Below are 57,671 nucleotides of genomic sequence, written 5' to 3'. Positions count from 1 at the left end.
GGGGTTGAAACTTTTTGAAAAAGAGGAAAATGATGCTACTTTTAATTGGAATTTTACTCATAGTAGGTGTTATATATTTCGGGAGAATTCATTTTAAAATGACCCAGTATGCCGATACAGAGCCACCCCAACATGCTGACTATTTAATTATTCTTGGGGCAAAGGTGAACAGTGAAACCCCATCCCTCGCGTTGCAATACCGTATCGATGCAGCTGCAGTCTATGCGAAGGAGAATGAGAATACGATTTTGATTGCTTCAGGTGGCCAAGGTCCAGGGGAAGATATTACAGAAGCTGAGTCAATGAGGCGTAAGCTAGTAGACAAAGGGATTTCTGAATCAAGAATCTTCCTGGAGGATCGCTCAACAAGTACATATGAAAACATCAAGTTCTCGAAACGATTTATCCCTGAGGAAGCTAAGCTTGGGATTATTGTGACGAATGATTACCACCTTTATCGTTCCGTTCAAATTGCAAGAGACGCCGGTTTAACAGTGGAGGGTTTACCAGCAAAAACACCGCAAATTACATTGCTAAAAGCCTACATTCGCGAGTATCTGTCAGTCACGAAATATTATCTGGAAAAATATATTCTCAAATAAGAAAACAACGCCCAATCGAGCGTTGTTTTCATTTTTATTCCCCAACTGCTTCAAGCAATAAGTCAACTAGATGAACGGCACGCATTTTATCGGATAATCCTTCACGTTCAATACCAAGTTTCATTTGCAAGAGACAGCCGGGATTGGCTGTGACAATGGTTTTTGCCTGTGTTTCTTTTACGTTTTTCATTTTTGAATCTAATATTTTCATCGACATTTCAGACTCGACGATGTTATAGATTCCTGCTGACCCACAGCAGCTATCCGCATTTTTCATTTCCATATAAGTTGCACCATTAATGGCTTGAAGTAATTTTCTTGGCTCCGAAGCGGTTTTCATCACATTTCGTAAATGGCAGGAATCCTGATAGGTAATGACCTGAGAAGGCAGGGAAAGCTCTTGTTTATGAAACTCTACTTCTACTAAAACAGAGGAGATATCCTTAAGTTTTTTTGAAAAAGTTTTTGCCCGTTCTGCCCAATTAGGCTCATCTTTTAGAAGATGGCCATAATCATTTAAAAAGGCTCCACAACCACCGGCATTTGTAATAATATAATCTGCTTCAATTTCTTCGAACGCACTTATATTTTGTTTTGCTAGTTCTTTCGCTTTGTTTTTTTCTCCACTATGTCCATGTAACGCCCCACAGCATGCCTGAGATTTTGGAATGACAATCTCACAGCCAGCCAATTGAAGCAATTTCAGTGTGGCATCATTCGTTTTCATGAACATCGTATCCATCAAGCAACCTGTGAAAAAGGAAACCTTTTTCTTTTGAACACCAATCGGCTCAAGGTGGTATGGTCGGTTCTTGAGTTCTTTTAAAGTAGGCACCTCTGGTAGAACTCGTTCCATCGTCGCTAAGCTATCAGGTAAAAACTTCAATAGCCCACTTTTTTGAACGACTTTTTGCATCCCAGAACGCTGGTAAACCCCAAGTAATCCAGTTAAGGTTCGCATGCGATTTTGATGAGGAAAGAGACCTTTAAAGACTGTTTTTCTTACAGCCTTAACCGGTAATGAGTGCTTTTTGTTTTGATGAACGATATCTCTTGCTTCCTCTAAAAGATGTCCGTAATTGACACCAGATGGACAAACCGGTTCACATGCGCGGCAGCCTAAGCACATATTTAACGACTTTTCGAAGTCTTCATCGGGCTCAATGAGACCATCGACAACCGCCTTCATTAATGCGATCCTACCGCGAGGGGAGTGAGATTCCTGATAGCCCGATTCGATATAGGTTGGACAGGTTGGAAGGCAGAACCCGCAGCGCATGCAATTCAATAATTCATTCTGATCCATCCGAGATTGGAATTCTCCCTTGATTTTTTGTTGTTCGTTCATTGTTGTCATTTTGAAACCACCACACGTTTTCTAGAATCCTTTGCAAACATTTTACCGGGATTCATTATGTTATTGGGATCTAGTCCAGTTTTAATGGCTTGCATTGCAGCGATTCCTGCAGCACCTAATTTCATCTCCAGATATGGAGCTTTCATCACGCCAACCCCATGTTCCCCTGTGATGGTTCCACCGAGTTCAATTGCTGTCTCAAAGATTTCTTCAAATGCTTTTTCGACTCGTTCTATTTCTTCACGATCCCTGACATCCGTTAAGCATGTGGGATGGAGGTTTCCATCTCCAGCATGACCAAAGGTACATATTCGGAGTTGATATTTTTTTGCAATTTCTTCAATCGCTTTTACCATCTTGGCAATTTCCGAACGCGGAACAGTTGCATCTTCTAGAATAGTAGTTGGTTTTAACCGTGCGAGCGCAGATAGGGCCGCACGTCTTGCTGTCCTTAATGCATCAGCTTCTTCTTCAGATTGTGCTGATTTCACGGAAACGGCGTTTTCATCCTTGCAAATCTCTATGATTCTCTCAATATCCTGTTTTACAATTTCTGCTGGACCATCCTGCTCAATCAAGAGAATGGCTTTTGCATCAGTTGGTAGCCCGATTTGCGAGAATGCCTCGACTGCTTCAAGTGTAGGCTGGTCTAGGAACTCAAGTGTAATCGGGATGATTTTACTGGCGATAATCTTTGAAACCGTTTTGGCAGCGGCCTCTAAATCATGATAAAGAGCAAGAATCGTTTCCTTTGTTTCAGGCATAGGTATCAGCTTTAGTGTGGCTTCAGTAATAATACCAAGTGTACCCTCTGAACCGACAAAAAGGCGTGTTAAGTCATATCCAGCTACATCCTTCGCAAGCTTTCCACCGGTTTTGATGATTTCACCATTTGCTAGAACGACCTCAAGACCCATCACATAATCACGTGTAACTCCATATTTAAGTCCACGTAATCCTCCTGAATTTTCGTTGATGTTGCCACCGATTGTGGATATTTTCATCGAACCAGGGTCAGGTGGATAAAATAAACCCTTTGCCTCTACAGCATTTGTTACCTCTTGCGTGATCACGCCAGGCTGGACCGTAATTGTTAAATTTTCTTCATCGATTTCTAAAATCTTGTTAAAATGTTTAAAAAGGAGGACTACTCCTCCCTCGGTTGGACAAGTGCCTGCACAAAGGTTTGTCCCGGAGCCACGGGGAACAATTGGAATTTTAAATTCATTGCAAACTTTGACGATGCTCGCTATTTCCTCTTTATTTCGAGGAGAAATCACAGCATCAGGCATTGACTGGAATTGTGGAGTTGCATCATAGGAGTAAACGAGTCGCCCTGTACTGGAATCATCATAATTTTCCGTACCGACAATTTTTAAAAATTGTTGTTTTGCTTGTGCATCAATCATGGTATCGCCTCCAAAATTTCTACTTATAATAAGCATAAAAAAAAGCGGAAGAATCCGCTATGTAGAAACCTACAAATAGTAGAGAGATTATTCGACTATTTTTATGGATCTATCCAATAATAAAAGCCCGAGATAAAGTGTTGTTAAATCCACAAAATTTCTTGGGTGCAAACCGGTTTTCTCTTCGATTTTTGTAAAACGGTATGAAAGAGTATTCACATGAATATGAAGAGCCTCCGCGGTATCTTTCATGGACTGGTTCTGTTTCGTATATTCAAGAAGGGTGAGGAGCAAATCATAATCGCCCAGAAGTTTAGCGATTGTCCGCTTAACATATTCCACCTGGACATGACCACTCGTTTCATGTATGAGCATCTCCAATTTTAAATCATCGTCGAACTGGATTGAATTCGTCTGTTTTGCGACCTGAAGCGCTCGGTCAGCTTCATCAAAAGATTGTCTTAGCAGGTAATGCTCACTACCAATCCCAAACGAAACCTTAACAGAAAAAGAGGCTTCTATTTCCTTTTTTAGTTTTTGAAGAGCTTTTTGGATTTGTTCTTTTGACCGGTCCGTTAACAGGAGGAGAAACTGTTCATTTCCCCATCTGACAAAAATCTCATTTTCATTTAAAAAGGTGCTTTGCTGAAGTCTTTTTGATATATTTTGAATTGGAAATTCTGTGTTACTTTTAATAGATGCAAAAACAACCTGACGTTTCCGTTCGATATCAATATGTAGATGCTCCGCACGTTTAATAAATTCTCCTGATTCTTCTTTACCTTGAACCCAATCAAAGACAAAGGTTTCAAGTGCACGGGATTCCATTTCGATTTGCTCCGCATAATAGCTCTCTTGGATTAGCAACTCGGTCATTTTTTTCAAAAGCTCCCCATACGCAGAAACTTGATCAGGATTTCCGGTAATACCAATTACGCCCACAACCTTTTGTTTAAACAAAATGGGTAAATTGATACCTGCTTTTACACCTTCTAAGTGACTTTCCATGTCTTTTGTAATGATCATTTTCTTTTGGTCCCGACTAGCGAGGAGCGCACCTTCATGGAAACGGCCAATTCGGCTCGTGTCCGTACTTGCGATAATGGTCCCTGAAATATCTACAATAATAATATCCTCATTAATTAGTCTGCGTACTTCGTTAATAATTTTTTTTGCAAGTGATGGTATAAGCATGAAAAGTCCTCCGATCCAACGTATTATATCAATTCTATCATTTCAAAAAATTATTGTAATTGCATTTTTTAAGCCAATGATGTTTTTCTGTTTTATAATAGAGAGTGTAAAATGTGGACATAGTGTAGATAGATATGTTTGAAGGGAAGAAAAAAAATGTTTCAAGATATATCAGTTGATGAATTAAGGGAGTTGCAGAAGAAAAAGCCACTTGCAATTGTTGATGTGCGCTCACCTTCTGAATTCGCCGAATCCAATATACCTGGCAGTGTTAATATCCCGATATTTACTGATGAAGAGCGGGCTGAAATAGGGACAGTTTATAAGCAAATCAATCCAGATGCTGCGATGGAAAAAGGACTTGAAATTGTATCTGCCAAGCTTCCGAACTTTATCAAGGAGTTTGCAAATCTTCCTGAGGAGGAGAAGGTCGTTTATTGCTGGCGTGGTGGAATGCGCAGTAAGACATCTGCAACACTCATTGATTTAATGGGAATCAATGCAAAACGCCTGATCGGAGGAATTCGCGGGTTTCGGACTTGGGTCGTTGAAAACTTAGAAGAGCTTGAGAACAATTTTAAGCCAAAGGCTTTAGTGATAAATGGATATACAGGTTCGGGAAAAACAAAAATTTTAAATGATCTTCAAGAAAAGGGCTATCCGGTCATGGATTTAGAAGGCATGGCCAACCACCGTGGATCAGTGTTCGGGATGATTGGGAAAAATCCACATAATCAAAAGGTGTTTGATCTGATGTTTGTGGAGCGTGCACTTGAACTGAAAGATTCTCCATATGTCTTATTGGAGGCTGAAAGCAAGCGAGTTGGAAGAGCAACATTACCCGATTTTTTACTAAACATTAAAGAACAAGGGTATCATATTTTTGTTGACCTACCAATGGAGGAGCGGGTTTTAAACATTTTAGAAGATTATCGGCCTTGGGAATTTCCGAAAGAGTGCATGTCGGCATTCCAACGAATTAAAAGAAGAATTCACACTCCAATTGCAGCGCAGATTGAAAAAGATCTTGAAACCGGAGATTACAATTCAGCTGTAAAATTACTATTGGAATATTATTATGACCCGAGATACCATTATACGGCGGAACAAATAGCTGAAGACAGAAGTACTGTCTTACATGTGAAAAACGTGGAAGAAGCTACAAGAATGATCGAAGAATTTATCGCTGAAAAAATTACAAAAGCTCCTACGAATTAACGTTAAGACGACTACAACCTAGTGCCCTTAGCACTAGGTTTTTTGGTAATTATTTAGCATTTCATTAGACTAATGAATCATATATTATTTTTCTAGGAAAAGACGGACATATACTTGTCAGCTTTCGTCGAATGTTTTTTATCGTAATTCAAAATTAGGGGGAACTAATAGATGACAAAGCACAAATTCAAGAAGTCTATCATTAGCGGTACAGTAGCATCAGCACTTATTCTTTCATTGGCAACACCTGCTGCATTTGCTAACGAAGACGGAACACAAGAAACAGGTGTTGAAGAAATTCCGGTTAATTACGGTACGGCTGAAGATGTCGTAGCTGAGGAAGAAGTAATCGAAGATAACTTAAGTGAAGAAGCAACTGAGGAAGTAACTGAAGGTGAAGAAGTAAGTGAGGAAGACGCTACTGAAGAAGTGGCAACAGAAGATGGAGAAGTTGCAGAAGAAGAGGAAACTGAAGAGGAAGTTCAAGCTGAAGAAGCACCTTCTTTAGTACCTGGCGATTTCTTTTATTTTGTAAAAATTATGATTGAAAAAGTACGTCTTGCAGTCACTGTTGATGATTATAAGGAAGCAAAACTATTAGCTGATTTTGCGGCTGAGCGTATTGCTGAAGCAAATGCTCTATTTGCTGAGGGTAAAACAGAAGAAGCTGAAGAACTTCTTCAAAAAGCAATCGAAACTCAGGAATCTGCAACAGAAAATTTAACAGAGTCAGAAGAGCCTGCAACTGAAGAAACAGAGGTTACAGAAGAAGAGGCAGTTGAAGATGAAACAGCTGATACTGAAGAAGTTGTGGCAGAAGATGATGTAAAAGAAACTGTAGTTGAGGATTCTGAGAAAACAGAAGTAGAAGTAAAGCTTGCAAATAACATTGATGCATTATCTGCTGCTTTAGCAAAGGTTAAAAATCCAACTGCTCAACAAGCATTAATGAAAAATATTCAAAAATCATTTGCTAAATTAGATAAAAAACTTGCGAAACTAGAGAAAAAAGCAAAAAGATTTGCTGCTAAACACAAAGAAGAAAAAGCGGTTGAAGAACCAACTGAAGAACCGGTCGTAGAGCAAGAAGTCGTAGTTGAAGAAGTTGCGACAGAACCAGTAGTAGAAGAAACGGAAACAACTGAAACAGAGGTTCAACCTGTAGTAGCTGCTCCTGTTCCTGTAGTAGAAAAGAAACAAGAAAAAGTAAATGAAAAGCGTGAACAGGCTCAGCAAAAAGCGCAAGAAAAGCAACAACAAGCACAAGAGAAAAAAGCTGAGAAACAACAAAAGGCTAAAGAACACAAGCAAAATCACCAAAATCACAATGCAGGTAAGAACAAGGCTAATAGTCAAGGAAACAATGGAAACAATAACGGCCAAGGAAACAATGGCAACGGTAATGGAAAAAACTAAAATCTAAGTAACGGACTATCTTTTAGAAGGATGAAATCAAATCGATTTCATCCTTTTTTCCTTTTTGGCGAGATCGACTTTTTTACATAAATTAGCTAAAAATTTTTAATGTGTTATGATTAGAGGAGTACCTACCTGAGGAGGACGGATAAAATGATTAACATTAAAAGTAAGGGTTCTAACAAATTTGCGTTTGAGAATGAGCGAGCTCTTTGTTTGACACAGGTTATCGATAGGCAGGAAAACAATGTCACCAAGAAGATGGTTGTACGTGATAAAAAAATGGGTTTTGATTTTTCCGTGATTATACCTTTAAAACTGAAAAAAAATGGAGATGTTCACCACTATCCATCAAAGGACTTTACGGTTAGAGGCAAAAAGGTTGGGAAGAAAAATACGATGGCTAAATATTATGAATCCCTAGGTGAGTGGGAATCTTTTAAGAGTGAATTTTTTGATAAGTATAGTTTGACAGTAAATGAATGGATCTATAGGGAAGCAAATGCAAAATAGTTCCACGAAATGAGTGGAAAACGGAAATGTTAAAAAGAGCGTAGGTTTGAAAGTCACTTAGTTGTGATTCAAATCTATTGCTCTTTTTTACATTATGAGTGGAAAACAGCTTATATCTTTTAACATTCTGTATAATGCATTCATACCTGGAAGAAAGTAAAATAGACACAAAGTTCATTTTTTTAGGACAATAGTTTATATTTCTGAAGTAAATAGTGGTATGTTTTGAAAACGCTTTCTATTTAAAGGGTTTATAAAATTGCAAATAAGTGCCTCTGTCATTTGCAATTTTTACTATAAGAAGGAGGTAAATCTATGAGCCATTCAAACGGAAGAATTTCGTATCAGGATTTAAAATTGAATTTCAATGAAGTGACCCCTGGCCTAACGAACCGTGAAGCTATTGAAGAATCCAATCGCTGCCTTTATTGCTATGATGCCCCCTGTATAACAGCTTGCCCTACTGGAATTGACATTCCTACTTTTATTAAAAAAATCGCTTCTGGAAACCTAAAAGGATCAGCAAAAACAATTATGACATCTAACCCTATAGGAGCAAGTTGTGCCCGTGTTTGCCCTACGGAGGAGCTTTGTGAGGGGGCTTGCGTCTTAAACCACTCCACCAAACCAATCATGATTGGTGATTTACAAAGATATGCAACGGATTGGGCTATCCGAAATGAACAGGTACTATTTGAACCGGGTAAGAAAAATGGGAAATCAGTTGCCATTGTCGGAGGTGGTCCTGCAGGGCTTTCAGCTGCTAGAGAACTTGGATTACTAGGCTATGATGTTACCATTTTCGAAGCAGAAGAGAAGGCTGGCGGTTTGAACACCTATGGCATCGTTTCTTTTAGACTACCACAGGAAATTTCATACTGGGAAGTTAAGCAAGTTGAAAGCTTAGATGTGAAAATACGCACAAATACGAGAGTTGGTGAGGATATTTCTGTAGAGGAAATCCTTGAAAACTTCGATGCTGTCATTCTAGCAATTGGAATGTCAAAGGTCCCTTCCCTCGGCATCGATGGTGAAGAATTAGAAGGGGTCTATGATGCGATTGAGTTTGTAAAAGAAACAAAAACAAAGCCAATTACAGATCGATTTCTAGGTAGCAGGGTTGTCGTAGTCGGTGCTGGGAATACAGCAATAGATGGTGCGACATGCTCAGTCAGGTTAGGGGCAGAAAACGTAAAAATCCTCTATCGAAGAACGATTGAAGAAATGACTGCCTATGATTTTGAATATGAATTTGCCAAACAAGATGGTGTTGAATTTAGATGGTTAACAGCACCTAAGAAAATCATTGGGGATGAACAAGGACGCGTTAAAGCAATTGAATGCATCAAAATGGAGCTAGGTGCGCCTGGAGAAGATGGCAGAAGACGTCCTATACCAGTTGAGGGGTCTGAGTTCATTTTAGAGGTAGATGTGGTGATTAAGGCAATTGGGCAAACAAGATATACAGAACTAATCGAACAATTTGGACTTGAGCATGATGGGGGAGTTGTGAAAGTCAATCAAGAAACTCTTCAAACATCTAATAAAAAAGTATTTGCATGTGGGGATGTGATTTTTGGAAAAGGCCAAGGAGAAGCAATGGTTGTTTCTGCTGCACAACAAGGCAAGGATGCAGCATATGCCATTCATAAGGCAATGGTTGGTGCAGTATCAGAAATCGCGTAATAAATATAGGCAAAAGGAGGTTTATCGATGGCAGATTTACGAATTAATCTAGCAGGGATCGAATCCCCCAATCCGTTTTGGTTAGCATCTGCACCTCCAACAAATTCCGGTTATCAAGTCCAACGTGCATTTGATGCTGGATGGGGCGGAGCAGTGTGGAAGACATTAGGTGACCCGATTTTAAATGTTACGTCACGATTTGGAGCAGTAAGCTTTAATGGACAGCGAGTAGCGGGCTTTAACAATATTGAACTGATCTCGGATCGTCCACTAGAAGTGAACTTAAAAGAAATCAAAGAAACAAAGAAGCTCTTTCCGAATCATACGATCATAGCTTCATTAATGGTTGAACCGAAACAAGAAAAATGGCATGAAATCGTAAAAAGAGTCGAAGAAGTGGGCGTAGATGGATTAGAGCTCAACTTTGGCTGTCCACATGGCATGGCTGAAAGAGGAATGGGCTCAGCATCTGGGCAGGTGCCTTCACTTGTAGAACAACAAACCTATTGGGTTAAAGAAGTAGCACAGACACCGGTCATTGTTAAGCTAACGCCAAATATTACGGATATCACGGCTACTGCAGAGGCTGCTACTCGAGGTGGCGCAGATGCGATTAGCATGATCAACACGATTAATAGTCTAGCAGGCGTTGATTTGGATACGTGGAACACGATTCCACATGTTGGAGGAAAAGGAGCCCATGGCGGGTATTGTGGGCCTGCTGTAAAGCCAATTGCGCTTAATATGGTCGCTGAATGTGCTAGAAGTCCACATATCAACATCCCGATTTCCGGTATTGGTGGAATTTCAACCTGGCAGGATGCGGTTGAATATATGCTCATGGGTGCCTCAGGAGTTCAGGTGTGTACGGCTGCTATGCATCATGGTTTTAGAATTGTGGAAGACATGATTGAAGGGTTGGATAACTATCTCGAACAAAAAGGGATTGTTTCTGTCATGGATATCGTTGGGAAAACAGTTCCAAAGTATTCAGACTGGGGTGACCTTGATCTCAACTATAAAATAGTTGCCCGTATCAATAACGATATATGTATAAATTGTAATAAGTGTCATATTGCATGTGAAGACACTTCGCATCAATGTATCGATATGCTTAAGGATGGAAATGGATACAACATCCTTAAAGTAAGAGAAGAGGACTGTGTTGGTTGTAACCTATGTTCAATCGTATGCCCGGTGGATGGTGCGATTGAAATGGTTGAAGTCCCAAGTGGCTTACCTCCAATGACATGGAATGAGCGCCAGGCAGCTCTTGGTGCGGTTAGTTGTAAAGTAGACTCAGTTAAGTAATTTCTAGGGGAGGGTTATGATGAAGAAGGTTATTAAAAATGGAACCATCGTAACAGCAACAGATACGTATCAGGCAGAAATACTAGTGGAAAATGGTGTGATCAGCCAAATCGGGATGAATCTTTCGACAGAAGGTGCGGAAGTAATTGATGCTAATGGATGCTATGTATTTCCAGGTGGAATCGATCCTCATACCCATCTAGAAATGCCTTTCGGAGGGACAGTTACAAAGGATGATTTTGAAACGGGAACAATTGCCGCTGCTTTTGGCGGAACTACGACAGTTATTGATTTTTGCTTATCCAATAAAGGTGAGCCGTTAAAAGACGCGATTGATACATGGCACGGGAAGTCAAAGGACAAAGCAGTGATTGACTATGGCTTTCATCTGTCAATTGGAGAAGTAAATGATGCGGTATTAAATGAACTTCCATCCGTGATTGAAAATGAAGGGATCACGTCCTTCAAAGTATTTATGGCCTATAAAAATGTCCTTCAGGCAGATGATGAAACCTTATTTAAAACACTACTTGCGGCTAAAGAATTAGGTGCACTTGTCATGGTTCACGCTGAAAATGGTGATGTCATCGACTACCTTGTAAAAAAGGCTCTCAGTGAAGGAAAGACAGAACCAATCTATCATGCTTTAACAAGACCACAAGAAATTGAAGGAGAGGCTACTGAGAGAGCAGCAACCTTCGCAGGACTAGCGAATTCTCAGCTTTACGTCGTTCATGTTACATGTGCAGACGCTGTAAAAGCTATTACTGAAGCGAGAGAGAAAGGCTTTGATGTATGGGGGGAAACATGTCCACAATATTTAGTTCTCGATCAATCGTACCTAGAAAAGCCAAACTTCGAAGGAGCGAAATACGTCTGGTCCCCACCATTACGTGAAAAATGGAATCAAGATGTATTATGGAATGCACTTCGAACAGGTCAGCTTCAGACATTTGGTTCTGATCAATGTTCGTTTGATTTTAAAGGCCAAAAGGAACTAGGGGTAGGCGACTTTTCGAAAATTCCTAATGGGGGACCTATGATTGAAGAACGCTTAACGGTTCTTTTCTCAGAAGGCGTCAAAAAAGGAAGAATTACATTAAATCAGTTTGTAGATTTAATATCTACTAGAGTTGCGAAATTATTTGGACTGTATCCAAAGAAGGGGACAATTGCCGTTGGAGCAGACGCGGATATTGTGATTTTTGATCCTACAATTGAGCGAACCATTTCAGCTGAAACCCACCACATGGCAGTTGATTACAGTGCCTTTGAAGGCATGAAGTTTACCGGCGAACCTGTGTCTGTTCTATCTAGAGGGGAATTTGTTGTCCGTGATAAACAATTTGTTGGAAAACTTGGTGCAGGTCAATTCATTAAACGTGCAAAATACGGTGAAAATTATGAAATAACAAAGGATCAAACAGCTACAGTGTAATGTAAGTGAAAGGAGGGAGTGGATGCTCCTTCCTTCGTTTAGGAAAAAGAGAAGAGGGGAGTGTTTGTAATTATAATTCAGAATATTTAAATAATAAACAGAAAGGGTGTTGTAATGAAAAAAAGCAGTAGTTATCTGAAGTCTCCAGATTTGTTTCCAATCGGACATGGGGCTAGGAGAATAAGTGCATTCGGTTTCTCTGTGATTTGGGTAGGCATGGCTATTTTACTAGCTGCTTTTGCAATCGGAGGAGACGGGATTAAGCATCTACCTCTTGGTTGGGTGATTGTTGCAACGATTATAGGATCTGTGTTAATAGGTATTTTCATGACGTTTATCGGTGATATCGGAGTAGAGCATGGACTTTCTTTCCCCGTTTATATGAGAGCTCCATTCGGTACAATCGGTACTCATATTCCCTCGATCGTACGGGGAGTAACTGCTTCTTGTTGGTTTGGAATTAATACCTATTTTGGTGCAACCGCCATGAATGCTATTTTAAAAACTCTCGTTGGATTTGATAACTGGTTTATTTGCTTTTTATTGTTTGCCACCTTTCAGTTAGTAAACACAGCCCTTGGAATTAAGGCAATTGAGAGATTTGCAGATTTAGCTGCTCCAATCATTATCCTTATCTCGATTTGGATGTTTATTTCTCTTTCTGGGAAGGCGGCTGATCAAGGCAGAGACATTTGGACGTGGGTGGAAAGTCCAGTTACCGGAGGTGCAGCTATCACTGCATTTATGATTGTGGTTATGGCAAACATGGGCTTTTGGGCAACACTTGCTGCAGATATGCCATCGTTATCCAGATTTTTTAAAGCTCCAAGGTATGAGAGAAATTGGTTTAGACGAAACAAGGCTCAAATTGCGGGCAATGTAATTGTTATGCCACTTGTTAACTTATTTATGATTATCATTGGTGCAGTTGCATATGTGGCTGTTTTAAATTATGACCCTGTTGTTGCATTACAGGAAGCAGCAGGAGGATTCGTACTCGTTATCCTTTTATTAATGATTGTACTCGCACAATGGTCAACCAACACATCTGCCAACGTCATACCTGCAGCAACGATCTTTTCCAATGTAGGAGGACCCAAATTCCCGTTTTGGGCAGGGGTTATCACCGCAGGTATTGTAGGAATCATCGTCCAGCCTTGGAATTTATTTGGAGTCATCATTCCAGCTCTTCTTATAATTGGAGGAATTCTATCAGCTATTGTAGGAATTTTATTTACCGACTATTACGTTCTTAGAAAGAGAAGAGTTAATGTTCCGGAGCTTTATGAGAGTGAGGGACAGTACAGATATTCAAATGGAGTCAATTGGGCAGGTATGATGGCTTGGATTATTGGAGGGACTGCAGCTTATTTCTTCTCCGCATATTCGTTCTTTGTCGGATTTGGTGTGGGAGCAGTTATTTATTATGTACTAGCAAAATATTGGTATTTCAAAAAGTTTACCCAGGCAGAAATAGTTGATCCAAATGATGAAAAATATTTAGGCATTACTGTTGGACGTGACTGGGAAATCTCAGATAATGAAGAAGTTGTGATTGTATCGGAAACGACAGTAGATTCAAAGATTTAGTTTTTCTTGAAAGGGACGTATACACAGGATCTGGTTAAGTCCCTATAGACAAAACAATAGTAAAGGGGGAATCGGAATGAGCAGTGCAGATTCAAAAAAGGTTGTTTTAGGGATAAATGAAACACCACCTCCAGGGAAATTTTTAGTATTAAGCATTCAGCATTTGTTTGCCATGTTCGGAGCAACAATCTTAGTTCCGTATCTTGTTGGGTTATCCCCAGGTGTAGCCCTTATTTCAAGTGGAATCGGTACATTGACTTTTCTTGTTATCACAAAGGGGCAAGTGCCTGCCTATGTTGGGTCGTCATTTGCATTTATCGCGCCAATCATAGCTGCAACGGCAGCAGATGGTCCAGGTGCCGCAATGATTGGAAGTTTTTTAGCAGGTCTCGTATATGGGATTGTTGCTTTGGTTATTAAAGCAACTGGGCATAAATGGCTGGTTAAATTACTTCCTCCCGTTGTTGTTGGACCCGTTATCATAGTAATCGGCCTTAGCCTTGCACCAACTGCAGTAGGGATGGCAATGAATAACGCGAATGGTGAATATAGTCTTCTTCACTTTTCCGTTGCATTGGTGACCTTGCTGATTGTCATTTTAAGTTCCATCTTCCTAAAAGGGTTTTTAAATTTAATTCCCGTTTTGATTGGGATTGTAGGTGGATATGTTTTTGCTGCGATTGTTGGATTGGTTGATCTATCCGGTGTAAAGTCAGCGAAAATTTTTGAAATGCCAGATTTCCTATTTCCATTTGTTCATTATTCCCCCACAGTGACATTAAGTATTATAGCGTTAATGGTACCCGTTTCGATCGTTACATTATCTGAACATATTGGCCATCAAATGGTATTAAGTAAGGTTGTAAGTAAGGATTTGATCCAGAGACCTGGTTTACATCGCTCGATTATGGGCGATGGTCTTGCTACGATGCTTGCTGCTTTAATGGGTGGTCCACCGAATACGACGTACGGCGAAAATATTGGAGTATTAGCCATCACAAGAGTTTTTAGCGTTTTTGTTATCGGCGGGGCTGCTGTGTTTGCCATTCTGTTTGGGTTTATCGGAAAAATCACAGCACTCATTAGTTCGATACCAACAGCCGTAATGGGTGGAATTTCGCTTTTATTATTCGGAATTATCGCTGCTTCGGGATTAAGGATGCTCGTTGATAGTAAAGTAGATTTAGACGATAAGCGAAACCTGATTATTTCATCTGTTATTTTAGTGGTTGGGATTGGTGGAGCGATCATGAAGTTTACAGCAAACTTTGAAATTCATGGGATGGCTCTGTCAGCTATTTTAGGGGTTCTGTTAAATTGGGCCTTACCTGGAGGCGCAGCCGAGGAAGAAGTCAATATGTATGAGGTTGAGTTAGACCAGAAAACAACTGCACTATAAAAAAATAAGTGTGATACAAAGGAGTGACCATACATGTCAGAATACCAAATCTTTTTACAAGAAAGAGACAAAATCGATTTTTTACTTCAAAAAGGCTATAAAATGACGAGTGTAATCGAAAACCTTAGTGGAGCATTCGTAGATTTTGAGAATAATGGGCAAAAAGAAACTCTACACATTATTACACCAGAAGGGCGAAAGTATTTTGCGGTAATGCTAATTAAGCAACAACAGGAAGGTGCTTAAGAGTCTGTATCGAGACCAACGTGTCAAGGCTGGTATCTTTAACTTAAAAGATACTGGCTTTTTTATATTTATTTTCGGAGGTGAAAAAATTGGAAAACCCCCCATTTCTCTCACAATATCGTATATAATATAGGTAGTCTGAAAATTCAGTATAGGGGAGCTGTAGATTGAAATCATCTATTACCGTTGAAGATATTTTAAGTCGAAGGCATTTTGAAAACAGTAAAGTGATTGCTGGAAAAGAAGGGCTCGGACGACAAGTAAAATGGGTCCACGTTGTTGAAGTAACCAATATTAGGAATCTTTTAAATGGAAATGAATTAATTCTTTCAACTGGAGTTGCTTGGAGAGATCAAAAGGAAAAATTCATCTCAGTCATTGAGCAATTAATTGATTTACAGGCAGCAGGAATCTGTATAGAAATAGGGACATATACCTCATCGATCCCGCAAGAAATTATTGACATTGCAAATAAGTCCCATTTTCCAATTATCGTTTTTTTACAAGAAGTACAATTTGTTGAAATTACCCAAGACATCCATGGACTCCTTATTAACCGCCAATACCAAATGATTTCCAATCTAGAAAGTTATTCACAAGCATTAAATAAGAGTTTATTAACAATCGATCATTATGTTGACATCCTAAAATTTATTAGAAGCTACCTCCATGTTCAAGTAATCATCCTCTTTAATAACAATGAATCTCTCTTTATTCCAGAAGCTGCCGAACAAAAACAAATGAAACTAGTAGAATGTATGAATTCTTCGTCTGACGATTCTACCTATGTGGCGAAAAGCACCATCTATTTATTGGGAGAACGCTATGCGGAATTAGCAATCATCACGGAGGAACGAGAATTAACCGAATTTGACCACCTGATTCTAGATCGGACAGCAACAGCCCTTGCTCAGCTTTTTCTTCGCAACCTCTATGTCGAGGAAAAGCAAAAGGTGGAGGCAACTGAATGGATCAGTGATTGGTTAGAAGGTGAACAAAGCCAAGAGTCCATCAATGAATATTTAGCATTGAATTCAACAAGTAAGCCAAAGGGAGCCGTTGTTTGTATTTGTAAAATGGGTGCAATTGGCGAGTATTCAACAAGTGATTTAACCTATTTTAAAATGTTTACTAGGGCCATTTTTGAACAGCGTGGCTTTACCCTTTTTGTCACTGAAAAAAGAAACACGATTGTTTTTATTATGCTTAACGAGCGAACTACTGCGACATGGAAAGCTAGAGTTCAGGAGGGGATTCAGAGGCTATTAAACTCAGACATACAACGTGTTAAAACGAAGGTCCAACCGGTATTTGGGATTGGAAAATTTGTAGAAGAGTTAACAGATGTGCATAAAAGTTATCAAACGGCTTTTGAAACAATTCGAATTCAAAATCGGATGTCTACTCCAGCACAGAGTTATTTTTATGATGATTTACATATTTTTCGTCTAATTTCATTGCTTCATAGACATATTGATTTACAGGAAGTCGTCCTGGAATATTTAGAACCAGTCATCGCCTATGATAAAAAATATAATGGAAAGCTAATGGAAACACTCAAAACCTACTTATCATGTAACGGCTCTAAACAAGAAACTGCAAAGCGCTTATTTATTGTGAGGCAAACGCTATATCACCGGATTCAAAAACTTGAAAAACTACTAGGATCAGATTTTATGAATCACGAAAAACGACTTGCGATTGAGTTTATGATTTTATCATACGAATTTTTAGTATCATCCAAGCAATTAAAAGAGAAAAAGGAAATTTTATAACCCACTTGTGGGTTTTTTAGTGCAAAGGTATCATTCATAATGTGGAAAAATTCCAAGCAGTTATTTTACAGAATGTCTAATGAAAGCACTTTCATTTTAAAGGATAATGAGCTTATAAGGTAAGGATTTGGAATCGTACAATTACGAAAAGGAGGATATGCAAAATATGACCTTAGTTAAACGTGAAACAGATGTATTAAAAAACTATATAAATGGGGAATGGGTGGATGCGCTTGGAACAGAAACACTTGAGGTGCCGAATCCTGCAACAAAAGAAACATTAGTACGTGTGCCGCTTTCTTCGAAGGATGACGTAGATCTCGCTGTCAAAGCTGCTAGAGAAGCATTCAAAACGTGGAAAAATACCCCGGTTCCAAAACGGGCAAGGATTTTATACAAATATCATTATTTACTTACAGAGAATCATGAAAGGTTAGCAAGACTGGTTGTCCAAGAAAATGGCAAAGCCTATAAGGAAGCACATGGTGAAGTGTTACGCGGAATTGAATGTGTGGAATTTGCGGCAGGTGCGCCTACGTTAATGATGGGTGAGACATTATCCAATATTGCCGAGGATATAGACTCTGAAATGTTCCGCTACCCATTAGGAGTAGTAGGCGGAATTACCCCATTTAATTTCCCGATGATGGTTCCAATGTGGATGTTCCCTTTAGCCATTGCGTGTGGAAATACGTTTGTATTAAAGCCTTCTGAACGGACACCTATGCTTGCGAATGAGCTTGCCCGCTTATTTACGGAAGCGGGGGCACCAAATGGAGTGTTGAACGTTGTTCACGGGGCACATGATGTTGTAAATGGTTTGTTAGATCATCCAAATGTAAGTGCCATATCATTTGTAGGCTCACAGCCTGTTGCCAAATATGTATATGAGCGTGCTGCTGCGCAAGGCAAACGGGTTCAAGCCTTATCAGGTGCGAAAAACCACCATATAGTTATGCCGGACGCAGACATGCAAAAAGCGGTAGCCAATATTATCAGCTCTACATTTGGAAGTGCAGGACAACGTTGCATGGCTTGCAGTGCCGTTGTAGTTGTTGGGGACGGTGAGAAATTTGTTTCAGCGTTAAAAGACGCTGCAGATCAGCTGACGATTGGGAATGGAATGGATGATGAGGTGCTACTAACACCTGTTATTCGCGAGTCACACTTGAATAAAGTTCTGGGCTACGTGGAAAAAGGACTTGAGGAGGGTGCCGAACTCATAAGGGATGGAAGAAAAGAAATGGATGAGATGCCAGAAGGGAACTTTTTGGGACCTACTATTTTTGACCATGTAACACCAGACATGACGATTGCCAAAGAGGAAATCTTTGCACCTGTTCTAAGTCTGTTACGTGCTAAGGATTTAGATGAAGGTCTTGACTATATTCGAAAGTCACGTTTTGGAAATGGCGCCACCATTTATACAAAGGATGCGAGGGCTGTCAGACAGTTTAGAGAAGAAGCAGAAGCAGGCATGCTTGGTATCAATGTTGGAGTACCAGCAACAATGGCATTTTTCCCATTCTCGGGTTGGAAGGACTCCTTCTACGGTGACCTTCATGTAAATGGTAAGGATGGAGTGAATTTCTATACACGTAAAAAAATGATTACATCCCGTTTTGACTATTAAAGGAGGGAAGGCGGTATGACAAAGGTTTCACACGGGGAAGATCTGTTAACAAAGGATAAGGATTATGTCTGGCATTCAATGAAGCCATATAATCCGAATTCAACACTTGTGATTCAGAAAGCAGAAGGATCATGGTTAACAGATCATAATGGGAAGCGGTATCTCGATGGAATGTCAGGGCTGTGGTGTGTAAATGTGGGGTATGGCAGAACGGAACTTGCTGATGCTGCCCATGAACAGCTTAAAGAAATGCCTTATTATCCTTTAACACATAGCCATGAACCTGCGATAAAACTAGCTGAAAAGCTCAATGAAATGCTTGGAGACGAGTATGTCATTTTCTTCTCAAATAGTGGTTCGGAAGCGAATGAAACAGCTTTTAAACTAGCAAGGCAATACCATCAACAAAAAGGGGAGCACTCCCGTTACAAATTTATTTCACGCTATCGTGCCTACCATGGAAATTCAATGGGATCGCTTGCCGCAACTGGTCAAGCGCAGCGAAAGTATAAATATGAACCACTCGCGCCTGGCTTTCTCCATGTTGCACCACCTGATTTATATCGTTCGGATGAAAAAGTAGATGCAAAAGCATCGGAATTACAATCAGTAAAAGATATTGACCGTGTGATGACGTGGGAACTTAGTGAAACGATAGCAGGAGTGATTATGGAACCAATCATTACTGGTGGGGGTGTCATTGTTCCACCTGACCAGTACATGGCAGGGGTAAAGGAAGTATGTGAAAAACACGGTGCGCTTTTAATAGTGGATGAGGTCATATGTGGGTTCGGTCGTACCGGAAAAGCATTTGGATTTATGAACTATGGGGTGAAACCAGATATTATTACTATGGCGAAGGGCATTACAAGTGCGTATCTCCCATTATCGGCGACGGCCGTCAAAAAGGAAATGTATGAAGCATTCAAAGGGTCAGAGGAATATGATTATTTCCGTCATGTGAATACATTCGGAGGAAACCCAGCAGCTTGTGCCTTAGCCCTTAAAAATCTAGAAATTATGGAAAATGAAAAACTCTTTGAGCGATCACAAGATCTTGGCATTCGATTAAAAGACGGTCTAACAGCCGCTTTAGCGGACCATCCATATGTAGGAGACGTAAGAGGGAAAGGGTTATTGATTGGCATTGAACTTGTCAAGGATAAACAAACGAAAGAACCTCTTGAGGCTGATCAAGTCAATAAAGTTATTGCGGGCTGCCTAAGAAAGGGTCTTATTATCGGAAAAAATGGAGCAACAGTGGCAGGGTATAATAATGTGCTAACCCTCTCTCCTCCACTTACGATTTCAGAGGAAGACTTAGAATTTGTCCAAAGAACTGTAGTTGAAGAAATTTTAGACTTATAAAAATGAATGATCTGACACTCGTAATCTTATTTTTGGGAAAGGGATTACGGGTGTTTTTCCTACGAAAATGGAAAGGTGGATGGGGATGAGAATTGGAGTACCTAAGGAAATTAAGAATAATGAAAATCGTGTAGCCCTAACTCCTGCTGGTGTCTCACAACTGGTTCAGCATAATCACGCGGTTTTTATTGAAACAGGTGCGGGCAATAACTCAGGATTCTTTGATGAACTCTACATGGAAGCCGGAGCAATTATTGTTCAATCAGCTGCTGACGCATGGGCTTGCGATATGGTGATAAAGGTAAAAGAACCGATTCAGGAAGAATATCAATACTTTTATGACGGACTTATCCTATTTACGTATTTGCATCTCGCTGCTGATCGTGAGCTAACGCAAGCCTTAATGCAAAAGAATGTTGTGGCTATTGCCTATGAAACGGTCCAATTAGAGGATCGAAGTCTTCCTTTACTTACCCCAATGAGTGAGGTAGCTGGTCGAATGGCTACACAAATTGGCGCAACATTTCTTGAAAAAACAAAAGGAGGCAAAGGAGTCCTGCTTGGTGGGGTTCCTGGAGTAAGTCGAGGGAAAGTGACAATCATTGGTGGCGGTGTCGTTGGAATGAACGCTGCGAAAATAGCAGTAGGACTTGGTGCACAAGTTTCAATTTTGGATGTCAGTTCAACGAGATTGCGAGAGTTAGATGATATTTTTGGAAATTCCATCTCAACTCTCATGTCTAATCCTTATACGATTGGCCAAGCGGTTGCTGAATCAGACCTTGTGATTGGCGCTGTATTGATTCCAGGAGCTAAAGCACCAAAGCTAGTGACTGCAGAAATGGTTCGTTTAATGGAGGAAGGCTCAGTTATTGTGGATGTGGCCATTGATCAGGGCGGAATATTCGAAACAGCGACACATGTGACAACACATGCAAATCCTACATATACGAAACATGGAGTCGTTCATTATGCAGTCGGAAATATGCCTGGTGCTGTCCCAAGAACGTCCACAATGGCGCTCACGAATGTAACGGTTCCTTATATTCTCCAGATTGCGAATAAAGGCTATGAGCGTGCGTTTGCAGAAAATAAAGCCTTACAAAAGGGTCTAAATGTGATTGGTGGAAAAATTGTTTATGAAGGAGTTGCCAAAGCACATAATCTACCGTATGTAACTATTTAAAATAGGAGGCTGATGCTATGAATGTCCAAACACTAACCATTAATAAGGAACGGCTTGAAGAAAGAATAACAGCGTTATCGAAAATAGGGAAAATCGGTGAAACAGGTGTGTGCCGCCTCACTCTATCTAAGGAGGACCGTCAAGCCGTCGAAACGGTGAAAGGTTGGATGGAGGAAGCGGGGTTAACCGCAAGAATCGATCATTTTGGAAACTTAATAGGTAGATGGGAAGGGAATAATCCAGACGAACCCATTTTAATGTTAGGGTCACATATTGATTCTCAGCCGTATGGTGGACGATTTGACGGAGCGATTGGGGTATTAGGTGCCATTGAGGTTATTCAAACGATGAAAGAGAATCAGATTGTTCCAAACCAACCCATTGAGGTCATTGCCTTTTCTGATGAGGAAGGATGTCGTTTTAATAAAGGGTTATTTGGGGTCAGGGGAATCCTAGGGAAGCTTGAAGAAGGGGAATTAGAACGGAAGGATAAAGATGGCGTGACAAGAAGGGAGGCTCTAATTGAGTTTGGATGTGATCCATCAAAGTTTAAAGAATCAGAATATCCAAAAGGAAGCATTGGGTCATTCCTTGAGATGCATATTGAGCAAGGCCCCGTTTTAGAAAGTATGGATAAACCTATTGGAATTGTATCTGGAATTTCAGGTCCACTGTGGTTAACCGTTGAATTAGAGGGATTTGCAGGGCATGCTGGATCTGTTCCAATGCCAATGAGAAAGGATGCACTCGTCGGTGCAGCTAAAATCATCGTTGCTCTAAATGAAATCGCTAGTCAAGAACCTGGTGCTCCAACTGCTGGTACTGTTGGAAGCTTACGAGTTTTCCCAGATTCACGAAACATCATTCCGGAAAAAGTAAGCTTTACGGTGGATTTAAGGGATATTGACATAAATAGACGTCATCGGCTTGAAGCGCAATTACGCGACAAGATTAAAGAAATTACAGAGGAACATCAGCTACTTTGCAAAATTACCGAGGACACGAATAGCGAACCTCGCTATTGCGCAGAGTGGATTAAAGAGATTATGCGTAATGAGATGAAACAGATCGGATTGGAGCCAATGGAGCTTATGAGCGGTCCATTTCACGATTCACTCGCGATGTCTTATGAATGTGATTACGGGATGATTTTTGTTCGTTGTAAAGATGGAATCAGCCATAATCCAAAGGAATACTCGACTTTTGAGGATATTTCACTTGGAACGGAACTTCTGTATCGCACTACCGTAAAAATGGCACAGGAATAACAATAAAAAACGAATGTAGAACATTAATCTACATTCGTTTTTCTTCATTATTTATTTGTAAAAAAGTCTTTAAATGCCTGAGTTATTTCAATTCCTTGGAAAATGAAGAGGCTTGTCACCGTTAACGAACATAATCCAATCATAATAAATCGAAACCACATATTTTTTCTCCTCCTTGATTTTTAAGTGTAAAAAATCAAAGAGCTTTCACCACATAATTCGACTGATAAAAAATGGGCGTCATCCATGTGGATTTTCGAATGCCTGGGTTCACATTAAGATTCACTACCATTCCTTGAAGGACGAGTAATATGGATGTGATTGAAAAAAGCACCCAAGAAATCTTTAGTTTACCATCATCATTAAAAGTAAGATTGTCATATGAAACTCCACTAATCGTTACCGTATTCTCTTGAATATCTGATGATTTAAACGCATGGGAGTGTGCAATTGTAGCTGAAAAAGACATAATTGCTACAAACATAATGATGGCAAAGATTACTTGTTTCCTCATTTTTACCATCTCCCCATTGTTAATGTTACTATCATACATCGGATGAAGTGAAAAATCTACAAAAACCTTTTTACAAAATCTGCGTAAAATTTTTCAAGGAAATTGAAAAATGTGGTAATTGTGTTACTCTAAAGAAGGGGTGTTGGAATGAGTAAAAGCAGGCGAAATCTCCTCATTGCCATTATCGGGAGTCTGCTAATTATAACTTTTGCGGTTGTGAGGATACTAGAAATCAGGGATAACCACAAACTTAACATGCAAATAGCAGAAAGTTGTATGGATAACGGTGGAACAGTCGTGTTTGAAACAAAACATATTTTGAGTCTAACCGATGTTAGTTGTGAGTAAATATAAGTATCCTTTTGAATAATTACGTATATTGGAGTTGTTTGATTATGGCAATCGAGAGAATGACTGAAGATCAATTTATGGATTCCGTTCGTTTATCAGAGTATGCCTTTCAGTATAAAGTGTCCGAAGAACAGCAAGAAGCTGTCTTTAAGAATCTTAAAAAACATCAAGTATATGGAATCTATGAAAATAGTATGTTAGCTGCAAAATTTCACCTCATTCCACTTGCAACAAATGTGGGTGAACAGTCTTTTAAAATGGGCGGAATAGCAGGTGTAGCGACATATCCGGAATATCGTAGAAGAGGCTATGTGAAGGAATTGCTTACATTTGGGCTTGAGACAATGAAGACCCAAGGGTTTACCGTGTCGATGCTGCATCCTTTTGACGTATCTTTTTATCGGAAATATGGGTGGGAGCTTTTAAGTAATCGCTTAAAAACGGTTTTTCAGCGTTCTGATTTGGTCATGCTTGAGCCTGTAGAGGGCTTCGTGAAGCGATATCTTTTTGAAAATGTTCATGTAGATGAACTAAAGACGATATATAGTCAATATGCCTCACAGTTTTCTGGAATGCTTGTACGTGAGGATCAATGGTGGAAAAGTGTGGTTGACGACTTACATATTGCGATTTACTATGATACGGCTAATCAGCCAATTGGGTATATCCTTTATGAATCCAAGGACAATAAGATGACTGTTGAGGAGTTTGTTGCCATCAATTTTGAAGCACGTCAAGGATTGTGGAATTTTATATGTCAACATGACTCCATGATTTCAGAACTCGAAATGATTACGTATGAGAAAGAACCATTGTTTTTTGCGTTAACGAAACAAAAGACAGTGAAACGAGAGATTTTTCCATATTTTATGGTTCGTATTGTCGATGTTGACTCATTTTTAAAAGAATATAAATTTACTGGAAACGAGACGTTGAGGCTTCAAATTTCAGACCCATTTGCCCCTTGGAATGAAAAAACATTCCTTGTTAAAGAGGGGGAGGTTCGTGTTACAAATGAAACAGAAAGGACACTAAAGTTGTCCATCAATGCATTATCAACGGCACTTTTTGGTCACAAGCGTCCAACTGAATTATTTGGAGCTGGAATGATTGAGGGAACGGATCAGGATATCGAAGCTTTTGAAAAAATGATTCCGAACCGCGATGCCTATATGTACGATTTCTTTTAAGGGGGAAATCCATGTTTTTAGAGCAAGCTAGGAAATTAGATAGGGAAGATCCGCTCGCAAGGTTTCAAGATGAATTTTACCTTCAACCAAATACGATTTATATGGATGGAAACTCGCTTGGCCTGTTATCGAAGCGGGCGGAACAATCATTGCTAGATTCATTGGAAGATTGGAAGGAAAATGGGATCGATGGTTGGACACAAGGGAGGCAGCCGTGGTTTTACATGTCAGAAATAGCAAGTGAATTACTGGCTCCTCTTGTTGGTGCATCTCCTGAGGAAGTAATTGTCACAGGCTCAACGACTGTAAACCTACATCAGTTAGTTGCGACTTTTTATCAGCCAAAAGGCAAACGTACCAAGATTGTAGCGGATGAATTGAATTTTCCATCAGATATTTATGCGCTTCAAAGCCAGCTTCGGATTCACGGGTTAAACCCAGAAGAACAATTAGTTCGAGTGAAAAGTCGTGATGGTCGTTATTTGGTCGAAGAGGATATCATTGATGCTATGACGGACGAAGTTGCCTTAGTGGTTTTACCATCGATCTTGTATCGCAGTGGTCAAATCTTAGATATGGAGCGCCTAACAGCTGAAGCCCATAGACGCGGAATTTTAATTGGGTTTGATGGTTGCCATTCAGTCGGTGCAATCCCTCATTCTTTTTCCAAATGGGATGTGGACTTTGCGTTTTGGTGCAATTACAAGCATCTTAACGGAGGACCTGGGGCGGTTGCTGGGTTGTATGTGAATCGAAAGCATTTTGGAGTGCTACCGGGCCTTGCAGGTTGGTTTGGGTCAAATAAAGAAAAGCAATTTGATATGGAGCATTCGTTTATCCCTGCGGATAGTGCAGGCGCGTTTCAAATCGGGACACCGCATGTGCTCAGTTTGGCTCCTCTCCTTGGTTCACTTGACATGTTTAGAGAGGCAGGGATTGAACAGATCCGAACGAAATCTCTTTTATTGACGAACTTTTTACTGGAGTTAATTGATGCAGAACTTGTAGGTATGGGATTTACGATTGGTTCACCGCGTGAGGAATACGTTAGGGGAGGACATGTTGGTCTAGAGCATAAAGAAGCAGCACGGATTTGCAAGGCGCTAAAAGAAAATGGGATTATTCCAGACTTTCGCGCTCCAAATATGATTAGACTTGCACCTGTTCCTCTTTATAATTCCTTTGAGGATGTTTGGAATGTCATTCAAATGTTAAAAACAATAATGGAAGAAAAGCAATATGAAAAATTTACAAATGAGCGGGACGTTGTAGCTTAAGGTATACCAATTTCGGTATACCTTTTACATCTTGAAGGAGGGAATTTATGTGGCAATTGCACCTTATTCGAAATTTGACACCTTTAAAAGTAAAATCTTGTCATTGCCAGTGGACTATACAGAAGAGGACCTAAAAATTGAGACGTTTTTATTGGAAAAGGACGAAAAGAAAAACCTAGAAATCTATTATGCTCCGTTTGAATACGTGAATGAAGCCGCAAAAGTTATGATTGTTGGAATCACGCCAGGCATGCATCAGATGAAACGTTCTTATTCAACGATTCTCGATCCGAGCAATAAGGGTCTGTCTGATGAACAGCTTCTTCATCAAGTCAAGAAAAACTCAAGCTTTGAAGGACCGATGAGGAAGAACTTAATTCAAATGTTGGACGAGCTTGGCTTGCACTCCTATTTAGAAATATCCTCTACAAGTGAGCTGTTTCGGGCGGCAAGTCATCTTGTTCAAACAAGTTCTGTAATTACATATCCTGTTTTTTATAAAGGGAAAAATTACAGTGGTTCGACCCCGAAAATGTTAAAAACAGATGTATTAAAGAAGTATGTGGTGGAATGTTTTGTAGAAGAAATAAAGAGTCTTCAAAATCCACTCATCATTCCTTTAGGGGTGAATGTGACCGCCGTGTTGGATTATCTTGTGGAAAGTGGCTATGTATCACCCGATTCCGTGTTATATGGTTTCCCACATACATCAGGTGGAAACGGGCACCGTCATCGCCAATTTGCCGAGAATAAAGAGCAAATGAAACAGAAACTCGCAACCTATTTTTCATGATAAAACTGCACCCTCCGAATGGGGTGCAGATTTCGTTTACTCTTCAATTTTTATGGCAATTTTTCCGAACTGTTCTGCCTCATCAATTCGCTTCAATGCGTTTGCCGTTTCTTCGAGAGGGAAAACTTGATCCAGGACTGGTTTTATTTTATGCTCATTCACAAATTGAAGCATTTCATGGAACTCTTCTGTACTCGCCATTGTGGAGCCAAGTAACGTATACTGGCCATAGAAAAATTCACGAAGATTGAAGTCCACCGTATCACCAGCAGAAGCCCCAAATGTGACCATTTTTCCACCCTTTCGGAGCTGTCCAAGGGATTTATGGAAAGTCGCTGCTCCGACTGTTTCAACTACAATATCCACTTTTTCACCATTGAGCGCTTCATTCCAGTCACTATTGCTGTCAATAGCAACATCCGCACCTAATTCGAGTGCACGCTTAAGCTTGGCTTCTGAGCGTGAGGTAACAATGACCCGAGCCCCAACTGCCTTTGCAAAAAGTAAGAGGAAAGTAACGGCCCCACTGCCGATTCCTGGTAAAAGCACGGTATCGGTAGCTTTCAGTTGTGCTCGAGAGAATAATGCACGATATGCAGTCATGGCCGCAAGCGACAATACGCCAGCTTCATCCCACGATAAATGTGCTGGCTTTGGTCCGACATTTTCCGCTGAAAGTGTGATTTTTTCGGCGAATGTTCCGTGGTCAGGTAAGCCAAGGATTTCATGACCTTCAGGAGGTGCATCACTTTTTTCTTTCCAGCCAAGTGAAGGGTTGATGATTACTTCATCTCCCACCTTAATACCATCCACACCTGGGCCTACTTCTTCAACAACCCCAGCTCCATCTGAACCAATCACTAGAGGTGGCTCTGTTTCTTTATGTCGATGTAAAACAAATAAATCACGGTGATTGAGGCCTGCACTTTTTAGTCTGACCTTCACTTCTCCTGCTTTTGGTTCTACTTCTTCGATCTCTGAATACGATGTTCCATCCATTCCGGGAACTTTATAATGCACAAACGCTTTCATATTTTAATTGCCCCTCCTCATTTGTAAGTATGATAGTTTTATTTTAATTGACCTATACAGAAAATTTCAACTTATTGGATTGTGGAGGGGGTGTTTGTTTGGAGGAGTTGGTGATCAGGAAAATTTTGCGATACCCCAAAACAAAAATCTCTTCTTCAAAATACAAATATTCTCCACCCTTATACTCAAGCCCACTTATCTAGCCTATACTTATAACAAACACCAAATCAGAAAGGGTTTTTCACACATGCAAAAGAGATTACAAGATTATGGGATTCAAATAGGTACTTTACCAACTGGACCATTTAATAAAATCACAGATGTAAAAGGTGTCAAAGTTGGGCACTCTACGATTTCAAACGGAGACATCCAAACCGGAGTTACGGCGATCATCCCCCATGAACAAAATATTTTTAACAATAAAGTGGTTGCTGCTTCATATGCTATGAATGGGTTCGGTAAGACGATGGGGACACTTCAGATCGATGAGCTTGGGACGATTGAAACACCGATTTTGTTGACGAACACACTGAGTGTGGGAGTGGTTGCAAATCATCTCATTGGCTATAGCTTAGCGCAAAATAAAGAAATTGGTGACACCACCGGAACTGTGAATTCTGTCATCGGTGAATGTAATGACATGTTTTTAAATAATATTCGTAAACAGTCCATCACTCTAGAACATGTTAGAGAAGCTATCCAAACCGCGGATACCCATTTTGAAGAGGGCAGTATTGGAGCAGGGATGGGTATGAAATGCTTTGGATTAAAAGGAGGAATCGGGTCGTCATCACGGGTTCTTACATACCCGCACGGGACGTATACTTTAGGCGTATTGGTGCTCTCGAACTTTGGGGAAATGGATCAGTTTCGTTTGAATGGAATCCATGTCGGGCCGGTTATCAAATCTAAGCTCCCCGTAAACAGTCCAGAGGGTGACAAAGGCTCAATCATGATCATAATTGCAACCGATTTACCCGTAACATCACGCCAGTTAAAGCGAATCATCAAGCGTGCTTCTGTAGGACTAAGCAGGACTGGTTCATTTATTGGGAACGGAAGTGGCGATGTTTTTATTGGTTTTTCAACTGCGAATAAAATCAGTCATGAAAACAATGGCTCATTACAGACTTTTGCTTCAATTCATGAAGATGACTTGGATCAAGCGTTTTTAGCCACGGCTGACGCGACAGAGGAGGCTATTTTACAATCATTAATTACGGCAAAAACGACTACCGGTCGGAATGGAAACACTCTTTATTCATTAGCTGAATTTATGGATGAGATACATTCAAGTGACGACGCAAATCGGAGAGTATAGACGCAAAAATTTGTGAGTTAACGCAAATCGGAGGAGCTAGACGCAAAAAATGTGTGGGTTGACGCAAATCTGCGGAGTTTGACGCAAAAACGAGCGAACTGACGCAAATCCCCGAACCGAGACGCAAAAACGACTGAACCCACGCAAATCTGAGAACCAAGACGCAAAAACTATGGAAAATGAGGAGGAGTCCAGATGAATAAACCAATAATCGGTGTGACCTCGCATGTTGAGTTGGATTCAAAACATACTCTGTCAAATGATTATATTCAAGCCGTCATTCAAGCCGGTGGTATTCCAGTTATTTTGCCAATCGGGATTGACGAGGATGTATCCCAGCTTGTTACTAAATTAGATGGACTGCTTTTAACAGGTGGAGGAGACATTGATCCGTTTCTGTTCAGGGAGGAACCGCATCCAAAGCTTGGGACGATTTCGCCTGGACGGGATGATTTGGAACCGGCCATTATTAAAGAGATGCTTGACGCGGATAAGCCAATCCTTGCGATTTGTCGAGGGATTCAGATTTTGAATATCACGCTTGGTGGGGATATGTATCAGGATATTTATTCGCAACATGAGACTCAACTGCTTCAGCATTCTCAAAAAGCGCCAAGGTATCATCTTGCCCATTTTGTAAAAGCGAAGGAAGGTAGTTTACTAGCATCGATTGCCGGCACTACCGAGTTTAAGGTAAACACGGACCACCATCAGTCGGTCCGCCATGTGCCACATCCACTCGATGTCTCTGGGGTTGCTTCAGATGGAATAATTGAGGCCATTGAAAGTACCGGTCATTCCTTTGTGTTAGGTGTGCAGTGGCATCCGGAAGGCTTGGCGGTGAGAGGTGATCAGATTTCGAAGCGTATTTTTACTAGATTTGTAGAAAGTTGTTCAGAAAAAGGAGTTTAGCTCGGCTAAACTCCTATCTCCAGTACTCCAAGTACTCATAATTATCGGTGGGAACCTTTTTAATGACTTCATTTGCTTCATTACGGTAAACCTCATACTCCCGGTAGATTTCCACTTTATTCCCGTTCACGATTTCCGTTTCAACGAACTGCATTTCTAATTCAGGAATCAGTCCCTCGACTATGTTTTTCTCCTCCGAATTTGCTGTTACTTCTTCATCAGAAGAAAGCCCAGAAACAGAAATGGCATTTTTGTATTCGAAGACATCGTCAGCTTCAATTACACCGGTGACAAATATGATAAAAGCAATGCCAGTTGCGGCCAAAAATTTATTCAATGCTACCAAACTCCTTTTCCCATGTCTACTACTCATCTATATGCATCAGGAAAAAAGATTAGGACAACTAATCCCACAGTAGTTGGTAAATAAAACACGGAGCCAGAAGAACCGTCCCTGCGGCCCCCTAGCTCCGTGGCTCCTAGCGGATGTTGGCTTTGCGGATTCCGTCAAAGATGTTGATGGCTGCGGAGACGATGAATGCGATGAGTATGGTTGCGATGAACCATGTTGTGAATTGATGCTCTTGGATTTCAAATAGGTTACTCATATATGAGATAAAGTCTTGGTTTAAGATATTGGGATTGAGGAAGATTGAAATGAATACAATGGTTGAAACTACCTGAAGGACCGTATTGAAAATGGCCGTTCTTTTCGTCCATTGTCCTTTAATAAATTTATATAGAGTCAATGCGATTTCCAAACCAATCATAGCTAGAACAATCGGCCAAAATCCAAGCAACACCTCTTGATTTAAAGCAGGGGTTACAAATTCAAGACCATCATTACGGCTTTCATAGACACCTAGTAGTTGATTGGCATAAAAATATACGGTTGCCCAAATAGCTGTCCACAATAAACCACCAAAAACTTCAAATTTAGAGATTGCCTTTTTCTTAGGAATATAGGTGATATTTTTCAAATCATCTGGAGTCCATTTTTGTAGGCTAGTGGTTAGTGGCTGATCATCTTTTCCTTTATCCACTCTTTCAATTATGGCGAACACTAGTGTAAACCAAAAGAATGTTTGCATCGCAACGTCGATCATTCTCCAAATTCCCAAACCAATTAAGTCCAAAACCACATTGATTATCGCATCTTCACCTTGATACCCGATAAAAAATTCGGCAATCACGGTGATGAGAGCAACTACAGCGGCAATCGGTACAATCATTTTTAGTAAGTTGACGTACACGTCAAAATAACGAGGACCAATTAGGTGCATAGGACGGTCGCGATAATTATTAGCCAACTTTGCGGGGCTTCCTAATTTCTCGAGTACGGTTTTGACATCTTCTTCGTTGTAATCATCAGGCAACATATCCTCAATGGTCGATCGTAGTTCAAGTGCGATATCATCACGCATTTTTTCAGGAAGTCGTCTCGTAACCTCCTGAATGTAGATATCAATCAGATTCATACTCTTCCTCTCCCTCTAAAAGGCTGTATAGCTCTTTTGAATTTTGAATCCATTCCTTTTTTAACTGTAAAAAGATCTCGAGCCCGTATTCACTTAATACATAGTACTTACGGGGTCTGCTTTCAGTTGTATCCCAGCTGCTCGTCACCAATTCTTGTTTTTCGAGGCGACGTAGCAGGGGATATAAGGTACTTTGGTCAATGGCAATTCCGGAGCCCTCTAATAATTGAACAAGTGAATATCCATATTGAGGGGTTCGTAATTGACTTAAAACCGCTAGTGTCAACGTACCTCTTCTGAGTTCAGTCATTAATGAGTTTAATAAGTTACTCATTCACCCACCTCATTTTTTATTACTATATGTCATACAGTATTTAATTTATACTATGTATCGTACACTATTGTTGTTCCGAAAGCAATGACCCAATTTAAAATAATGACAGATTTTTTTCGTATGGTATAATAAAGACAATTAAATATGAGTAGGGGAGCTCACACATGTGGGCTGAGAGTAAGCGAAATGTAGCTTAGACCCTTTAACCTGATTTGGATAATGCCAACGTAGGGATTTTGTGAAAGTATGTGCGTTCATGCGGTATATCTATTTTAGGTATGCCGCATTTTTTATTTTGGATAGGAGGATGAAGGATGTTTGAAAAGATTTTAGCTAATGTTAGGGAAAACACGCCGCTTGTACATAATATTACAAACTATGTGACGGTAAATGACGTTGCAAATATGGTCCTTGCTTGTGGGGGTTCACCAATTATGGCAGATGATCCAAAGGAAGTGGCCGATATTACGAATATTTGTAATGCGCTTGTCATTAATATTGGAACTTTAAACGAGCGTACGATTGAATCGATGATTTTAGCAGGACAGGCTGCTAATAAAGTAGGGATCCCGGTTATTTTAGACCCAGTTGGGGCAGGTGCATCTAGCCTAAGAACAAACACAGTCTACCGTCTATTAAACGAAGTTCAGTTCTCCGTAATCCGAGGGAATCTTTCTGAAATAAAAACCGTACATGCGGGCAGTGGCAATACAAAAGGCGTGGATGCAGCCGCAGAAGATGTCATCAATGAAGGAAATCTTGATGAAATGGTTCAATTTGCAAAAATGGTAAGCGAGCAAACACGTGCTGTTATCGCTATTACGGGTGCGATTGATATCGTGGCAAATAAGGATGAAGCCTATGTCATCAGAAATGGCCATCCAATGATGTCAAAAATTACAGGAACAGGTTGTATGCTTACATCCGTTGTCGCTGCTTATTGTGGCGCAAATCCTCAGGAAATTTTAAAAAGTACGGCCGCTGCAGTGAGTGCGATGGGATATTGCGGAGAACTTGCACACCAAAAGGTAGAAGAATTAAACGGTGGAACTTCATCATTTAGAACGTACTTGATAGATTGGATGAGCAAGCTAGACTTTACATTACTCCAAGGTGGGATGAACATTGAAAATCGATAAAAATGCCATGCTTTTATATGCGGTAACCGACCGTGCTTGGACAGGCAATCAGACGTTAGTTGAGCAGGTAGAAGCTGCATTAGTGGGTGGAATTACCTTTCTTCAACTTAGAGAAAAAAACCTCGGGTATGATGAATTTTTACAGGAAGCCATTGAACTAAAAAAGCTAACGGATTTCTATCATGTTCCATTTGTTATTAACGATAATGTTGAGATTGCGCTAGCATGTGATGCAGATGGGGTGCATGTAGGGCAAGAGGATATGCCGGTTGAAAAAGTTCGGGACTTGATTGGACGAGATAAAATTCTTGGCGTTTCTGCTCAAAATGTAGAACAAGCCATTGCCGCTGAAAAAGCGGGTGCGGATTATCTTGGTATTGGGTCTGTATTTCCAACGAGCACAAAGTCGGATGCAAAACCGATGACTTTTGAAACGGTTCAAGAAATTTGCCGAAGTGTTTCGATTCCAATCGTTGCAATCGGCGGTATTACGAAAACCAATATCTTAGAATTGAGTGGCAGTGGGGTAGATGGCGTTGCTGTTGTATCCGCAATTTTTGCACAGTCTGATATCACCGTAGCCACAAAAGCATTACGTAAGCTTTCAACTGAGATGGTAGGGAGAGATTGACATGAAAAAGGTATTGACGATTGCTGGCTCTGACTGTAGTGGGGGAGCAGGGATTCAAGCCGATATTAAAACGATCACCGCTCATAAAATGTATGCAATGAGTGCTATCACGGCTCTGACTGCTCAAAATACAACAGGGGTATACGGAGTGCTTGATTCGACTCCTGAATTTGTTGGCCAACAGTTAGATTGTATTATGACTGATATTTTTCCGGATAGTGTAAAAATTGGGATGGTGTCCTCACCTGAGATTATAGCTAAAATTGTGGAAAAGCTAGAAGAATATCAACCTTCGAATATTGTCGTGGATCCGGTCATGATTTCTACAAGTGGTAGTAGACTATTGAGTGAATCCGCGATGGATGCCCTGATTTCGAGATTGATTCCACTTGCTACAATCATTACTCCTAATATTCATGAGGCGGAAGCGCTTTGTGATATAGAAATTCACTCGAAGGAAGACATGCAAGTGGCGGCTCAAAAATTATCTGACATGTATAAGGGCGCGATTTTGATCAAAGGGGGTCATCTTGAGGATACAGCAGATGATCTCTTATATAGTGATGGGGAGTTCACATGGTTCCCAGGAGGTCGTATTGATAACCCGAATACACATGGTACAGGTTGTACGTTATCTTCAGCGATCGCTTGTAATTTAGCAAATGGCTTGGATATAAAGTCAAGTATTCAAGAGGCAAAACGGTATATTACAGGAGCTTTAGAAGCGGGACTAGACCTTGGAAAGGGAAGCGGACCGCTTAATCATTGCTATGCCTTAAAGAACTAAAAAATGGAGCAGTGAATTTTACGTAAAATTCACTGCTTTCCTATTGTATTTTTCACATCAGAAATGATGGATTCTATTAATGTTTTAACACGTTGATTTTTGGATAACCGTGGACTTTGTCCAGACCAAAGGGACATGTAGTCCTTTTTATTTTGTAAACCTGAAGCTTTTCGGATATCCTGCGTAAGTGCATTTTGAACCGGAAACTCAGGCAGATCTTTTTCGTTGTCCTGCATGCTTAAAATAAAGGGGTTGATGAGTCCTCGTGCCGGCTTTCCCGAGAATGAACGCGTAACTATTGTTTCGTCTTCGAAAGCATGAAGGATTGCCTCTTTATGTACTTGGTGTGCGCCACTTTCAATACAAGTTAAAAATGCAGTCCCCATTTGAACAGCCTGTGCGCCTAAGCAAATGGAAGCGGCTAAACCTCTTCCATCCATAATTCCCCCAGCAGCAATTACTGGAATAGTTACGTTGTCAGCAACCTGTGGGATAAGTGACATTAAACCGACTAGGTTATCCTGCTCATCATTCATAAAGCTCCCACGATGTCCGCCAGCTTCACTACCTTGAGCAACCACCATATCCATTCCCGATTTTTCAACTTCAATTGCTTCTTTAACCGTTGTTGCAGTCCCCATTAACACCATATGATGCTGCTTTAATTCCGCAACCACACTTTTGGATGGAAGCCCAAATGTAAAAGAACAAATTGGTACTTTTTCTTCAATAACAACTTTGATTTGTTCAGCATATTTTTCTAGTGCATCGTGAAAAGAAGGATGTTCCATATGGTTCTTTGGAGGTAAATTCAATTTTTCTCGAATCGGGTTTAGTAATTGATTAGCAGATTTGGCCTTATCTTCGTTAGCGTCAAATTTGTTCGGAACAAATAAATTAATTCCGATAGGCTTTGAGGTTAGTTGTTTTATTTCTCTAATTTGTTCGCGAATTTGATCTGGCGTCATATATCCTGCGCCAATCATACCTAAGCCTCCGGAATTTGAAACAGCAGCCACTAATTCCGAAGTTGTAATTCCACCTGCCATTGGAGCTTGAATAATGGGGTGTTCAATTTTTAATAGATTGGTAACTAAATTCATTAACACAACTAACACCTCCTCATGAAGAATAAAGTGGAGGGGATACCTCCACTCTAGTCCTAAAGTTTTGTTCCTTTTAAAACAACGGCTTCTCCTTGGAAGGAAATGATTGTATGATTCTCGATTTGAATCCGAAACTTTTGTTTGATTTTACTAGAAGCGTTTAGCATATAATCGGTTAATTCTGCTTTCTCAGAATCTGACAAATGCATACGGTCACACCAGCTCTCAAATTCAAAAGTCTTGTCAAAACGATAGAATTCTTGGATTTCAAATCCTTCATTTTCAAGCATTTGGAGCCACTGACTCTTTTTCCAAGCACGGAAATGACTGTAGTCTCGCTTTTTTTCTACCGTATTATAAAACTCATCAAATTCTTCGTTTTCAGGAGCAACATTATCATCTAACAAGAACTGCCCACCTGTTTTTAATACACGTGATACCTCGCTTACAAAGCTAGTGATGTTAGGAAAATGGTGAGGTGCAATTCGGCAAGATACGATATCGAATGTTTGATCAGAGAATGGTAGATTTTCAGCATCTCCTTCAACAAATTCAACATTTAGATGCCCATTTCCTTTAATAAATTTTTCCGCAGCAGCTAACATTTCAGGTGTTAAATCAAACGCTGTAACTTTCTCGACAAGAGGAGCAAGGGCATTTGCAGTATGTCCACCACCAGTAGCAATATCAAGAGCCAGTTCCGTGCCGTTGGCGTCTGCTAGCGCAATTAATGTTTCTAAATCTCCACCTTTTCGATGACCTTCACTTGTTACATAAGATGCTGCACTTCGACCAAATTGTTTTTTTACGTCATTTTTTATGTCCATTCCGTTTCCTCCATTCGCTCACTACCTTCATTTTATAGGAAATTTTTACATAAGGATATTATTAAAAGATTATGTAATGAGATAAGAAAAGGTTATGGAAGGTGAATTGAAATAACCCCACATATTAGTCGTGGGGCTCACTTAAGGTAAGGGCGGAAGGGAATTGGAAGATAAATTCGGTTCCCTCTCCCACTGTGCTTGTCACACGAAGTGTTCCTTTCATGGCTTTTACGATTCCGTAGACAACCATCATTCCTAGACCTGTACCTTTTGATCCTTTTGTAGAATAGTAGGGCTCACCAAGTCTATCAATCTGTGCCTTTGTCATCCCGATTCCTGTATCTCGAATGATAATGCTTACATTTTGCCTGTCATAGCGTGTTTCTATGTATAGTTGTCCGCCACCAGGCATTGCTTCGATGGCGTTTTTCATCACATTGATAAAGCATTGGTGGAACTTCTGGCGATCTCCTTGGATCGAACCAATCAATGCAAAACTTGTTATTACTTCCACGGAGTGCTGGTTCGCAGTGGGCCTCAATATCGAAATGACCTGTTGCAATTCCCGTTTAATTTGAAGAGTCTCCACCGTATCTAATGCAGGTTTTGAGAATGTTAAGTAATCTTGAATAACCCTTTCCGCAGATCTTAATTCCTCTTTAATAATTAATAGATATTCCTTTTGTTTATGGCGGGGGAGGCTATTAGCCATTAATAACTGTACAAATCCCATTGCAGCCGTTAAAGGATTTCTAATTTCGTGGGAAATCGCTGCACCCAATTGTTCGACGGCATGAAGTTTTTCAGATTTTACGATCGTTTGCCGCATGAGGATATTGTTTCGGAAAAATTCAGTTAAGTATGACATGATGCCTAATCCAATCGCTGGTATGACTAAATAAGCAAACCACGCATCGTAAAAATTGATAGGTGGTTTTGAAACGAGTAGCGATGAAGCTGTTAAGAGGGATAAAACAAATGTCACAAGTACCGAGACCCATACCCGTTTCATTGAGTGCTGTTTCCAAAACCAAGGATATAATCTCCACAAAATAATCGCGGATGGTAGGTAAAGAGCAATCGTCGCATAAAACCCAAAGTTAATGCCGTAGATTCCTCTAATAGCAATGACCGTTAAGCATAAAATCGGGCCAATCCCAAGATAAAGACCTCCTATTAAAACAGGAATCAGTCGAAGGTCAAAATAGTGTGTAGGGGTAGGTCGATAGGAAAATATAAAGCAAACCAAAATAAGGATAACTAATCCGATGTAAGCTTCCCATTTTGAAAGGGTAAGGTTTCTTTTTCGTTCAAACCATATTAAACCTATAAATGAAAGAATAATTAATAATGAAAGGTTAACCAAAATGTGCTTTGTAATTTCCATAACTCACCTTCCAAAATAGTATTAAAGTTTTATAATATATAAAATAGTTCGACATTATATGATAATTATAATATAGATTTCTCTTTTTTGGTTAATATAAGCAAAATTTTTGGCGGAAAACAGAAAAATGATCAGTAGAAATAGTACTTATTGCCCATCTTTCTTACGCTAGTAAACTACCCTTTTTTTAAAAAGTGGAATTTAATAGATCATCAAATAGGATAAATGCATATTTTTAAATATTGGTTATACTTGTGATAGAATCGTTTTAAATGAAAGGAAGTTGGCAAAGTGGAAGGGAAAACAGCATTAATCGCAGGGGCAACAGGGTTAATTGGAAATGAACTACTTCAGCTATTGTTGGGGGCATCTGAATATAAAGAGGTGTATGCCTTGGTTCGAAGCCCCCTTGAGATCCATCATTCGAAATTAACAGAGGTTATTGTTGATTTCGATCGTCTTGACGAATATAAGCAGTATTTTGCGGTTGAAGATGTGTTTGTCTGTTTAGGTACAACCATAAAAAAGGCGAAGACTCAAGAAGCGATGTATAAGATAGATGTGGATTACCCTGTTGAGATAGGGCGAATTGCGAAGGAGAGTGGGGCGAAGCATTATTTAGTGGTCAGTGCCATGAACGCGGACATCCATTCTAAAATGTTTTACCCACGGATGAAAGGGGAACTCGAAGAAAAAGTTCAGAAACTAGGCTTTGAAAAACTTTCGATCTTTCGTCCGTCCCTTCTTCTTGGAAAGAGGGACGAATTTCGCCTTGGAGAAGAATTGGCTGCTGTCTTGATGAAGGGATTAAAGTTTCTATTTGTGGGTTCCCTTCGAAAATATCGAGCTGTTGAAGGGAAAACTGTCGCAAAGGCAATGTACAAAGTGGCCCAAGAAAAAGAACAGGGAAAAATGTTTTTTGCTTCCGAAGAAATACAAGATATTGGAAAGTAAATTACGTTTTAACAGACGAAAAACAAGCTCGAAAAAAAACTGCTCAGTTTTGACCTGAGCAGTTTTCATTTATGCCAATTGATGTTCTTTTACGTAACGATTGTGTGGGTGTTCCTTACATTCTTGGCTGCAGGCTCTGTAATGTTCGTGCTCACAGTCCTCGCAAAGGAGAAGATGCTTGTTGCATTCTGGGTTTCCGCATTTTACGTAACGTTCTTCCGGTTTTCCACAGTGATGACATTTTCCAACGATTCTTTTTTCACCAGTACGGTTAACAGGTACTGAAATTCGTTCGTCAAACACATAGCATTTTCCGTCCCATAAAGCACCTTTAGCCTCTGGGTCATATCCGTAGGTGATGATACCACCTTCAAGTTGTGAAACATCTTTGAAACCTTCTTTTACAAGAAAGCCTGAAAATTTTTCGCAACGAATCCCGCCTGTACAATAGGTTAAGATTTTCTTATCCTTGTACTCACTTAAGTTTTCCTCCACCCATTTTGGTAGTTCACGGAAGGTCTCGATGTCGGGGCGAATCGCGCCTCTAAAATGGCCAAGATCGTATTCATACGTATTACGCGCATCAAGAATAATGACATCTTCTTGTTGCATTGTTTTAAGGAATTCCTTTGGAGGGAGATGCTTTCCAGTGATTTGATTTGGATTTAGGTCCTCTTCAAGACTCAAATTAACAATCTCTGGTTTTACCTTCACTTTTAACTTTTTAAAAGCATGTCCTTCACTTTTCTCGATTTTGAAGATTATGTCTGAGAAACGGGTATCGGTTCGCATGAAATCCATGTATTTTTCGGTTTGCTCCACAGTGCCAGAAACCGTACCATTGATTCCTTCTGTTGCAACAAGGATTCTACCTTTTAATCCGAGTTCAGTACAAATTTCAAAATGTGCATCTCTAAACGCTTGTGGGTCATCGATTTCGATGTATTTGTAATAAAGTAAAACTTGATAATCCAATTTTATTCACCTGTTTCATATAATGCTTTTTGCTTTTTCTTAAGTATGATATCAAAAATTTAGGTTCATGTTAAAGTACTTTTTATTTCCTGGTAACAACGATGCGTATTTAATACGAGTTGTTCCTGCATTTTGTGTTCATTCATTCCATACAATGTGGCAAGTTGATTCCTTATTTTCTCTAAAAATAATGGAGTAGTGGGTTGATTTTTAAATTCACCTTCATATGGCCACGGGCCATCAGTTTCGATTAAAAGCTGTGAAAGTGGAACCTGTTTTGCAAGCTTTTGATCACGGGTCCGGTAGCAAACTTCCGGTGTAACTGAAATATAATAGCCAGCATCCACAATTTTTTTCACTACATTCTCAGGGGCCTTTAGCCAATGGAAATGTGCAGTAGCCACTTGTTTCTGCTTGAGCAAGTCAAACACCATTTCTGCTTTATCGTGGACAGCATGCAGCGCGACAGGTAACTGATGTTGTACAGCAACCTGAAGGCAACGAGATAAAAATTCCCAATAGTGCTCGATTGAATAGGGAAGCTTTTCAAGATTGTAGTGTGGTAGCCCGATTTCACCGATTGCTACAAGCTTTTTCCTTTCAGATTGAACTAATCTCGTCCACTCTAAAAAATCCTGTTCAACTGGAAGTGGCTGTTCAGGATGAAATCCAACAGCAGCATGGACAAAGTTTGGAAATGTATCACGTAATTCAAGTGTCCGATAGGAGGAGGGGAGATCATTGGATACGGCAATGATTCCCTTAACTCCAGCTTCCTGCCATTTATCTATTTGTGCTGGAAGCATTCTTACTTCATATTGTTCTAGATGAATATGAGCATCAATCATGAGTTTCACCTTTTAGTGCGCTAATCTTATAAAAGGTTTCCTTACTAAATTCTTTAAAAGGCGAATCAGGCAGATGATCAAATAACTCAACTGCTTTTTTGGCTGCTACTAATGCCTCATCTATTTTTCCAACTTCAATTAGACACTGTGCGGTATAGGTCTCTTTTAAATAGAATTGAGACAAGTCAAAAGGGTGGTGATGATAGGATGGAATGGCCACTTTTTCAAAAAAATGAATGGCTTCCTCGTAACGCTTTAGCCCCTGTAATGCCTTTCCTTTTTCAAGATAAAACCATTCCCTTAATCGCTGCTGGTTAAATTCAGGGTTAGCTAAAAATTCATCCACCATTGTTAGGGCTTCATGATAATCGTGCTTCACCTCATTTAGGGATTCAATTTGAAAAAGTTTTGCTGTGATTTTTGCCATTTGGTCATCGGAAAAATCAGCATACTGATTCAATTTGGTTAGGTAATAATCATATTGCTCCCATTTCTCCGACATCATCGAATCAGCAGCAGCCAGTCGATATAGATCATCAATCCGATAAAATATTTTATTTTTTTGGGAGAAGGAAATGGCATCTTCCATGACCTTCTTTGCAGCTTCGGTATTACCTACCGCGAAATAGAAAATGGCCTCATTATAATCAAGGTCTAATCTTGACAAGGGATCAATATATGCATGATTTGTTTCTATTTCATTTCGTTCCCGTAAGATTGTTTCTAATGCTTTTTCATAATCATGGTCAATAAAATAAGCGAGGCAGCGAAATGATGCAATGCTCACTCTTTTTGTGGTGATATTCATTTGATCGTACAGATTTGCTGCTTGCTCTAGTGGTTGTTTCTCGGCACCTTTTTTTTCGAAATAAATACTGTATCCGTATAGCTCCAACAATCTAGCAGCTTCGTACCCCTGGTTTAATTGGGAAACATAAGGCTCAATAAGAGTTAGCAATTTCGTATATTTTTCAGGGTGCTCGTCGGAATCAAGCATAAATAGCTTTTCGGCTTGGTCCAATATGTCTTGTAATTCATCAAAATTCACGTCATTTAAAAGCTGCGCTAACTCAATGTCAAGTTGTTCTGCAATATAGGTTAAGCTCTCCATGGATGGATTTGCTTTGTTGTTTTCAATAAGGCTCAGCATACCCTTAGTCAGTTTTGTTCCTGCAAGCTCTTCTAGTGTTAATTTCTTTTGTTTGCGTAATTTACGGATGCGTTCACCAAGCATGTGAAATAGGCACTCTCCCTATTTTTTGTATTGTCCAGTTCCAGGCGCCATCGGCTCTTTGGTCTAAGCCAATCGCTTCTGAAGGTAAAGGGCACCTTCTGTCAGCGCTCGTCTTATGCTTGACTTGCACAGGAAGTGCTGACATCGACGTTCGCCACAGGACGTGGCGGTAGTTAGTCGATGTTCCCCAGTCGGGCGCCTTTCACTTTTCTATTTTTGTTTAATTATATTAAACTTTTTGTTGAAAAGAAAGTATAATGGTGTTATGATTTGTTTAATTAAATTAAACTTTTCCGTTAATGGAGGAATTTGCATGAATGAACAACAAAAGCTTAAAAGAGCAACGTATCATTTATTTACATTCACGATTAGTAAAATTATTTCCTCATTCGGCGCACAAGTTTACGCATTCGCCATAAGTTTTTATATACTTCAATTGACAGGCTCTGCAACAAGCTTTGCAACGAATCTCATTTGTAATTTATTGCCGAGGGCGCTTGTGGCACCGATTGCTGGTTATGCGGCAGACAAATATTCACGAAAAAAAATCGTGATCATCTCACAACTTGTGACGACGTTAGCGATTGTCGGGCTGCTACTTGTAAGTATGACCTATGGCTTATCACTGCTAGCGATTTACACGACAACGGTTGTCTTATCCATCGCGACTTCGTTTACAGGTGTAACCTTTACATCATCAGTTACAGGATTGGTTGATGAAGACCGCATCCAAAGAGCGATGTCACTTAATCAGATTTCAATGTCATTTGCAGCGATCGGAAGTCCTGCAGTTGGCGGACTCTTATACGGGACTGTATCGATGGAAGTATTTTTAGAAATGTATATTGCCGCTTCCGTGCTTGCTGTTCTTCTTGAATCAACAATGAATTTCAACTTATTCTCAAAACGAAAGGCGAAGGAAGAGCAAGATCAAAAAGAAACGATGTGGCAAAGCATGAAAGCAGGAATTGGCTATTTAAAAACAAAACAGGTACTTATGACGATGATTTGGATTTCATTAATTATTAACTTTTTATTTGGAGCGTTTGAGGTCGGTTACTCCTTTATCTTAATCGAAAAATTGAAGCTAGCTTCCCAGCATTTTGGTTTCACACAGGGCGCATTTGCGGTTGGGATGCTATTATTCTCGATTTACTTCTCGATTCGAAAAGAAGTAAAGTTCCCGTTTCTTGTATCTAAGCGCGGAATTATTGGATTAGGGATTATTATGGGAGCAATGGCAATTCCCTTAATGATTTCATTATCCTATTGGTCCATTTTTGCGTACTATTTTATCGCCATGTTTACATTCGGAGCTACCATTATTGTTGTCAATACACCAATCCAAGTGATGATGCAAAAAATGATTGATGATGATTTCAAAGGTCGTGTGTTCTCTATTTTAGAATCAATGGCTGTTGCCTTGATGCCGCTTGGGATGATTATTTTCGGTTATTTGTATGATGTCATGCCAGGTCAATATATTTTAATTACGTCAGCGGTCGTATTAATTGGGGTAGTGTTAGTCCTCGCAAGACCAAGTGTTGTCAGAGATGCCCACCCTGAATTAAAAGAGAAAAATGCTGTCGTTGAAAAAACAAGTACAGCACTGTAAACCTTTGGCCTTTCTCAAAAGTGGGGAAGGCTTTTAATGTGAATATAATGTGACAATGTGTCATTTTCAATTGACTAGTGACACCGTGTCATCTAAAATGTAAGTAGTGAGGTGACACGATGTCATGTTAAAGAATGAATCGAAAAATGATCTAAACAAATTGAAATTACGAAAGCTTGTTAAAAGGCTGCAAAAAATAGGTGTCAAAGCGTCAATCATAAAGAAACCAATTACATCTCATTAAGGAGACGAATGATGTCTGTAGGTATTAGAATGGAACAGCTAAAAGATATTAAGGTCGAGCTATTACGATTTATGATGTCGTATAAGTTTGCTCTTGAAGAAATGATGACGAAAATTAATATTTTAAAGCAGGAATTTAAATACATTCATGATTATAACCCAATTGAACACGTTTCATCGCGATTAAAGTCGCCGGAAAGTATTTTAAGTAAAATCGACCGCAAAGGGTATGACTATAACATTGATTCAATTAAAGAAAACATCCGTGATATTGCAGGAATTCGCATCACATGCTCGTACATCTCAGATATTTATAAGATCAGTGAAATGCTGCAACAACAAAAGGACGTTACAGTAATTGAATGTAAGGATTATATTAAAAATCCAAAGCCAAACGGGTATCAAAGTTTGCATTTAATTGTCCAAATCCCAATCTTTATGTCCGACCGAGAGGACCATGTTTTCGTTGAAATTCAAATCCGTACAATCGCAATGGATTTCTGGGCAAGCTTAGAACATAAAATTTATTACAAATACAATAAAGAAATTCCTCAGCATATGAAGGATGAATTAAAAGAAGCAGCCATCACTGCATCTCAATTAGATAAAAAAATGGAAAAGCTACAGCGAGAAATGAACAAGCTAAAAGAATCAGCAAAAGCGGAAGAGCTTTATAAAAATGATGATCGAATCCTTCTTCCATACGACTTTCTATCATTAGTCAAATAACAACCAAAAGGGAGAGGTGGAAGTGCCAAAACTTACTTTTTTTAATTTACCTGAGGATAAAAAACAAACGTTAATTGACGCGGCTAAAAAGGAATTTTCCAGTGCCCCTTTGTTTGACGCTTCGATTTCAAATATTATCAAATCAGCGGGGATCTCACGTGGCAGTTTTTATCAATATTTTGAGGACAAGGAGGATGCCTTTTTCTTTTTATTAGGGGAGTTTGCGAAAGAGAAGAAGTCAGCGTTTCTTTCCATGCTCAAAAAGTATGACGGTGATATATTTCAAACCTTTATCGACTTTTTTGAGTTGTTCTTAAAGGAAGATGAAAACCTGACATTTTTAAAAAATGCACTGCTCAACATGACTCATAAAATTGAGCTTACGTTTGATCGAATGATTAGTGATCATGAAATCAACGAAAATTTTAACATGCTATGCTCACGAATTAATATCAGTAAAATGAATGTTTCAGACGAGGTCGAGTTATTCCATGCTATGCAAATCATTACATCAGTCCTGTTACGCAATTTAATCCATGCGTTTGCCCATGACTTACCACGAGATGTGGCAATCGAAAACTTTATGACGGAAATGAATTTATTGAAAAAAGGACTTGTCCGCTAGGAGACTCCATTGTGCTCCTTTCGGACATTTTTATTTTTTTCGAGCCTTTTTTCAATAGAAATGAAGTATAATAGATTGCATTAACTATGGACTTCAGATTGGATGGGTGTGTGTGCAGAAACAATTTTTATACGGCATTCTGTTGTTTGTGATGATGGCATGGGGGCTAAATATTGTTGCGATTAAAATATTGGTCCAAAACTTTCCTCCGTTTACCATTACTGGTTTACGAATTCTAGCTGCTGGTCTCGTCATTTTTGTCTTTTTGTATGTAAAGAAAGATCTGCAAAAAATGAATCCGCATGAGTTCGGCTATGTCGCACTTAGTGCATTAACGGGAATTTTGGGACACCAAGCCTTACTTTCGATTGGCTTGGTCAATACAAGTGCTACAAACGGCGCATCCATTCTAGCCTTAATACCGCTTGTCACCAATCTTTTAGCGGTACTTTTTCTAAAAGCGAGGATGACATTTTTAAAAATATGCGGTGTACTCTTTGGTATGATTGGCATTTACTTTATACTGGTCCTCGGCGGTGGCTCTTTTACGGAGCTTTCAAACGGTGATTTATTTGTGTTTCTATCCGTCATTGCGCAAGCGTTAAGCTTCATTTTTATCCGAAAAGCATCCTATACATTGAACCCTAAAACGATTACGTGTTATGCGCTATTAATGGGGGCTGGGTTTTTGGTCATGTTAAGCTTTGCGGTAGAGGGTCAATCCATCCACCAAATTGGAGCTGCCCCATCTTATGTCTGGTGGGTTTTCATTGCATCTGCGATTATTTCGACTGGAATTGGAAACCTGTGCTATAATTTTGCGATTTCGCAGCTTGGTGCGGGTGAGACGGCTATTTTCTTAAACCTTTCGCCATTCTTTTCATTAGTTGGTTCGGTACTGTTTTTAAATGAAGCCTTCAAATGGATTCAGTTAGTTGGATTTATTTTAATTGTGATTGGTGTTTTATTAGGGACAGAATTATTTGAACGAAAACCCCGGGTTGAAAGACAAGTTGGGGTTTCCGTATCAAAATAGGTTGGTAGGGTCAGCTCTTTTAGTTGGGGCTGCCCTTTTTTTAGTTTTAGGGAAAGGAAATAATTTTCCAAAGACCCACACAAAACGAAAAAAGTGAGCTAAAATTGAAGAATAGACCAATCTAAAGGAGTGACGTACATATGGATTTGAATTTAGATGGAAAAACGGCCATTGTGGTGGCATCAAGTCAAGGACTTGGAAAAGCAATAGCAACACAGCTTGTGAAAGAAGGCGCAAATGTTATGCTCGCAAGCCGCAGCGAGGAAAAGTTAAAGAATGTCCAGTCAGAGCTTTCAGCATTCAACAAGGGAAAAGTCTCATATCTTCAAACCGATATCACCAATAAAGAGGATATCGAGGCATTGATAAAACATACTGTAGATATGTTCGGTACAATTGATATTCTTGTTAACAATGCGGGAGGACCTCCGGCAGGAACATTTGACCAGCTAGATGATGAAGCGTGGCAAGGAGCATTTGAATTAAATTTATTAAGTTATATTCGAATGATCCGTGGAGCACTACCTTATCTGCAAAAAAATGGGGGAAAAATCATCAACATTGCATCTTCATCCATTAAGATGCCACTTCCTGGCTTGATTCTTTCGAATACATTTCGCCTAGGAATTGTCGGGTTAGCAAAAACATTAGCCGACGAATTAGCTCCAGATAATATCTTGATCAACACAGTCGCACCTGGTCGGATTGCGACAGACCGAGTTGCACATTTGGACCAAGTAAATGCCGAGAAACTCGGAAAGCCGATTGAAGAAGTTGAGCAAATGTTCAAAGAAACCATTCCGTTAAAACGCTATGGCACGCCTGAAGAATTCGCAAACTTTGTTACATTTTTAGTATCAGATGCTAATACCTATTTGACTGGTCAAGCCTACTTGGTTGACGGCGGTATGGTGAAGGCGATCTAGAGAAGGAAGCCTGTTTCCCGAGGATTAGAAGGGAGGCAGGCTTTTTATGTTTTTGACTTTTAGAATCCGAGGCTGTGGTTCAAATAAAGGATGGTGAAAGATATTCCGTCGTTATCCTTTTCATCTCGGCTATGACGGGGATTTAAGGTGAGATTCTTCGCCGTTTTCCCCTTCATCTGAGCTATGAAGAGGATTTCAGTCGGGATTTCTCACGATTTTCCTTTTCATCAACGCAATGAAGAGGATTCCATGCGAGCAACCTCGCAGATTTCCTCTTCACCTGGGTAGAGATAACAATAAAAAAAAGTATCATTTTCTCAACTTTAGTGAGTAATGATACCTTTTTAATAAGGAGCATTTTCAGTGCACTATTGGCGATTGTCCGTTATTTAATTTCTCTCAAGCAAGGATGCTCCCGAAATCCCAGGTTCTGTCATTTCATAAGGGTTCAAAATTAAATCTAATTCCTCTTCCGTTAACACATCGTATTGCAAGCAAAGTTCACGTACTTGCTTACCATTAATAATCGCTTCTCTTGCAATTCGAGCAGCGACTTCATAGCCGATGTGTGGATTAACAGCCGTAATAATACCGACGCTTTTTTCTACATATTCCTTCATACGGTCCTCATTTGCTTTGATTCCTGTTAGACAGTATTCCGTAAATACATGAAAGGCATTTTTCATAATGCTCAGTGATTGGATTAAATTAAATGCTAATACGGGTTCCATTACATTTAACTCCAATTGACCTGCTTCTGAAGCTAAGCAGATTGTATGATCATTTCCAATCACTTGGAATGCTACTTGGTTAATCATTTCAGGCATAACAGGGTTTACTTTACCTGGCATGATAGAAGAACCCGGTTGTCTTGCTGGTAGGATGATTTCCCCAAGTCCGGCACGCGGTCCTGATGCCATTAACCGCAAGTCATTGGCGATTTTAGACATATTCATCATACTTATTTTTAATGCTGCGGAAACTTCCGCATATGCATCGATATTTTGAGTGGCATCGACGAGGTGTTCTGCACCAACTAATGGAAGCCCCGTAATATCAGCTAAATGTTTGACGACATTTTCAATATAACGAGGGGAAGCATTAAGCCCCGTTCCAACCGCAGTTGCTCCCATGTTCACCTCGTACAAATGCTGGCGAGATTGTTGAATACGCTTTATATCACGTCCAACAACTCGAGCATATGCAGCGAACTCTTGTCCAAGACGAATCGGTACGGCATCCTGAAGATGGGTTCTGCCCATTTTGATAATATGATCAAATTCCGTTGCTTTTTGCTGAAAAACATCTTTCATATGTTCCATCGTTTTAAGCAATTTCTCAACTAAATTGAGTGTGGCAATATGAAGTGCTGTTGGAAACGCATCATTTGTAGATTGGGACATATTTACATGGCTGTTTGGGCTTAATTCGTAATATTTTCCTTTTTCATGTCCAAGTATCTCAAGTGCACGATTCGCAATGACTTCATTTGCATTCATATTAATCGATGTCCCCGCACCACCTTGGATGGGATCTACGATAAACTGGTCATGCAGTTTTCCATTTATGATTTCATCAGCGGCTTGTACGATTGGTTTGCCAAGCCCTTCATATAAATGCTGTACATCCATGTTTGCTAATGCCGCAGCTTTCTTAACCATTGCTAATGCGATAATTAATTCCTCATGAATCCGGTAACCGGTTAGCGGGAAATTTTCAACTGCCCGAATGGTTTGAACTCCATAATAGGCATCAACCGGAACCTCTTTTTCTCCAAGAAAATCTTTTTCAATACGATATTGACCCATGACGTTCTCTCCCTTGTACATATGCATTCAAGTTATCTATTATTTTTAAAAAGATGGATACAAATCATCCATCCCATTATATCATTTATTTTCTTTTTACAAACTAAAACGCTTTCATCATATTGAATTTCTATTAATTGGCAGTAGTTGAAGGGGAAATCAACAACGAAAGAGAAGGCACGGCGGAGTATCAAAATGTAATACCAGTTGAAAGATATATAAGTTAACGAAAATGAAGAAGCCTATCGTCAACGTGACAGGCTTCTTACGCTACATCAACTCAATTTCCAAAGAGCTCACTTGTGAAACAAGTAATTCTTCATATTGCTTTTGGGCAAGGTACATCATTTCTTGTTCATTGACATTTGGGTTTTCCTTTCGAACTTTTTCAATTACGTCAAATTGTACTTTTTGAGAAAGGACGATAAGCTTATATTGCTTTTCTTGAGTCTCCCAAAATTTGTCATCACCATATTCTTTTATCATGTTTGTCGCTACTTCGTATCTTTCATACTGGTCACGAACCGAATTAATCTCAGCTTTGATTTCATCTTCAGAAGCTGTATGTCCTTTTTCAAGCCCTAACATGGCAATTGAACGTAATCGAATGATCTGGGTTATCAACTGATTTTTGTCGTCGTTCATTTTTTCTTGTGAATCCCAGTGTGCGAGTGCTTCATCAAGTTCCTGACCTTTCTTTGTTTTTTCGTCCTCAACCCGGTTTATGGCAATATGCAATTTATTGATAAAACGGTAAAAATCAAGATCCTCTTCTGTAATCCATTCACCATTTATCGTGGCAACTCCTTTTGCCTCACTTACGGTATAAGAGAGAACCTTCTCAAGCTTCTTCCCATTTTGATTGATATTAAGCACAATTTCCCAATCTCCCGCCATGGGCAACTCAATTTTGCCGCCATAAAGTCCGTTAGCTTCTTCAGTCAACGTAAGCGTATAGGTTCCATGGTCCATATTTGCCATTGAAAATTCAGCATCAATTTCTAAATCAACCACTGGTTTACTTTCTTCTGTAATTTGAACCTCAAATAGAGCCTCTTTATTTTCAATATAATAGAGTGGTTTATTTACTTGAACTTCCCAATTATTCGAAGTGGCACAACCAGTTAAACCTAATAAAAGGATAGAAAAGCAAAGTGCTAGGTATCTTTTCATTTCATGAGTTCCTCCAGTATTTGGTTTTGTGAAAATTCAGCGACCGTGAATTTTTGAATCGTATGATTATGAATAAGGGCTACATGCGTACAAATTTGCTTAATTTCGTCTAAATGGTGTGAGGATAAAAGAATGGTTTTTCCGGTTAAATTCTTTAAAATCCGAAGTATTTCTGTCCGTCCGATTGGATCAATTCCGCTTGTTGGCTCGTCAAGGATTATAATAGTTGAGTCCTGATACAAGGTAATAGCGAGACCCAAACGCTGGAGCATGCCTTTTGAATAATTTGAAATTGTGACCTGACGATCTTCCCAAAGCCTTACCGACCTCAATAACTCCTCTATTCTTTTTTCATTCGCCGTTTTTGAAAGGGTCTTTGCAAAAAAGAGCATATTCTCATACCCAGTGAGGGAGGGGTAAAGCATAAATTTTTCAGGTAAATAGGCAATTTTACCGGATGTCCCTTTTTTATGAGAAATAATTGAACCGTTGATTTTAATGATTCCTTCTTTTACAGGTAACAGTCCGAGTAAGCTATTAATTAATGTAGATTTTCCAGCGCCATTTCGACCAACGAGGGCACAGATTTCCCTTGCTTCAATACGTAAGCTAACGTTATTTAATACTAGATTCCTCCCATAGGACTGACTGAGGTTTTCAATTTCAATCATGTTGAACACTCCTTCGATTTAGGAATACAGCAAGGGTAAAAGAGAGACAGAGTAATACGGCTAGATTTCCTAAAAAGAAAAAAGTAGGATTTGTCCACATAAAGGATTGGAGTAATTTAGACATATGCCCAAAAGAAAACACTCCTACCCCTGTCTCCAGGAACATTCTTGATGCCTGCAAAGGATTTAAGAAATAAACCATCGAAAATAGTTTTACATTTTCATAGCTCACAGATGGAAGAAATGATAGCAAAATAAAGTCGTGAATAAAGAAAAAATAAAACCAAATGAAGATGGAGTAGCCAATCATTTGCATTTTCGTATGGCTCATACAGCCAATTAGAATGCCAAACTGTGTAAAAATTAAGCAAAGACTACATATGGAAACAACAAAAATGGCATAACTTTTTAGGTCTACTTGAAACATAAACTTCGTCGGTACAAGGTAGAGGAAAAACCAAGATACGATTGGTACGAGTAAAACGGAATGAATCGCGATGCTCTTTTTAAATAGGAAGCTTGAATAGGGAATATTCCTTGTTAATAGCATCACTAATGTCTTTTGTTCTTTTTCCTGAAAAATCGAAAAGGCACCTAAAAATAGACAAAAAATGGGTATGAAATAGAGCAACGTTTCAAACAGGTTAAGAAGGAGAACATAAATACCTTGCTCAAATGAAAGAGAAGACGATTTGAACAACGTACTAATCGAGATAAATACAACGATTATAAAAGAAAACCATAAGCCCTTACTTCTTATATGTTCCTTCCATTCCTTCCAAATAAAGTGCATATATGAAATCTCCTTTTTCCAAAAATCACCGCTACCAGAGCAACTGTTACCACCATCCAAATCCAACGAAAGCCGAATGTAGCTCGCTGTACAATTGGAGAGGCGTCCTCAAACATGACTGTTTCATTATGAAGAACAAGGGCTTGAATTTTTTCGTAAATGATGATAGCCGGACTTTTTAAAAATAAATAGGTAAGTTCCTGCTCCTCTATTAGCTGGTGTAAGGAAGAATAATAGGTAACAGATTGATCGCCCACTCCATTTTGATCAAGGTCTGTAAGTGGGAAGGAACTACCCCAGTCGTTTCCAACCCCATCTTCACTCCAGCTGTTTTGTCCCTGGCCACCGAGAGTAATGGCCGGAATCGTATTTTCATCAATTTGGTTTATAGTAAAAATCTGTTCATTTGAGCTTGCCCAAAGCTCAATTCCAATTTGGTTTTTTACTAACTGGTTATGGCGAATCACATTACCTGTTGATTGATCAATATAAAGTCCTCTTTGGTTCATAAAAAACGTATTATCTGTAATCGTTCCTTGATTAGAAGAAAGCAACAATAAACCAAATGAACGATGGCCGTAATTAAAAATAAACTGGTTGTTTGATAGGGTTAAGCCATTTGAATGCATAATCGCTGCGCCACCGGTATTAAAGGTGAAGGTATTATTCGAAAAACGATTTGAATCGGAATACATGTAATGAAGTCCGTATCTTGTTTTGCTAATTTCGTTGTGGGTAATGTCATTTTCATTCGCATAATCAAAAAACATTCCGTCTCTTGTTCCTTGAATTTTATTATTTTCAAGCTTGTTGCGATTAGAATAATAGACATGCAGACCATTTCCTTGGCTTGCTATTTCCCCATTGCCAAGTCCGAACATGCGACAATTTTTCACGACATTGTCGTGGGCCTGGCTTAAATAAATCCCATGGAAAGAATCACGAGTTGTAATATCATCAAGCACATTATTATCGGTGTATACCTTGATGGCTGCATATTCTTCTGAGGAATTCCGATCCATGCTTCCATTCCTTACTGTCAAATGGGAAAGCTTCACATTAGGGGCATGGATAGAGATTACATTTCCTGTACCGTCACCTTTAATAATCGTTTCTTTTCCTCCCACAATTTCCAGCGGCTTTGAAATAGTAATATTCCCTTCGTAAATTCGGTTCTCAAGATTAAGAACAGTGCCTTCCTCAGCGGAATCAATTAGCTCCTGCAGTGGATTCTCTGCGAAACTAAGACTTGGAAAGCAAAATAAAAAGACTAAAAGAACGAACAATAGCTTTTTCATTTTACGCGATCCTTCCATAAAGGAATGAGTAGTAAAAGAAAAGCGGCAATAAATAGATAGGTACCCATACCTAAGTGACTATAGGTAACAAAGTTCGCTAATGTGTTCTCACCGATAATCGGAGGAACAAATGGATCTACCTTGATTGGAGCCATTGGGTCTAAGTCTGTTCCAAAAGCTTTTAGCCATCTATGAACATCCCAAATTCCAAGTAGGCCACCTATGGCAACTAGTGCAATTACTCCATATAGCAAAAGCTTTCGGCGAATCAGTGCGGTTATCAACACTAATGCCGCTAAACCACTAATTAAATAGGGGAGGAATTGTAGTTCTGGGAAGTTTTCTTCGCTAAAATTTTTCATTCCGATATAATGGTTGAGCCCATTGACAATATCGATTTCACCTTCTAGGCGGTCCGGATGTACGATGATGTTTAACCCTTCTGGATATTGAGGGGCGAAAAACTCCATTCGCCACCAAGGGAAAAACAGAGACACGACAATTAATCCAGCACTGCCAAGGAGTAGTAAAGCTGAAAGAGGGGAAAGTCGTTTTGCATTCATAGAAAACACGCCTTTCATGTGCAAAGAGAGGGGTCCCATGAAAGATCCCCTTTCTTCGCACGTTTTTTTGTCTTAGTTAGTCGGTTTTACAAGGAAATAACCAGTCATTTCTTGGTGTAGGGCAGAGCAGAAGTTTGTACAATAGAGCGGGAATGTACCAGCTTTATCTGCCGTAAATTCAATTGTATTCGTTTGCCCTGGTTGAACTTCCATATTTAAGTCATAACCGTTAATTGCGAAGCCATGGGTAATATCTTGGTCAAAGTCGATATTTGTGAGATGGATTATGACTTTGTCCCCTTGATTTACTTCGATTTGGTCAGGTCGTTTCGCATTTGCGTCAAAAATAAACTTAGATCTCATCGCAATTCCATAAACATGAACTTCGTTGCCTTTTCGTACGATTTTAGTTTCTTCTTGCTTATATACAGCATCAGGGTTATTCTCATCCTTTGGATAAACAGAAATGGTTTTGATTTTATCTGCCTTAATCATTTGTGCATAATGTGGTTCAGGGTTAACTGGTGCTGACTGAATCACTTCCATTTTGTCGCCTGTTAAGTCAATGAGCTGCATGGATTCTGGATGTGATGGTCCAACAGATAGATAGCTGTCTTTTGCAATTTTGTTTAAGGCGATGATGTATTTACCATCCGGTGCAACTGTATCTCCTTCAGCTGCAACAGAATGTCCTGGTGAATATTGAACGGGGACACGATCAAGCGTTTCGCCTGTATTTGGATCCCACTTCACAATTTCTGAAGAGATGAACATGGTTGTATAAGCCATTCCCTTGTCATCAAATTGAGTATGTAATGGTCCAAGCGCATTCTCTGGATCTACTTCTCGCTCCATAACAGATTCATATTTTAATACAGGGATTCCGTTTCGTTCGCCTGAGAAGTCCTTATTTTCAATCGCTTTAAAAGCTTTTTCAAAAGAGAACACAGTCATTGAAGGTGCGAGTTTACCAGATGCGATAAAACGAGTACCATCTGGTGTTACATCAACACCGTGCGGCGATTTTGCAACTGGAACGAGATAGATGCCGCCTTTATGTTTTTCTGGGAAAATCATCTTCTGACCAGTAACCTCATCATAATTGCCGTCTTTTACGAGCTGTTCGAGCTCTTTCCAATTAAATAGAACAATATAATCACGGTCTGCTTGTGAAGCATTGATTTCTAGATTTGTAGTTGCTTCTTCTGTGTTATAGGTGGTCATTACAGCCCAATCAGCCGACATTTTTTTACCAGCATCTGAGAGGTCATATGACCATGGCGGTAAAGCAACCTGATAGGCGATGTTTAATTTTTCGTTTTTTTCATCAAATGTAACTGCAGACATTACTCCACGATACTTTTCACTGTACTCATCGAGTGGTGCATAGTCTCTACCAATTGGTACTGCAAAGCGGGTAGGGAGGAACATGTACTCAGTGTTGGAAGTGACAAATGCTGCACAGTGTGGACCACTTGTATTTGGTACATCAATAATGTCTCTAGTTGTAAACGTTTCTAAATTCATTACTGCTGCACGGCTATTACCTACATCCGTGGCAAACATATATTTACCATCATAGTCACCGTCTGTTTCTGAAAAAGCCGGATGGTGCAGATCGCCCCATGTATAGTCACCTAATAATTCCTTTGTATGTGTATCCCAACCGTAACCTGTTGCCGAATCAAGTGAAAAGACGGGGACAGTTCGGATATGGCGCATGGACGGAACACCGTAGATGAACATTTGTCCAGAGTGCCCTCCTGATGCGAATAGGTAGTACTCATCTTTTTCTCCAAATGGAACATATACTTTTTCAGCATTGCTTTTTATAGTTGCATCTGATGCTTCACTTCGAGTATTAGAGGAGAAATCTCCGAAAAATACGGTCGCAGCAACTAGACCCGCAAGTAATCCCGAAGTGGCAGGAATCCATTTTTTCATACTCTTACCCCCTTAGGTGGTTCTCCACCCGAATAAATGATTAGTTTGATTCAGAAGCTTTTTTTAACGCATTGACGATATTTTCAATTTCATCGTCAGCTAATGGATTTCCACTAATGACGCCAGACATAACTGCTGAAGTAGGTTCTTTTAAGAATTCATTAATGGGTTTGCCGTGTTTGCTCTCAACATTTTCATAGGCAAATGTAAGGTCTGGACCAGTCGCGCCGCCTTGAAGATTTAATCCAGAAACGGAGTGACATCCTAAGCAGCCTTTTGACTGAAGTAACTCAGCTTCAGCAGATACGGTTTCTCCAGTAGTTTCCTCAACCGCTGTTTCTTTTTCAGGATTAGTAGATTTTGGTTCTTCATGAGCAGCAACTTGAGTTGTTTTTTGAGAGTCGTTTGCAGGAATGATCTCAAACCCAAGATAGCCAAGCCCTAAACCTACCAAAGCACTGACGATAAAAATAAGAATCGACTTATTCATTGTTTTCCCTCCTTTGATAAAAAATGGAAAATTACTTTATCATCGTACCATCGTATTTGAGTTCTCAAACGGGGAAGATGTGAAGCTTATGTGAAGAGAATTTTAGCAATTTGTGAACTTTGAAATTCCTGTGAAAGGCAGCTGGGATTGTTGGTATAGCAAGGTTTTTAACCGTGTAAATATTGGAAAGGTAATGAAGGGAAAATAGCATTTTCACAATGTCGAGGTTGGAAATGAGTAGCTCGGTTCTTGTCCGGACTAAATGATAAACATGCTGAATAGGATGATACTAAGTATTCTGAAACTTTTCTCGCACTTATTCGTAAGTAAGGGTAACAGCAGGTTGAGGAAGGGGATGAAAAAATGGTACGACACATGACATATGCGCTTCTGATTACTGCCGTAGAGGTAGCGGTCTTGCTTGGGATTTCCCTTTATTTCGATGCAAATATGTTAACTACCATGTTTTTCGGCTCTTGTTTCTTTATTCTAGTTGCATTCCTAATGGGCTCCTCAGGCGATATTTTTACAAAAAACTCTGAGGTTGCCGTTTTTAATTCATTTCTAGGAAGCTATAAACCAAGACATGAAAAAGCAAAACTAACCATCAGTCCATTTTTAACGGGATCGCTTCTTTGTCTTGTTGCGTACTTTGTAGCGGACTATTTTCTGTGAAAGCTAGTTATTTCTAAGCACCTTTCCATTTGGAGGGGTGCTTTTTTACATGTATCCATTGCGAACTCCCGAATCTAAATGGATAATTTAAGCAGAAAACTTTTTATTAGATTTAAATCCCTTTACAAATCTTTTCGTCTTACTAACTGAGGTGGTAAAAATGCCCGAGGATCAGGAACTGATTGAGGAAATCTTGCAAGGTAGCCAAGCGGCGATGGAGGTACTAACTAGGAAGTAGATGTAATAAAGGATACTTCCGAAGGCAAATCCTCAAGACTTGATCTCCTGGTAACAACCTCAAAAGGTGATAAAATTAATGTTGAGATACAACTTGAAAATCCATACAATATGCCCCAACATATGCTTTTTTATTGGGGGAAAATATTCACCGCATCACTCCAAGAAAAAGAAACTTATGAAGAACTCCCTTGTGACCATTGTTCTCTCCATTTTAAATTTCTCTCTTTTTAAACAAGAAACCGATGTATTTCATTCTAAATTCCAAGTGCTAGAAACAACTAAATATATTCAATTTAGCGATAGACTTGAATTTCACACATTCGATTTAAAGCAATTCATGGTACAATGGAGGCAATATCGCAGACACTGGAATACAGATACAAAAGCTGTTCCTTGGCTATTATTGTTAACAGCTGCAGATAATCAAAAGGATACAGTGGATACGGAAATTCTCGATGAATTGGAGGAATGGGCGATGAATTACGAAGAAGTAAAAACAGCCCTTAAAGAATGGGAAAAACTAAGCGTCAACAAAGAAAATCGAGCGGAATATGAATGGCGTTTGAAAGAATTAAGGGACCAACTGAGTAGATTAAAGGGAGCGAAGGAAGAAGGGATTGAAATAGGTAAAGAAGAAGGTGTGAAGGAAGGTAGGGAGCTCGAGCGACACGTTATTTTAAAAAATATGATATTGGAGGGTTTTGATGTAACAGTCATTTCAAAGGTAACAAAGATTCCTGTGGAAGAAGTGAAAGAATTTAAGAGAAGATTATAATCTTGGGTTATAAAGATTAATTGACAAAATGAAAGAATGAATGAGTGGTAATGAGTGATGAAGGCGAAAGTGATTCAAAAAAATGCCAGAAACCCTCTTCATAGACGCGATGAAAAGCAAAGTGACGCAAAAAAATGAGGGGAACCCCCTTCATAGAGGCAATGAAGACCCAAACGGAGCAGAAATGAGTCAAGTCCTAAATTTTGTGTAAAAGTGTCAAACAATGATAATCGACTTATTTAAAAAATTTGTATAGTGATCTACAATTATTTCGAATTTACATTGAGGGGTGGGCATGATAGCCTGGAGGGCAAGCCAGGTGTTGTTAAACTCCTGGCTTCCTGGCTTTACATCATGCCCGCCGGAGG

55 protein-coding genes and 1 riboswitch are annotated in these 57,671 nt (G+C 39.6%); of the genes, 33 read left to right on the top strand and 22 right to left on the bottom strand.

The features are described 5' to 3' along the window. Positions 1-14: 14 nt before the first annotated feature. Positions 15-602 carry a YdcF family protein gene (locus E1I69_RS08090; RefSeq protein WP_136379105.1) on the top strand — a complete coding sequence of 196 codons (588 nt, stop codon included), beginning with the start codon at positions 15-17 and terminating at the stop codon, positions 600-602. A 34-nt stretch (positions 603-636) separates the two neighbouring features. Here E1I69_RS08090 and E1I69_RS08085 read toward each other — a convergent pair whose 3' ends face one another. The 3 genes from E1I69_RS08085 to E1I69_RS08075 form a co-directional block, all read right to left on the bottom strand. Further along, positions 637-1,959, bottom strand: a complete 1,323-nt coding sequence (locus E1I69_RS08085) for a (Fe-S)-binding protein (protein WP_136379104.1) — start codon at positions 1,957-1,959, stop codon at positions 637-639. Beyond that, complete coding sequence (gene glcD / locus E1I69_RS08080; RefSeq protein ID WP_136379103.1) at positions 1,956-3,368, bottom strand: glycolate oxidase subunit GlcD; 1,413 nt, start codon at positions 3,366-3,368, stop codon at positions 1,956-1,958. Before glcD ends, E1I69_RS08085 begins: the two co-directional genes overlap by 4 nt. Before the next feature lie 87 nt (positions 3,369-3,455). Beyond that, positions 3,456-4,562 carry a CdaR family transcriptional regulator gene (locus tag E1I69_RS08075; protein ID WP_136379102.1) on the bottom strand — a complete coding sequence of 369 codons (1,107 nt, stop codon included), beginning with the start codon at positions 4,560-4,562 and terminating at the stop codon, positions 3,456-3,458. Positions 4,563-4,718: 156 nt separating this feature from the next. Here E1I69_RS08075 and mnmH point away from each other — a divergent pair, with 156 nt between their 5' ends. The 14 genes from mnmH to E1I69_RS08005 all read left to right on the top strand — a co-directional run bounded on the left by mnmH (position 4,719) and on the right by E1I69_RS08005 (position 22,609). Next, on the top strand, positions 4,719-5,780 hold the full coding sequence (gene mnmH, locus E1I69_RS08070; protein ID WP_136379101.1) for a tRNA 2-selenouridine(34) synthase MnmH: 1,062 nt from the start codon (positions 4,719-4,721) through the stop codon (positions 5,778-5,780). A 171-nt stretch (positions 5,781-5,951) separates the two neighbouring features. Beyond that, on the top strand, positions 5,952-7,196 hold the full coding sequence (locus tag E1I69_RS08065) for a DUF5667 domain-containing protein (protein ID WP_136379100.1): 1,245 nt from the start codon (positions 5,952-5,954) through the stop codon (positions 7,194-7,196). A gap of 153 nt (positions 7,197-7,349) precedes the next feature. Next, positions 7,350-7,709, top strand: coding sequence for a hypothetical protein (locus E1I69_RS08060; RefSeq protein WP_136379099.1), 360 nt, complete (start codon positions 7,350-7,352; stop codon positions 7,707-7,709). Positions 7,710-8,024: 315 nt separating this feature from the next. Further along, positions 8,025-9,395, top strand: a complete 1,371-nt coding sequence (locus E1I69_RS08055; protein ID WP_136379098.1) for an NAD(P)-dependent oxidoreductase — start codon at positions 8,025-8,027, stop codon at positions 9,393-9,395. A gap of 27 nt (positions 9,396-9,422) precedes the next feature. After that, positions 9,423-10,706 carry an NAD-dependent dihydropyrimidine dehydrogenase subunit PreA gene (gene preA / locus E1I69_RS08050; protein ID WP_136379097.1) on the top strand — a complete coding sequence of 428 codons (1,284 nt, stop codon included), beginning with the start codon at positions 9,423-9,425 and terminating at the stop codon, positions 10,704-10,706. A gap of 19 nt (positions 10,707-10,725) precedes the next feature. Next, positions 10,726-12,144 (top strand): dihydropyrimidinase, encoded by a 1,419-nt coding sequence (hydA, locus tag E1I69_RS08045; protein ID WP_136379096.1) that lies wholly within the window; start codon positions 10,726-10,728, stop codon positions 12,142-12,144. Positions 12,145-12,258: 114 nt separating this feature from the next. After that, the gene (locus tag E1I69_RS08040) at positions 12,259-13,734 is read left to right on the top strand and encodes an NCS1 family transporter (RefSeq protein ID WP_136379095.1); all 1,476 of its coding nucleotides are present in this window, start codon (positions 12,259-12,261) and stop codon (positions 13,732-13,734) included. Positions 13,735-13,810: 76 nt separating this feature from the next. Next, a complete protein-coding gene (locus tag E1I69_RS08035; protein ID WP_136379094.1) occupies positions 13,811-15,133 on the top strand; it encodes a solute carrier family 23 protein in 1,323 nt (440 codons plus the stop codon). 33 nt (positions 15,134-15,166) lie between these two features. Next, complete coding sequence (locus tag E1I69_RS08030; protein WP_136379093.1) at positions 15,167-15,379, top strand: hypothetical protein; 213 nt, start codon at positions 15,167-15,169, stop codon at positions 15,377-15,379. 167 nt (positions 15,380-15,546) lie between these two features. Beyond that, positions 15,547-17,154: a PucR family transcriptional regulator gene (locus E1I69_RS08025; RefSeq protein ID WP_136379092.1), complete on the top strand. Its 1,608-nt coding sequence runs from the start codon at positions 15,547-15,549 to the stop codon at positions 17,152-17,154. A gap of 166 nt (positions 17,155-17,320) precedes the next feature. Beyond that, complete coding sequence (locus tag E1I69_RS08020; RefSeq protein ID WP_136379091.1) at positions 17,321-18,787, top strand: CoA-acylating methylmalonate-semialdehyde dehydrogenase; 1,467 nt, start codon at positions 17,321-17,323, stop codon at positions 18,785-18,787. Positions 18,788-18,802: 15 nt separating this feature from the next. After that, complete coding sequence (locus tag E1I69_RS08015) at positions 18,803-20,155, top strand: aspartate aminotransferase family protein (RefSeq protein ID WP_136379090.1); 1,353 nt, start codon at positions 18,803-18,805, stop codon at positions 20,153-20,155. An 85-nt stretch (positions 20,156-20,240) separates the two neighbouring features. Beyond that, positions 20,241-21,341, top strand: coding sequence for an alanine dehydrogenase (gene ald / locus E1I69_RS08010; RefSeq protein ID WP_136379089.1), 1,101 nt, complete (start codon positions 20,241-20,243; stop codon positions 21,339-21,341). A gap of 17 nt (positions 21,342-21,358) precedes the next feature. Further along, entirely contained in the window at positions 21,359-22,609 is a 1,251-nt protein-coding gene (locus E1I69_RS08005) for a M20 family metallo-hydrolase (RefSeq protein WP_136379088.1), read from the top strand. Between the two features lie 196 nt (positions 22,610-22,805). Here the strand turns inward: E1I69_RS08005 and E1I69_RS08000 are convergent, their stop codons facing one another. Beyond that, positions 22,806-23,123 carry a hypothetical protein gene (locus E1I69_RS08000; RefSeq protein ID WP_136379087.1) on the bottom strand — a complete coding sequence of 106 codons (318 nt, stop codon included), beginning with the start codon at positions 23,121-23,123 and terminating at the stop codon, positions 22,806-22,808. Between the two features lie 147 nt (positions 23,124-23,270). Between E1I69_RS08000 and E1I69_RS07995 the strand changes: the two genes are divergently transcribed. The 4 genes from E1I69_RS07995 to E1I69_RS07980 are packed head-to-tail and all read left to right on the top strand — an operon-like array spanning position 23,271 to position 26,734. Then, entirely contained in the window at positions 23,271-23,471 is a 201-nt protein-coding gene (locus E1I69_RS07995; protein WP_136379086.1) for a hypothetical protein, read from the top strand. 47 nt (positions 23,472-23,518) lie between these two features. Continuing rightward, a complete protein-coding gene (locus tag E1I69_RS07990) occupies positions 23,519-24,664 on the top strand; it encodes a GNAT family N-acetyltransferase (protein ID WP_136379085.1) in 1,146 nt (381 codons plus the stop codon). Positions 24,665-24,675: 11 nt separating this feature from the next. Beyond that, complete coding sequence (gene kynU / locus E1I69_RS07985; RefSeq protein ID WP_136379084.1) at positions 24,676-25,941, top strand: kynureninase; 1,266 nt, start codon at positions 24,676-24,678, stop codon at positions 25,939-25,941. 49 nt (positions 25,942-25,990) lie between these two features. Further along, positions 25,991-26,734: a hypothetical protein gene (locus E1I69_RS07980; protein WP_136379083.1), complete on the top strand. Its 744-nt coding sequence runs from the start codon at positions 25,991-25,993 to the stop codon at positions 26,732-26,734. 36 nt (positions 26,735-26,770) lie between these two features. Here E1I69_RS07980 and E1I69_RS07975 read toward each other — a convergent pair whose 3' ends face one another. Continuing rightward, positions 26,771-27,766 carry a zinc-binding dehydrogenase gene (locus E1I69_RS07975; protein ID WP_136379082.1) on the bottom strand — a complete coding sequence of 332 codons (996 nt, stop codon included), beginning with the start codon at positions 27,764-27,766 and terminating at the stop codon, positions 26,771-26,773. A 247-nt stretch (positions 27,767-28,013) separates the two neighbouring features. On the opposite strand from E1I69_RS07975, the gene E1I69_RS07970 reads away from it, so the two are divergent. After that, the gene (locus E1I69_RS07970; protein WP_136379081.1) at positions 28,014-29,087 is read left to right on the top strand and encodes a P1 family peptidase; all 1,074 of its coding nucleotides are present in this window, start codon (positions 28,014-28,016) and stop codon (positions 29,085-29,087) included. A 195-nt stretch (positions 29,088-29,282) separates the two neighbouring features. Beyond that, a complete protein-coding gene (locus E1I69_RS07965) occupies positions 29,283-29,999 on the top strand; it encodes a gamma-glutamyl-gamma-aminobutyrate hydrolase family protein (protein ID WP_136379080.1) in 717 nt (238 codons plus the stop codon). A 13-nt stretch (positions 30,000-30,012) separates the two neighbouring features. Here E1I69_RS07965 and E1I69_RS07960 read toward each other — a convergent pair whose 3' ends face one another. The 3 genes from E1I69_RS07960 to E1I69_RS07950 all read right to left on the bottom strand — a co-directional run bounded on the left by E1I69_RS07960 (position 30,013) and on the right by E1I69_RS07950 (position 31,811). Continuing rightward, positions 30,013-30,336 carry a hypothetical protein gene (locus E1I69_RS07960; RefSeq protein WP_136379079.1) on the bottom strand — a complete coding sequence of 108 codons (324 nt, stop codon included), beginning with the start codon at positions 30,334-30,336 and terminating at the stop codon, positions 30,013-30,015. Positions 30,337-30,478: 142 nt separating this feature from the next. Further along, a complete protein-coding gene (locus E1I69_RS07955) occupies positions 30,479-31,477 on the bottom strand; it encodes an HAAS signaling domain-containing protein (protein WP_136379078.1) in 999 nt (332 codons plus the stop codon). Beyond that, entirely contained in the window at positions 31,464-31,811 is a 348-nt protein-coding gene (locus tag E1I69_RS07950; protein ID WP_136379077.1) for a PadR family transcriptional regulator, read from the bottom strand. The genes E1I69_RS07955 and E1I69_RS07950 overlap by 14 nt, the downstream gene beginning before the upstream one ends. A gap of 140 nt (positions 31,812-31,951) precedes the next feature. Continuing rightward, a riboswitch (TPP riboswitch) is annotated at positions 31,952-32,062 on the top strand. Positions 32,063-32,125: 63 nt separating this feature from the next. Here E1I69_RS07950 and thiM point away from each other — a divergent pair. The 3 genes from thiM to thiD are packed head-to-tail and all read left to right on the top strand — an operon-like array spanning position 32,126 to position 34,368. Next, positions 32,126-32,950 carry a hydroxyethylthiazole kinase gene (thiM, locus tag E1I69_RS07945; protein WP_136379076.1) on the top strand — a complete coding sequence of 275 codons (825 nt, stop codon included), beginning with the start codon at positions 32,126-32,128 and terminating at the stop codon, positions 32,948-32,950. Continuing rightward, on the top strand, positions 32,937-33,581 hold the full coding sequence (gene thiE, locus E1I69_RS07940; RefSeq protein ID WP_136379075.1) for a thiamine phosphate synthase: 645 nt from the start codon (positions 32,937-32,939) through the stop codon (positions 33,579-33,581). Before thiM ends, thiE begins: the two co-directional genes overlap by 14 nt. A gap of 1 nt (position 33,582) precedes the next feature. After that, the gene (gene thiD / locus E1I69_RS07935) at positions 33,583-34,368 is read left to right on the top strand and encodes a bifunctional hydroxymethylpyrimidine kinase/phosphomethylpyrimidine kinase (protein WP_136379074.1); all 786 of its coding nucleotides are present in this window, start codon (positions 33,583-33,585) and stop codon (positions 34,366-34,368) included. Between the two features lie 29 nt (positions 34,369-34,397). On the opposite strand, the gene E1I69_RS07930 is transcribed toward thiD, so the two are convergent. From E1I69_RS07930 to E1I69_RS07920, 3 genes are all read right to left on the bottom strand, one after another. Then, the gene (locus E1I69_RS07930) at positions 34,398-35,477 is read right to left on the bottom strand and encodes an NAD(P)H-dependent flavin oxidoreductase (protein WP_136379073.1); all 1,080 of its coding nucleotides are present in this window, start codon (positions 35,475-35,477) and stop codon (positions 34,398-34,400) included. 53 nt (positions 35,478-35,530) lie between these two features. Continuing rightward, the gene (locus E1I69_RS07925; protein ID WP_136379072.1) at positions 35,531-36,301 is read right to left on the bottom strand and encodes a class I SAM-dependent methyltransferase; all 771 of its coding nucleotides are present in this window, start codon (positions 36,299-36,301) and stop codon (positions 35,531-35,533) included. 124 nt (positions 36,302-36,425) lie between these two features. Beyond that, a complete protein-coding gene (locus E1I69_RS07920) occupies positions 36,426-37,688 on the bottom strand; it encodes a sensor histidine kinase (protein ID WP_136379071.1) in 1,263 nt (420 codons plus the stop codon). Between the two features lie 291 nt (positions 37,689-37,979). Between E1I69_RS07920 and E1I69_RS07915 the strand changes: the two genes are divergently transcribed. Next, positions 37,980-38,642: an oxidoreductase gene (locus tag E1I69_RS07915; protein WP_136379070.1), complete on the top strand. Its 663-nt coding sequence runs from the start codon at positions 37,980-37,982 to the stop codon at positions 38,640-38,642. A gap of 69 nt (positions 38,643-38,711) precedes the next feature. On the opposite strand, the gene E1I69_RS07910 is transcribed toward E1I69_RS07915, so the two are convergent. Genes E1I69_RS07910 through E1I69_RS07900 form a run of 3 tightly spaced genes read right to left on the bottom strand, consistent with a single transcriptional unit; the run spans position 38,712 to position 41,699 of the window. Next, complete coding sequence (locus E1I69_RS07910) at positions 38,712-39,623, bottom strand: rhodanese-related sulfurtransferase (protein ID WP_242634559.1); 912 nt, start codon at positions 39,621-39,623, stop codon at positions 38,712-38,714. A 59-nt stretch (positions 39,624-39,682) separates the two neighbouring features. Further along, positions 39,683-40,465, bottom strand: a complete 783-nt coding sequence (locus E1I69_RS07905; protein ID WP_136379068.1) for a TatD family hydrolase — start codon at positions 40,463-40,465, stop codon at positions 39,683-39,685. Beyond that, positions 40,458-41,699: a helix-turn-helix domain-containing protein gene (locus tag E1I69_RS07900; protein ID WP_136379067.1), complete on the bottom strand. Its 1,242-nt coding sequence runs from the start codon at positions 41,697-41,699 to the stop codon at positions 40,458-40,460. Before E1I69_RS07900 ends, E1I69_RS07905 begins: the two co-directional genes overlap by 8 nt. A 313-nt stretch (positions 41,700-42,012) precedes the next feature. On the opposite strand from E1I69_RS07900, the gene E1I69_RS07895 reads away from it, so the two are divergent. The 5 genes from E1I69_RS07895 to E1I69_RS07875 all read left to right on the top strand — a co-directional run bounded on the left by E1I69_RS07895 (position 42,013) and on the right by E1I69_RS07875 (position 46,873). Next, on the top strand, positions 42,013-43,314 hold the full coding sequence (locus E1I69_RS07895) for an MFS transporter (protein ID WP_136379066.1): 1,302 nt from the start codon (positions 42,013-42,015) through the stop codon (positions 43,312-43,314). Between the two features lie 273 nt (positions 43,315-43,587). Further along, positions 43,588-44,286, top strand: a complete 699-nt coding sequence (locus E1I69_RS07890) for a GTP pyrophosphokinase (protein ID WP_242634558.1) — start codon at positions 43,588-43,590, stop codon at positions 44,284-44,286. A gap of 22 nt (positions 44,287-44,308) precedes the next feature. Beyond that, positions 44,309-44,911 carry a TetR/AcrR family transcriptional regulator gene (locus tag E1I69_RS07885; protein ID WP_136379064.1) on the top strand — a complete coding sequence of 201 codons (603 nt, stop codon included), beginning with the start codon at positions 44,309-44,311 and terminating at the stop codon, positions 44,909-44,911. A 112-nt stretch (positions 44,912-45,023) separates the two neighbouring features. Then, positions 45,024-45,947: a DMT family transporter gene (locus E1I69_RS07880; RefSeq protein WP_136379063.1), complete on the top strand. Its 924-nt coding sequence runs from the start codon at positions 45,024-45,026 to the stop codon at positions 45,945-45,947. 140 nt (positions 45,948-46,087) lie between these two features. After that, complete coding sequence (locus E1I69_RS07875) at positions 46,088-46,873, top strand: SDR family oxidoreductase (protein WP_136379062.1); 786 nt, start codon at positions 46,088-46,090, stop codon at positions 46,871-46,873. 389 nt (positions 46,874-47,262) lie between these two features. On the opposite strand, the gene aspA is transcribed toward E1I69_RS07875, so the two are convergent. The 8 genes from aspA to E1I69_RS07835 form a co-directional block, all read right to left on the bottom strand. Further along, on the bottom strand, positions 47,263-48,681 hold the full coding sequence (gene aspA / locus E1I69_RS07870; RefSeq protein ID WP_136379061.1) for an aspartate ammonia-lyase: 1,419 nt from the start codon (positions 48,679-48,681) through the stop codon (positions 47,263-47,265). A 270-nt stretch (positions 48,682-48,951) separates the two neighbouring features. Beyond that, positions 48,952-49,854, bottom strand: coding sequence for a FixH family protein (locus E1I69_RS07865; RefSeq protein ID WP_136379060.1), 903 nt, complete (start codon positions 49,852-49,854; stop codon positions 48,952-48,954). Beyond that, a complete protein-coding gene (locus E1I69_RS07860; protein ID WP_136379059.1) occupies positions 49,851-50,525 on the bottom strand; it encodes an ABC transporter ATP-binding protein in 675 nt (224 codons plus the stop codon). The genes E1I69_RS07865 and E1I69_RS07860 overlap by 4 nt, the downstream gene beginning before the upstream one ends. Further along, positions 50,518-51,318, bottom strand: a complete 801-nt coding sequence (locus tag E1I69_RS07855) for an ABC transporter permease (RefSeq protein ID WP_136379058.1) — start codon at positions 51,316-51,318, stop codon at positions 50,518-50,520. The genes E1I69_RS07860 and E1I69_RS07855 overlap by 8 nt, the downstream gene beginning before the upstream one ends. Beyond that, on the bottom strand, positions 51,282-52,616 hold the full coding sequence (gene nosD, locus E1I69_RS07850; protein WP_136379057.1) for a nitrous oxide reductase family maturation protein NosD: 1,335 nt from the start codon (positions 52,614-52,616) through the stop codon (positions 51,282-51,284). Before nosD ends, E1I69_RS07855 begins: the two co-directional genes overlap by 37 nt. Further along, positions 52,613-53,179: a hypothetical protein gene (locus tag E1I69_RS07845; RefSeq protein ID WP_136379056.1), complete on the bottom strand. Its 567-nt coding sequence runs from the start codon at positions 53,177-53,179 to the stop codon at positions 52,613-52,615. Before E1I69_RS07845 ends, nosD begins: the two co-directional genes overlap by 4 nt. Before the next feature lie 72 nt (positions 53,180-53,251). Further along, on the bottom strand, positions 53,252-55,123 hold the full coding sequence (gene nosZ / locus E1I69_RS07840; protein ID WP_136379055.1) for a Sec-dependent nitrous-oxide reductase: 1,872 nt from the start codon (positions 55,121-55,123) through the stop codon (positions 53,252-53,254). 40 nt (positions 55,124-55,163) lie between these two features. Next, complete coding sequence (locus E1I69_RS07835; protein ID WP_136379054.1) at positions 55,164-55,613, bottom strand: c-type cytochrome; 450 nt, start codon at positions 55,611-55,613, stop codon at positions 55,164-55,166. 363 nt (positions 55,614-55,976) lie between these two features. Between E1I69_RS07835 and E1I69_RS07830 the strand changes: the two genes are divergently transcribed. The 3 genes from E1I69_RS07830 (at position 55,977) to E1I69_RS07815 (ending at position 57,303) form a co-directional block, all read left to right on the top strand. Continuing rightward, a complete protein-coding gene (locus E1I69_RS07830) occupies positions 55,977-56,288 on the top strand; it encodes a hypothetical protein (RefSeq protein WP_136379053.1) in 312 nt (103 codons plus the stop codon). Between the two features lie 243 nt (positions 56,289-56,531). Then, the gene (locus E1I69_RS25450) at positions 56,532-56,759 is read left to right on the top strand and encodes a PD-(D/E)XK nuclease family transposase (RefSeq protein ID WP_431731869.1); all 228 of its coding nucleotides are present in this window, start codon (positions 56,532-56,534) and stop codon (positions 56,757-56,759) included. Then, a complete protein-coding gene (locus E1I69_RS07815) occupies positions 56,704-57,303 on the top strand; it encodes an Rpn family recombination-promoting nuclease/putative transposase (RefSeq protein WP_161974858.1) in 600 nt (199 codons plus the stop codon). Before E1I69_RS25450 ends, E1I69_RS07815 begins: the two co-directional genes overlap by 56 nt. Positions 57,304-57,671 lie beyond the last annotated feature (368 nt).

It is taken from the genome of Bacillus timonensis (assembly GCF_004799755.1).
GTDB classification, from domain to species: Bacteria; Bacillota; Bacilli; order Bacillales; family Bacillaceae_L; genus Ferdinandcohnia; species Ferdinandcohnia timonensis_A.
The sequence above is the reverse complement of the archived record's forward strand: the minus strand, read 5'-3'. Positions and strand labels throughout refer to the sequence as shown.

What these genes read in the sequence shown, in the direction of transcription:
- nosZ (WP_136379055.1), bottom strand. Translation starts at nt 55,123, where the DNA reads ATGAAAAAATGGATTCCTGCCACTTCGGGATTACTTGCGGGTCTAGTT.
- E1I69_RS07830 (WP_136379053.1), top strand. Translation starts at nt 55,977, where the DNA reads ATGGTACGACACATGACATATGCGCTTCTGATTACTGCCGTAGAGGTA.
- E1I69_RS08035 (WP_136379094.1), top strand. Translation starts at nt 13,811, where the DNA reads ATGAGCAGTGCAGATTCAAAAAAGGTTGTTTTAGGGATAAATGAAACA.
- E1I69_RS07845 (WP_136379056.1), bottom strand. Translation starts at nt 53,179, where the DNA reads ATGAATGCAAAACGACTTTCCCCTCTTTCAGCTTTACTACTCCTTGGC.
- E1I69_RS07860 (WP_136379059.1), bottom strand. Translation starts at nt 50,525, where the DNA reads ATGATTGAAATTGAAAACCTCAGTCAGTCCTATGGGAGGAATCTAGTA.
- E1I69_RS08020 (WP_136379091.1), top strand. Translation starts at nt 17,321, where the DNA reads ATGACCTTAGTTAAACGTGAAACAGATGTATTAAAAAACTATATAAAT.
- E1I69_RS08040 (WP_136379095.1), top strand. Translation starts at nt 12,259, where the DNA reads ATGAAAAAAAGCAGTAGTTATCTGAAGTCTCCAGATTTGTTTCCAATC.
- E1I69_RS07995 (WP_136379086.1), top strand. Translation starts at nt 23,271, where the DNA reads ATGAGTAAAAGCAGGCGAAATCTCCTCATTGCCATTATCGGGAGTCTG.
- E1I69_RS08085 (WP_136379104.1), bottom strand. Translation starts at nt 1,959, where the DNA reads ATGACAACAATGAACGAACAACAAAAAATCAAGGGAGAATTCCAATCT.
- E1I69_RS08030 (WP_136379093.1), top strand. Translation starts at nt 15,167, where the DNA reads ATGTCAGAATACCAAATCTTTTTACAAGAAAGAGACAAAATCGATTTT.
- aspA (WP_136379061.1), bottom strand. Translation starts at nt 48,681, where the DNA reads ATGGGTCAATATCGTATTGAAAAAGATTTTCTTGGAGAAAAAGAGGTT.
- E1I69_RS07855 (WP_136379058.1), bottom strand. Translation starts at nt 51,318, where the DNA reads ATGCACTTTATTTGGAAGGAATGGAAGGAACATATAAGAAGTAAGGGC.
- E1I69_RS07970 (WP_136379081.1), top strand. Translation starts at nt 28,014, where the DNA reads ATGCAAAAGAGATTACAAGATTATGGGATTCAAATAGGTACTTTACCA.
- E1I69_RS07905 (WP_136379068.1), bottom strand. Translation starts at nt 40,465, where the DNA reads ATGATTGATGCTCATATTCATCTAGAACAATATGAAGTAAGAATGCTT.
- E1I69_RS07975 (WP_136379082.1), bottom strand. Translation starts at nt 27,766, where the DNA reads ATGAAAGCGTTTGTGCATTATAAAGTTCCCGGAATGGATGGAACATCG.
- E1I69_RS07990 (WP_136379085.1), top strand. Translation starts at nt 23,519, where the DNA reads ATGGCAATCGAGAGAATGACTGAAGATCAATTTATGGATTCCGTTCGT.
- E1I69_RS07900 (WP_136379067.1), bottom strand. Translation starts at nt 41,699, where the DNA reads ATGCTTGGTGAACGCATCCGTAAATTACGCAAACAAAAGAAATTAACA.
- E1I69_RS07965 (WP_136379080.1), top strand. Translation starts at nt 29,283, where the DNA reads ATGAATAAACCAATAATCGGTGTGACCTCGCATGTTGAGTTGGATTCA.
- E1I69_RS08075 (WP_136379102.1), bottom strand. Translation starts at nt 4,562, where the DNA reads ATGCTTATACCATCACTTGCAAAAAAAATTATTAACGAAGTACGCAGA.
- E1I69_RS07895 (WP_136379066.1), top strand. Translation starts at nt 42,013, where the DNA reads ATGAATGAACAACAAAAGCTTAAAAGAGCAACGTATCATTTATTTACA.
- E1I69_RS08060 (WP_136379099.1), top strand. Translation starts at nt 7,350, where the DNA reads ATGATTAACATTAAAAGTAAGGGTTCTAACAAATTTGCGTTTGAGAAT.
- E1I69_RS07950 (WP_136379077.1), bottom strand. Translation starts at nt 31,811, where the DNA reads ATGAGTAACTTATTAAACTCATTAATGACTGAACTCAGAAGAGGTACG.
- E1I69_RS08015 (WP_136379090.1), top strand. Translation starts at nt 18,803, where the DNA reads ATGACAAAGGTTTCACACGGGGAAGATCTGTTAACAAAGGATAAGGAT.
- thiD (WP_136379074.1), top strand. Translation starts at nt 33,583, where the DNA reads ATGAAAAAGGTATTGACGATTGCTGGCTCTGACTGTAGTGGGGGAGCA.
- E1I69_RS08000 (WP_136379087.1), bottom strand. Translation starts at nt 23,123, where the DNA reads ATGAGGAAACAAGTAATCTTTGCCATCATTATGTTTGTAGCAATTATG.
- thiM (WP_136379076.1), top strand. Translation starts at nt 32,126, where the DNA reads ATGTTTGAAAAGATTTTAGCTAATGTTAGGGAAAACACGCCGCTTGTA.
- E1I69_RS07925 (WP_136379072.1), bottom strand. Translation starts at nt 36,301, where the DNA reads ATGGACATAAAAAATGACGTAAAAAAACAATTTGGTCGAAGTGCAGCA.
- ald (WP_136379089.1), top strand. Translation starts at nt 20,241, where the DNA reads ATGAGAATTGGAGTACCTAAGGAAATTAAGAATAATGAAAATCGTGTA.
- E1I69_RS08005 (WP_136379088.1), top strand. Translation starts at nt 21,359, where the DNA reads ATGAATGTCCAAACACTAACCATTAATAAGGAACGGCTTGAAGAAAGA.
- hydA (WP_136379096.1), top strand. Translation starts at nt 10,726, where the DNA reads ATGAAGAAGGTTATTAAAAATGGAACCATCGTAACAGCAACAGATACG.
- E1I69_RS08065 (WP_136379100.1), top strand. Translation starts at nt 5,952, where the DNA reads ATGACAAAGCACAAATTCAAGAAGTCTATCATTAGCGGTACAGTAGCA.
- E1I69_RS08055 (WP_136379098.1), top strand. Translation starts at nt 8,025, where the DNA reads ATGAGCCATTCAAACGGAAGAATTTCGTATCAGGATTTAAAATTGAAT.
- E1I69_RS07815 (WP_161974858.1), top strand. Translation starts at nt 56,704, where the DNA reads ATGAAGAACTCCCTTGTGACCATTGTTCTCTCCATTTTAAATTTCTCT.
- mnmH (WP_136379101.1), top strand. Translation starts at nt 4,719, where the DNA reads ATGTTTCAAGATATATCAGTTGATGAATTAAGGGAGTTGCAGAAGAAA.
- glcD (WP_136379103.1), bottom strand. Translation starts at nt 3,368, where the DNA reads ATGATTGATGCACAAGCAAAACAACAATTTTTAAAAATTGTCGGTACG.
- E1I69_RS07920 (WP_136379071.1), bottom strand. Translation starts at nt 37,688, where the DNA reads ATGGAAATTACAAAGCACATTTTGGTTAACCTTTCATTATTAATTATT.
- E1I69_RS07875 (WP_136379062.1), top strand. Translation starts at nt 46,088, where the DNA reads ATGGATTTGAATTTAGATGGAAAAACGGCCATTGTGGTGGCATCAAGT.
- E1I69_RS07955 (WP_136379078.1), bottom strand. Translation starts at nt 31,477, where the DNA reads ATGAATCTGATTGATATCTACATTCAGGAGGTTACGAGACGACTTCCT.
- E1I69_RS07890 (WP_242634558.1), top strand. Translation starts at nt 43,588, where the DNA reads ATGGAACAGCTAAAAGATATTAAGGTCGAGCTATTACGATTTATGATG.
- E1I69_RS07865 (WP_136379060.1), bottom strand. Translation starts at nt 49,854, where the DNA reads ATGAAAAGATACCTAGCACTTTGCTTTTCTATCCTTTTATTAGGTTTA.
- E1I69_RS07835 (WP_136379054.1), bottom strand. Translation starts at nt 55,613, where the DNA reads ATGAATAAGTCGATTCTTATTTTTATCGTCAGTGCTTTGGTAGGTTTA.
- kynU (WP_136379084.1), top strand. Translation starts at nt 24,676, where the DNA reads ATGTTTTTAGAGCAAGCTAGGAAATTAGATAGGGAAGATCCGCTCGCA.
- preA (WP_136379097.1), top strand. Translation starts at nt 9,423, where the DNA reads ATGGCAGATTTACGAATTAATCTAGCAGGGATCGAATCCCCCAATCCG.
- nosD (WP_136379057.1), bottom strand. Translation starts at nt 52,616, where the DNA reads ATGAAAAAGCTATTGTTCGTTCTTTTAGTCTTTTTATTTTGCTTTCCA.